Here is a 56,291-nt window from a genome sequence, read left to right as displayed (position 1 = left end):
GCCCGGCACGTTGTGCGAACGGCTGTTACCGTGCGACGCGCGCTGCGAGCTGAAGTTGTGACGCTTGATGGTGCCGGCGTAGCCCTTACCGATGGACGTGCCTTGCACATCGACCAGCTGGCCCGTGGCGAACAGCGTCACGGGAACCGTTGCGCCAGCCTTGTACTGGGCTGCAACGTCGGCGTCGACGCGGAATTCCTTGAGGATTTCACCGGCTTCGACACCTGCCTTGACAAGGTGGCCGGCTTCAGGCTTGGTGACGCGCGAAGCTTTGCGCGTACCGAACGCCACTTGAATGGCGCTGTAGCCGTCGGTCTCTTGGGTCTTGACCTGGGTCACGCGGTTGTTGGACACATCCAGCACCGTCACAGGGATGGCATCGCCATCGTCCGTGAAGATGCGCATCATGCCCACCTTGCGGCCCAGCAAACCGAGACGGTTGCTCAGACTCATGTTTTTCTCCAGCCCCGACCACTGATGCGATCGAAGCCATTACGAACACCCGACATCGATTGGCCGGGCTGACCTTGCGACGCCACCAAAGTAGCGCCGCGCGAACCCCGAGCAGGCGTGAGCCAACCCGGAAAAGCTGGCGAGTATAGCTTGAGGGATTGCCCGGATGCAACCCCAGGCCGAACAGTGCCCAAAAAGAAACCCCGCTCAGGGTCATGAGCGGGGTTTGGGATCAAGGGGCCTCACGGCCCAAAGATCACTGCAGCTTGATTTCGACGTCGACGCCAGCGGGCAGGTCGAGCTTCATCAGCGCGTCAACCGTCTTGTCGGTCGGGTCGACGATGTCCATCAGGCGCTGGTGGGTGCGGATTTCGAACTGGTCACGGCTCGTCTTGTTGACGTGCGGCGAACGCAGGATGTCGAAACGCTCCATGCGCGTCGGCAGGGGCACCGGGCCCTTGACGATGGCGCCCGTGCGCTTGGCCGTTTCCACGATTTCGAGGGCCGACTGGTCGATCAGCTTGTAATCAAACGCCTTCAGGCGGATGCGGATCTTTTGCTTTTGCATGACGATTCCTTAAAGAGCGAGTGGAGCGCCGAACGGAAGCCGCCCGGCGCACGTCACGCAGTGATTACTCGAGGATCGTGGCAACGACGCCCGAACCGACGGTGCGGCCACCTTCACGGATGGCGAAGCGCAGACCGGTTTCCATGGCGATCGGGGCGATCAGCTTCACGGTGATGCCGACGTTGTCGCCAGGCATGACCATTTCCTTGTCCTTCGGCAGCTCCACGGCACCGGTCACGTCCGTCGTGCGGAAGTAGAACTGGGGACGGTAGTTGTTGAAGAACGGGGTGTGACGGCCGCCCTCTTCCTTCGACAGCACGTAGATTTCGGCCGTGAAGTGGGTGTGCGGCTTGATCGTGCCCGGCTTGGCCAGCACTTGGCCGCGCTCGACGTCTTCGCGCTTGGTGCCGCGCAGCAGGATGCCGACGTTGTCGCCCGCTTGACCTTGGTCCAGCAGCTTGCGGAACATTTCGACGCCCGTGACCGTGGTCTTCTGGACTTCGCGGATACCGACGATTTCGATTTCTTCGCCGACCTTGATGATGCCGCGCTCGACGCGACCGGTCACCACGGTGCCACGGCCCGAGATCGAGAACACGTCTTCCACCGGCAGCAGGAAGGCGCCGTCAACGGCACGGTCCGGCTGGGGGATGTAGGTGTCCAGCGCATCGGCCAGGCGCATGATGGCTTGTTCGCCCAGGTCGCCCTTGTCGCCTTCCAGCGCCAGCTTGGCCGAACCCTTGATGATGGGGGTGTCGTCGCCCGGGAAGTCGTACTTGCTCAGCAGCTCACGCACTTCCATTTCGACGAGCTCCAGCAGCTCGGCGTCGTCGACCATGTCGCACTTGTTCAGGAAGACGATGATGTACTTCACGCCGACCTGACGGGCCAGCAGGATGTGCTCACGGGTCTGGGGCATCGGGCCGTCAGCGGCCGAGCACACCAGGATCGCGCCGTCCATCTGGGCGGCGCCGGTGATCATGTTCTTGACGTAGTCGGCGTGGCCGGGGCAGTCAACGTGCGCGTAGTGGCGGTTGGCCGTCTCGTACTCGACGTGCGCGGTGTTGATCGTGATGCCGCGGGCCTTCTCTTCCGGAGCCGCGTCAATTTCGTCGTACTTCTTCGCTTCGCCGCCGAACTTGGCCGACAGAACGGTCGCGATTGCAGCCGTCAGCGTGGTCTTGCCGTGGTCGACGTGACCGATCGTGCCCACGTTCACGTGCGGCTTGGTCCGTTCAAACTTGCCTTTTGCCATTTCAATTCTCCGAAAAGAGCAGTTCGCCAGTCTGTTGGTTTAGCGTTTCCACAGCGCCCAGAGTTCCCGCCGACTGGCGAAGCGGGTGGGCCGCTGTGAAGACGATTCTCAAAAGAGGATCAGGTCGACGACTTGCCGCGCGCCAGGATGATGGCGTCAGCCACGTTCTTGGGCGCTTCAGAGTAGTGCTTGAACTCCATCGTGTACGTGGCGCGACCTTGCGTGGCCGAGCGCAGCGACGTGGAGTAGCCGAACATTTCGCTCAGCGGCACTTCGGCCTTGATGACCTTGCCACCGCCGACCATGTCGTCCATGCCCTGCACCATGCCACGACGGCTGGACAGGTCACCCATGACGGTACCGGCGTAGTCTTCCGGCGTCTCGACCTCCACGGCCATCATCGGCTCGAGGATGACGGGGCTGGCGCGACGCATGGCTTCCTTGAAGCCCATGGAGGCGGCCATCTTGAACGCGTTTTCGTTCGAGTCCACGTCGTGGTACGAACCGAAGGTCAGCGTGGCCTTGACGTCCACCACCGGGAAGCCGGCCAACACGCCGTTCGGCAGCGTGTCGATGATGCCCTTTTCCACGGCCGGGATGTATTCGCGAGGAACCACACCGCCCTTGATGGCGTCGACGAACTCGAAGCCCTTGCCCGGCTCTTGCGGCTCGAGCGTCAGCACGACGTGACCGTACTGGCCCTTACCACCGGACTGGCGAACGAACTTGCCTTCGACGTCGGTTGCGGTCTTGCGGATGGTTTCGCGGTAGGCCACTTGCGGCTTGCCGACGTTGGCTTCCACGCCGAACTCGCGCTTCATGCGGTCGACGATGATTTCCAGGTGCAGCTCGCCCATGCCCGAGATGATGGTCTGGCCGGACTCTTCGTCGGTGCGCAGACGGAAGGACGGGTCTTCGGCAGCCAGACGGCCCAGCGCGATGCCCATCTTTTCCTGGTCGGCCTTGGTCTTCGGCTCGACAGCCTGCGAGATCACCGGCTCCGGGAAGATCATCTTTTCCAGGGTGATGACGCTTTCCGGGTCGCACAGCGTTTCGCCGGTCGTGACGTCCTTCAGACCCACGCAAGCCGCGATGTCGCCGGCCAGAATTTCCTTGATTTCTTCACGCTGGTTGGCGTGCATCTGCAGGATCCGGCCGATGCGCTCCTTCTTGCCGCGGATCGGGTTGTAGACGGTTGCGCCGGATTGCAGCACGCCCGAATACACACGCACGAACGTCAGCTGACCGACGTAGGGGTCGGTCATCAGCTTGAAGGCCAGCGCCGAGAACTTCTCTTCGTCGGTGCGCTCGCGGGTGATCGGCTGGTCGTCTTCGTCCGTGCCCGACACCGGAGGGATGTCCAGCGGCGACGGCAGGAAGTCGATGACGGCGTCCAGCATGCGCTGCACACCCTTGTTCTTGAAGGCGGTGCCGCACAGCATCGGCTGGATCTCGGTCGCGATGGTGCGCTGACGGATCGCGAGCTTGATCTCTTCCTCGGACAGGTCACCCGTCTCGAGGTACTTGTTCATCAGCTCTTCGGTCGCTTCGGCAGCCGACTCGACCAGCTTTTCGCGCCATTCCTGAGCGACTTCCACCAGGTCGGCCGGGATGTCTTCGAAGGTGAACTTCATACCCTGGGACGCTTCGTCCCAGATGATGGCTTTCATCTTGAAGAGGTCCACCACGCCCTTGAAGTTTTCTTCAGCGCCGATGGGAATCACCACGGGCACCGGGTTGGCCTTCAGGCGGGTCTTCATCTGGTCCACGACCTTGAAGAAGTTCGCGCCGGTGCGGTCCATCTTGTTGACGAACGCGAGGCGGGGCACCTTGTACTTGTTGGCCTGGCGCCAGACGGTTTCCGACTGGGGCTGCACGCCACCCACGGCGCAGTACACCATGCAAGCACCGTCCAGGACGCGCATCGAGCGCTCGACTTCAATGGTGAAGTCCACGTGTCCGGGGGTGTCGATGATGTTGAAGCGGTGCTCGGGGTAGGACATGTCCATGCCCTTCCAGAAGCAGGTCGTCGCGGCCGACGTGATCGTGATGCCGCGCTCTTGCTCCTGCTCCATCCAGTCCATCGTGGCGGCGCCATCGTGCACTTCACCAATCTTGTGGTTCACACCGGTGTAGTAAAGGATGCGTTCGGTCGTGGTGGTCTTGCCAGCATCGATGTGCGCAGAGATACCGATGTTGCGGTAGCGCTCGATGGGGGTTTTGCGGGCCATGGTTTGCTCCAGAAGACAGGAGCCGCCAGCGGGTTAGGGCAAACCCGAGGCGGCCGAAAGACGTTGAGTTTAGAAGCGGAAGTGCGAGAACGCCTTGTTGGCTTCTGCCATGCGGTGAACTTCGTCGCGCTTCTTCATCGCGCCACCGCGGCCTTCAGCGGCCTCCAGCAGTTCATTGGCCAGGCGTTGGGCCATCGACTTCTCACCGCGCTTGCGAGCGGATTCCTTGAGCCAGCGCATGGCGAGGGCCATCCGGCGGACGGGACGAACTTCCACGGGAACTTGGTAGTTCGCACCGCCGACACGGCGGGACTTCACTTCAACCATGGGCTTCACGTTGTTCAGGGCGACCATGAACACTTCCAGGGGGTCCTTGCCGACCTTCTTCTCGACTTGGTCGAGAGCGCCGTAAATGATGCGCTCGGCAACAGCCTTCTTGCCCGATTCCATGATGACGTTCATGAACTTGGACAGGTCGACGGAACCGAACTTGGGATCCGGCAGGATTTCGCGCTTGGGTACTTCGCGACGACGTGGCATGGGAATCTTCCTTCTGCTTCAGTTGGAGGGGCTTGTCGCCTCGCTCCGCTGGACAACCACCGACATCTGGGGCCATCCACTTACTCGGCTGACTGAGACATTCAGCAACCGCAACAACGTTGGGTCAGCTGTAGCGCTGAACCCGAACAACCGATTTACTTCTTGGGACGCTTGGCACCGTACTTGGAACGGGCCTGCTTGCGATCCTTGACGCCTTGCAGGTCCAGCGAACCGCGGACGATGTGATAACGCACACCAGGCAAGTCCTTCACACGACCGCCGCGCACGAGCACGACGCTGTGTTCTTGCAGGTTGTGGCCTTCACCGCCGATGTACGAGATGACCTCGAAACCGTTGGTCAGGCGCACCTTGGCGACCTTACGCAGAGCCGAGTTCGGCTTCTTGGGCGTGGTGGTGTAGACGCGGGTGCAGACACCGCGGCGCTGCGGGCAGTTTTGCATCGCAGGCGACTTGGACTTGGTGACCTCAGCCTCACGGCCGTGGCGCACCAGTTGATTGATGGTTGGCATAAAACGACTTGTTCCCGTTTGAAGTCAGTGAACCTCACCGATGGTTTCGGCGCGCGCAAGCGCGCACCGCCCAAAAGGCGAAGAGCCGGCGATTGTAGACCGGGGGCGTTCCACACACAAGGCCCTGCGCGCAGACCCGCTAAGCTCCCGCCATGGATCCCACCGCGCCCGCTGTTGCCCCCTCTTTGCCCGTGCCCGCCGACGAGCGGCCGCAGTTGGTGATCGACACCCAGGTCGTGATGGACTGGCTGGTGTTTCGCGATCCGCGTGTGGAGCGGCTGACCCACGCGCTCACGGCCGGCAGCCTGCGCTGGCTGGTGGCGCCCGCCATGCTGGACGAACTGTGGCATGTCCTTGGTCGCGGGGTGGCGGCGGCCTATGGGCCGGATCGGGCCCACATCGAGTCGCAGTTCGCCGCCCACGCACTCTGGGTGGACAACCCACCGCCGCAGGCGCTGGCCGGGCGCTTGGTCTGCCGCGATCCGGATGACCAAAAGTTCATCGACCTTGCAGTGGCGCACCGGGTGCGGTGGCTGATCTCGCGCGATAAGGCTGTGCTCGCCTTGGCCAAACGCGCGCGCGCGATTGGCATCCAGATCGTGACGCCGGACCGCTGGGCGGCCGAGTAGGCAAGAAAAAAGCCGCCGCGGCAGCACCGGGCGGCTTTCGACAGGGCGAGGCCCTGGGGGATTACTCGGCCGAGTCGTCCCCAGCGTCCACACCCGCCATCTGCGCAGCGGCCAGCTCTTCGGCCTCCTGCAGGGCGATGGCGCGACGCTCGGCGTCGTCCATGGCTTCCTTGGCACGGCGTGCCTCGTGGAAGGCCATGCCGGTACCCGCCGGGATGAGGCGGCCGACGATGACGTTTTCCTTGAGGCCACGCAGCTCGTCGCGCTTGCCCATGATGGCAGCCTCGGTGAGCACGCGGGTCGTTTCCTGGAAGGACGCGGCGGAGATGAAGGAGTCCGTCGACAGCGAGGCCTTGGTGATGCCCAGCAGCACGTCGGCGTGCGTGGCGATCAGCTTGCCTTCCTTGCGGAGCTTGTCGTTGGTGTCCAGCAGTTCCGAACGCTCGACCTGCTCGTTCAGGATGTAGTGCGAGTCACCCGGGTTGGTGATGGTCACGCGGCGCAGCATCTGGCGAACGATCACCTCGATGTGCTTGTCGTTGATCTTCACGCCCTGGAGTCGGTACACGTCCTGCACTTCGTCGACGATGTAGCGCGCCAGTTCCTCGATGCCCAGCAGACGCAGGATGTCCTGCGGGTCGGCCGCGCCGTCGACGATCAGTTCGCCGCGGTTCACCACTTGGCCTTCGTGCACCAGGATGTTCTTTTCCTTGGGCACCAATTCCTCGTGGGCCTTGCCGTCCGGATCGGTGATCTGCAGGCGAATCTTGCCCTTGGTCTCCTTGCCGAACGACACCGTGCCGGTCTGCTCGGCCAGCACGCCGACGTCCTTGGGCGAACGGGCTTCGAAGAGCTCGGCCACACGCGGCAGACCGCCGGTAATGTCTCGCGTCTTCTGGCCTTCGACCGGGATACGGGCGAGCACTTCACCAGGCAGCAGCTCTTGGCCGTCGCGGATCTGGATCAGCGCGCCGACCTGGAAGCCAATGGCCACCGAGTGGTCGGTGCCGGGGATCTTGACCTCGTGGCCTTGGGCGTCCAGCAGCTTGACCTGCGGGCGAACGACCTTGGCAGCGCCGCGGCGCTTCGGGTCGATCACGACCAGGGTCGACAGACCGGTCACTTCGTCCACCTGCTTGGCGACGGTCACGCCTTCCTCGACGTTCTCGAACTTCGCCTGACCGGCGAATTCCGTGATGATCGGGCGGGTCAGCGGGTCCCAGTTCGCCAGCACCAAACCGGCCTTGATGACCTGGCTGGGCTTGATGTTCAGGATCGCACCGTAGGGCACCTTGTGACGCTCGCGCTCACGGCCGTGCGGGTCGCTGATGATGATTTCGCCGGAACGCGAAATCACGACCAACTCGCCCTTGCCGTTCGTCACGTAACGCATCGTGGCGTTGAAGCCGATGATGCCGTCCGACTTGGCTTCCACGCTGGAGGCCACAGCGGCGCGCGAAGCGGCACCACCGATGTGGAACGTCCGCATCGTCAGCTGCGTGCCCGGCTCACCGATCGACTGCGCAGCGATCACACCCACGGCCTCGCCCACGTTCACCAGACCACCGCGGCCGAGGTCACGGCCGTAGCACTTGGCGCACAGACCGAAGCGCGTGCCGCAGGTCAGCGGCGTGCGCACCTTGATCTCGTCCACACCGGCCTGCTCCAGCACGTCGAGGGTGTCCTCGTCGAGCATGTTGCCGGCGGTGAGCAGCGTGGCTTGCGTTTCGGGGTGGATGACGTCGATGGCCGCCACACGACCCAGCACGCGGTCGCGCAGGGATTCGATGACTTCACCGCCTTCCACCAACGCGCGCATGTTCATGCCGTTGTCGGTGCCGCAATCGTCTTCCGTGACCACCAGATCCTGCGTCACGTCGACCAGACGACGCGTCAGGTAGCCGGAGTTCGCAGTCTTCAGCGCCGTGTCCGCCAGGCCCTTACGAGCACCGTGGGTCGAGATGAAGTACTGCAACACGTTCAGGCCTTCACGGAAGTTCGCCGTGATGGGCGTCTCGATGATGGAGCCGTCCGGCTTGGCCATCAGGCCGCGCATACCGGCCAGCTGACGGATCTGGGCCGCGCTACCGCGAGCGCCCGAGTCGGCCATCATGTAGATCGAGTTGAACGACTCTTGATCGACGGTCTTGCCGTGGCGATCGGTCGTCTTCTCGACCTTCAGGTGGTCCATCATCTTCTTGCCGATTTCGTCACCGGCCTTGCCCCAGATGTCCACGACCTTGTTGTAGCGCTCGCCGGCGGTCACGAGACCGGAGACGTACTGCTGCTCGATCTCCTTGACTTCCTTCTCGGCGCGCTCGATCAGCGTGTGCTTCTGAGCGGGCACGAGCATGTCGTCGATGGCGATCGAGATGCCGGCGCGGGTTGCCAGGCGGAAGCCGCTTTGCAGCAGCTTGTCAGCCAGCACCACGGTTTCCTTCAGGCCGCACTTGCGGAAGGAGGTGTTGATCAGACGGCTGATCTCCTTCTTCTTCAGGGCCTTGTTGATGTTGGCGAAGGGCAGGCCCTTGGGCAGGATTTCCGACAGCAGGGCGCGGCCGACGGTGGTGTCCACGAGCTTGGTCTCGGGCACGAACTCGCCCGTTTCCTTGTTCTTGGTCCACTCGGTCAGGCGCACGCTGATCTTGGCGGTGATTTCCACAACGCCGTTTTCCAGCGCGCGGATCACTTCCGGGATGTCAGCGAACACCAGGCCTTCGCCCTTGCCGTTCGTGCGCTCACGGGTGGCGTAGTAAAGGCCCAGCACCACGTCTTGCGACGGAACGATGGACGGCTCGCCGGAGGCCGGGAACAGCACGTTGTTGGAGGCCAGCATCAGCGTGCGGGCTTCCATCTGCGCTTCGATCGACAGCGGCACGTGGACGGCCATCTGGTCACCGTCGAAGTCGGCGTTGAAGGCCGAGCAGACGAGCGGGTGCAGTTGGATGGCCTTGCCTTCGATCAGCACGGGCTCGAAAGCCTGGATGCCGAGGCGGTGCAGCGTCGGGGCGCGGTTCAGCAGAACCGGGTGTTCCTTGATGACTTCTTCAAGGATGTCCCAGACCACCGGCGTGCCGGATTCGACTTCCTTCTTGGCAGCCTTGATCGTCGTCGCGATGCCCATGGCTTCGAGACGGCTGAAGATGAAGGGCTTGAACAGCTCCAGCGCCATCAGCTTGGGCAGACCGCACTGGTGCAGCTTGAGGTACGGACCCACGGTAATGACCGAACGACCCGAGTAGTCGACGCGCTTGCCCAGCAGGTTCTGACGGAAGCGACCGCTCTTGCCCTTGATCATGTCGGCCAGCGACTTGAGGGCACGCTTGTTCGCACCGGTCATCGCCTTGCCGCGGCGGCCGTTGTCCAGCAGCGAGTCGACGGCTTCCTGCAGCATGCGCTTTTCGTTGCGCACGATGATCTCAGGGGCCTTCAGCTCGAGCAGGCGGGCCAGGCGGTTGTTGCGGTTGATGACGCGACGGTAGAGGTCGTTCAGGTCGGAGGTCGCGAAGCGGCCGCCGTCCAGCGGCACCAGCGGACGCAGGTCCGGCGGCAGCACGGGCAGCACGTCCAGCACCATCCAGTTCGGCTTGATGCCGGACTTCTTGAAGGCTTCCATGACCTTCAGGCGCTTGGAGTTCTTCTTGACCTTGAGTTCCGAGCCGGTCATGTCGTTGCGCAGGCGATCGATCTCGATGTCGAGATCCATCTCCTCCAGCAGCTTCTTGATGCCCTCGGCGCCCATCAGTGCGATGAACTCGTCGCCGTACTCGACACGCTTGGCGTCGTAGTCGTCCTCGCTCATGATCGAGAACTTCTTCAGCGGCGTCATGCCCGGGTCGACGACGACATAGGCTTCAAAGTACAGCACGCGCTCGATGTCGCGCAGCGTCATGTCGAGCACCAGGCCCAAACGCGACGGCAGCGACTTCAGGAACCAGATGTGCGCGCAGGGCGCCGCCAGGTCGATGTGACCCATGCGGTCACGGCGAACCTTGGTCTGGGTGACTTCAACGCCGCACTTCTCGCAGATGACGCCGCGGTGCTTCAAGCGCTTGTACTTGCCGCACAGGCACTCGTAGTCCTTGATCGGGCCGAAGATCTTGGCGCAGAACAGGCCATCACGCTCGGGCTTGAACGTCCGGTAGTTGATGGTCTCGGGCTTCTTCACTTCACCGAACGACCAGCTGCGGATCTTCTCCGGCGATGCCAGGCCGATCTTGATGGCATCGAAATGCTCATCCGGCGTGAACTGCTTGAACAGGTCCAGCAAACCTTTCATGTGTTCTCTCCTGTACCTGATTAGTTGCGCTCGAGCTCGATGTCGATACCGAGCGAACGAATTTCCTTGACCAACACGTTGAACGATTCCGGCATGCCGGCTTCGATCGCGTGCTCACCCTTGACGATGGATTCGTACACCTTGGTGCGGCCGTTCACGTCGTCGGACTTGACCGTCAGCATTTCCTGCAGGATGTACGAGGCACCGTAGGCTTCCAGCGCCCAGACTTCCATTTCACCGAAGCGCTGACCACCGAACTGCGCCTTACCACCCAGCGGCTGCTGCGTGACGAGCGAGTACGGGCCGGTCGAACGGGCGTGCATCTTGTCGTCCACCAAGTGGTGCAGCTTCAGCACGTGCATGTAGCCGACGGTGACCGGGCGCTCGAATTGCTCGCCGGTGCGGCCGTCGCACAGCCAAGCTTGGGTGCGCGTCTCGGTCAGGCCCTTCTTGGCGGCGATGTCGTCCGGGTAGGCCAGCTTCAGCATGCCGCGGATTTCCTCTTCCTTGGCGCCGTCGAAGACCGGCGTCGCGAAAGGCACACCCTTGGACAGGTTGGCCGCCATCTCCAGCACTTCCGCATCGGAAAGCTCGTCGATGTTTTCGGTCTTGCCGCCGCTCTGGTTGTAGAGCTCGTCGAAGAACTTGCGCAGCTCAGCCACCTTGGAGTGCTGCTGCAGCATGTCGCCGATGCGCTGGCCAATGCCCTTGCCGGCCCAGCCCAAGTGCACTTCCAGCACCTGACCCACGTTCATCCGCGACGGAACGCCCAGCGGGTTCAGCACGATGTCGGCAGGCGTGCCGTCAGCCATGTAAGGCATGTCTTCGATCGGGGTGACCTTGGACACCACACCCTTGTTGCCGTGACGGCCGGCCATCTTGTCGCCAGGCTGCAGGCGGCGCTTGACGGCCAGGTAGACCTTGACCATCTTGAGCACACCGGCGGGCAGCTCGTCGCCCTGCGTCAGCTTCTTGCGCTTTTCTTCGAAGGCCAGGTCGAAGCTGTGGCGGGTTTGGTCCAGCGCGTTCTTGATCGACTCGAGCTGGTTGGCCACATCTTCTTCCGCCGGGCGCACGTCGAACCAGTGGAACTTCTCGACGGAGGCGAGGTAGTCCTTGCTGATGACCGTGCCCTTGGCGATCTTCTGCGGGCCGCCGTTGGCCACACGGCCCACCAGCAGCTTCTCGATACGGTCGAAGGCGTCGGCCTCGACGATGCGCAGCTGGTCGTTCAGGTCCAGGCGGAAGCGCTTCAGTTCATCGTCAATGATCTGCTGAGCGCGCTTGTCACGCTGGATGCCTTCGCGGGTGAAGACCTGCACGTCGATGACGGTGCCACTGGTGCCTTGGTCGACGCGCAGCGACGTGTCCTTCACGTCCGAAGCCTTCTCGCCGAAGATGGCGCGCAGCAGCTTCTCTTCCGGCGTCAGCGTGGTTTCGCCCTTCGGCGTGACCTTGCCCACCAGCACGTCGCCGGGGTTCACTTCGGCACCGATGTAGACGATGCCCGACTCGTCCAGGCGGCCCAGTTGCTGCTCGGACAGGTTGGGGATGTCGCGGGTGATTTCTTCCGAACCCAGCTTGGTGTCACGCGCGTTGACCACCAGTTCCTCGATGTGGATCGAGGTGTAGCGGTCTTCGGCAATGACGCGTTCCGAGATCAGGATCGAGTCTTCGAAGTTGTAGCCGTTCCACGGCATGAACGCGACCAGCATGTTCTGGCCCAGAGCCAGTTCACCGATGTCGGTGGAGGCGCCGTCGGCAATGATGTCCTCGGCCGCCACCTTGTCGCCACGGCGCACGATCGGGCGCTGGTGGATGTTGGTGTTCTGGTTGGAACGCTGGTACTTGATCAGGTTGTAGATGTCAACACCGACTTCGCCAGCCACGGTCTCGTCATCGTTCACACGAATCACGATGCGGTTCGTGTCGACGTAGTCCACCACGCCGCCGCGGCGAGCCGCGACCACCGTGCCCGAGTCCTTGGCAGCCACGCGCTCGACGCCCGTGCCCACGAAGGCCTTTTCAGGACGCAGCACCGGCACCGCCTGACGCTGCATATTGGCGCCCATCAACGCGCGGTTCGCGTCGTCGTGCTCCAGGAACGGCACCAACGAGGCCGCGACCGACACGATCTGCGTCGGCGCCACGTCCATGTACTGGATGCGCTCCGGCGAGGTCAGCACCGATTCGCCGTTTTCACGGGCAGAGACCAGTTCGTCGCTCAGTTCGCCGGACGCGTTCAGCGTGGCGTTCGCCTGGGCGATGACGTACTTGCCTTCTTCGATGGCCGACAGGTAATCGATCTGGTCGGTGACCTTGCCATCCACCACGCGACGGTACGGCGTCTCCAGGAAGCCGTATTCGTTCAGCTGGGCGTACAGAGCCAGAGAGTTGATCAGGCCGATGTTCGGGCCTTCCGGCGTTTCGATCGGGCAGACGCGGCCGTAGTGGGTCGGGTGCACGTCACGGACTTCGAAGCCGGCGCGCTCGCGGGTCAGACCGCCCGGACCCAGGGCGGAAACACGACGCTTGTGCGTGATTTCCGACAGCGGGTTGGTCTGGTCCATGAACTGCGACAGCTGCGACGCACCGAAGAACTCCTTCAGCGCCGCGGAGATCGGCTTGGAGTTGATCAGGTCGTGCGGCATCAGGGCTTCGGTCTCGGCCTGGCCCAGACGCTCCTTGACGGCCTTCTCGATACGGGCCAGACCCGAGCGGTACTGGTTCTCGGCCAGTTCGCCCACGCAGCGCACACGACGGTTGCCCAGGTGGTCGATGTCGTCCACTTCGCCGCGGCCATTGCGCAGCTCGACGAGGATCTTGACGACGTCAAGGATGTCCTCGTTGGACAGGTTCATGTTGCCTTCCGGCGTGTCACGGCCGACACGCGCGTTGAACTTCATGCGGCCGACACGGCTCAGGTCGTAGGTGTCGGTGCTGTAGAACAGGCGGTTGAACAGGGCCTCGACGGCGTCTTCCGTCGGCGGCTCGCCGGGGCGCATCATGCGGTAGATGGCGACGCGGGCAGCCAGCTGGGTTTCCGTTTCATCGGAAGCCAGGGTCTGGCTGATGTAGGCGCCTTCGTCCAGTTCGTTCGTGAACAGGCACTGAATTTCCTTGACGCCGGCGGCGCGCAGCTTCTTCAGCAGCGCGTCGGTCAGTTCGTCGTTGGCCTTGGCAATGATTTCGCCGGTGTCGGCGTCGATCATGTTCTTGGCCAGCACGCGGCCGACCAGGAAGTCTTCCGGCACCGAGATGTGCTGCGTGCCGGACTGCTCCAGCTGGCGCACGTGACGGGCGGTGATGCGCTTGTCCTTCTCAACGATGACGGCACCCGACTTGTCGACGATGTCGAAACGGGCGACTTCACCCTTCAGGCGGTCGGCCACGAATTCGAGCTGCGCGCCAACGTCCATCAGGCGGAAGTTGTCGAACACGAAGAAGTGGGCCAGGATCTGCTCGGGATTCAGGCCGATGGCCTTCAGCAGGATCGTGACCGGCATCTTGCGGCGGCGGTCGACGCGGAAGTACAGGATGTCCTTCGGGTCGAACTCGAAGTCCAGCCACGAGCCGCGGTAAGGAATGATGCGGGCGCTGAACAACAGCTTGCCCGACGAGTGCGTCTTGCCCTTGTCGTGCTCGAAGAACACGCCCGGCGAACGGTGCAGCTGCGACACGATGACGCGCTCGGTGCCGTTCACGATGAAGGAGCCGTAGTCGGTCATCAGGGGCACTTCGCCCATGTAGACCTCTTGTTCCTTGATCTCCTTGACCGTCTTCGCCTGGGGCGACTCACGGTCATAGATGATCATCTGCAGGCGCGCGCGCACGGCGGCTGCATAGGTCAACCCACGCTGTTGGCACTCACGGGTGTCGAACGGCGGCTTGGCGATGTTGAACTCGAGGAACTTCATCTCGACGAAACCGTTGTGCGAAACAATCGGGAACGCCGACAGGAAGGCCGCCTGCAGCCCTTCGGGCTTGCGTTTGGCGGGAGCCACGTCCTTCTGCAGGAAGGCCACGTAGCTGTCCTTCTGCATGGTGAGCAGGTAAGGAACGTTGAGAACGCTCTCGCGCTTGCCGAAGCTCTTGCGGATCCGCTTGCGCTCGGTATAGCTGTAGGGGGTTGCTTGCGCCATAAACACTCCGTGTCGAGTGCGCCCCCGGCCGTGGGACGCACCGTGTGCGGCGACTGGCTGGCTCACGCACCCAGGACGGGTGGCTGCCTAGCTTGGTGGTTGGCCACTACCAACCGCTGGCGGACAACTCGAGCATTGCACCCAAGTCCGACCAAACTGGTTCTCTGCAGTCGGATCAGAGAACACGTGAAAGAACCTCGCATCATACCGCGCACGGTTCTTTCACCTGCTCTCCACGGGACAAACCCGTAAAGACGAAAAAGGGGAAGCCCGAAGGCCACCCCTTTTTTTGAATCCGGCGAACCGGATTCGGTCGGCAGGACGCGCCCGCCGAACCGATTTACTTCATCTCGGCCTTGGCGCCAGCTTCGACCAGCTTCTTCACAGCGGCTTCGGCGTCGGCCTTGGAGATGCCTTCCTTGACGTTCTTCGGAGCGCCGTCGACCAGGTCCTTGGCTTCCTTCAGACCCAGGCCGGTGATTTCGCGAACGGCCTTGATGACGCCAACCTTCTGGGCGCCAGCGTCGGTCAGCACGACGTTGAATTCGGTCTTCTCTTCAGCAGCAGCAGCAGCGCCGCCAGCAGCGCCACCGGCGGCCGGAGCAGCCATCGAAGCGGCGGACACGCCGAACTTCTCTTCAATTGCCTTGACCAGGTCGTTCAGTTCCAGAACGGTCATGCTGTCCAGGGCGGTCAGGAAAGCGTCTTTATCGAATGCCATGATGTGTTCCTAAATATCAGATGGGTTGCGTAGGTACGCGGTGTTCGTCGATCAGGCCGCGGGCGCTTCGGCAGCGGCTTCGGCGCCACCACCACGCTGTTGGGCCAGGGCAGCCAGCACGGCCGCGGTGCGCTGCACCGGCGACTTGAGCAGGCCGGCGATCTGCGACAGCAGGACTTCCTTGGACGGGACGGAGGCCAAAGCCTTCACGCCATTGACGTCCAGAGCCTTGCCACCGTAGGCACCACCCTTGATGACGAGCTTGTCGTTCGTCTTGGCAAAGTCAGCGATGACTTTGGCAGCGGCGACAGCGTCTTCGGAAAAGCCGTAGATCAGCGGACCGACCATGCTCTCCGCAGCAGCTTCGAACGGGGTGCCGGCGACAGCGCGACGGGCCAGGGTGTTCTTCAGCACGTGAAGATAGACACCCTTGGCACGCGCGTCGACGCGCAGCTTGTTCAAGGCTTCCACGGTGAGGCCACGGTACTCGGCCAGCGCCAGGGTCTGCGACTTCGCTGCTTGCGCTGCGACGTCGGAGACAACGGCTGCCTTCTCGTTGCGATTGAGACTCAAGGTCTACTCCTCACATTTGCTCCTTCAGGCCTTGCGGCCATCCAGAGCGCCAGGGATTCAGCGACCATCTGATGGGAAACACGTGCAACACGAATTTCTCTCAGCGGGACCGCCATCTGCGCTGGTTCTCGACCTCCGACGGATCGGAAGCTTCGATTTAAGGGGTCTCCACCAGCGGTCTTGGATGACGCACCGGCCAATTGCTCAGCCGATGCCCCACCAATCTGTTCGCCTGCAGCCAGACTCGCTACAAGCAGATTCTTGAGCCGGGCACGAGGCCCGGCGCGTCATCAGGCTGCGGAAGCCTGGGCGTTGATCGACGCGATTTCGACGCGAGCACCCACGCCCATGGTCGACGACACGGCGACCTTGCGCAGGTAGACGCCCTTGCTCGAAGCCGGCTTGGCCTTGTTCAGGGCCTCGACCAGCGCACGCAGGTTACCTTCCAGCTTGTCGGTGTCGAACGAGCGACGGCCGATGGTGCCGTGGATGATGCCGGCCTTGTCCACGCGGAACTGGACCTGACCCGCCTTGGCGTTCTTGACGGCAGTGGCAACGTCCGGAGTCACGGTGCCGACCTTGGGGTTCGGCATCAGGCCACGGGGGCCCAGGATTTGACCCAGGGTACCGACGATGCGCATCGTGTCGGGCGAAGCGATCACGACGTCGAAAGGCATGTCACCCGCCTTGACGCGCTCAGCCAGGTCTTCCATGCCAACAACGTCAGCGCCGGCAGCCTTGGCTTCTTCAGCCTTGGCGCCTTGGGCGAACACGGCCACGCGCTTGGTCTTGCCGGTGCCGTTGGGCATCACGACCGCGCCACGCACCACTTGGTCCGACTTCTTGGCATCGATGCCGAGTTGCACAGCAACGTCGATCGACTCATCAAACTTGGCCGTGGCCAGGCTCTTCACCAGGTCCAGGGCTTCGGTCAGGGCGTACAGCTTGGTCGTTTCGACCTTGCCAGCCAGCGCCTTTTGCTTCTTGGTCAGCTTCGCCATGTTCAGACCCCTTCAACGATGATGCCCATCGAACGGGCGGAGCCGGCGATGGTCTTGACAGCAGCGTCAATGTTGGCAGCCGTCAGGTCCTTGGCCTTGATCTTGGCGATCTCTTCCAGCTGGGCACGGGTCAGCTTGCCGACCTTGTCCAGGTGCGGACGCTGCGAACCCTTTTCGATCTTGGCAGCCTTCTTCAGCAGCACGGTCGCCGGGGGCGACTTGATGACGAAGGTGAAGCTCTTGTCGGCGAAGGCGGTGATGACCACCGGCAGCTTCATGCCGGGCTCGAAGCCAGCACCGGAAGTCTGGGCGTTGAACGCCTTGCAGAATTCCATGATGTTCAGGCCACGCTGACCCAGCGCGGGACCCACCGGCGGCGAAGGATTTGCCTTGCCGGCCGGAATTTGCAGCTTGATGAAGCCGACAATTTTCTTGGCCATGTTTTCTCCAATCCAGCGACATCGCGGCCTGCGAACGTCGCCTGAGTGCTAGCGCATCGGAATCGACCCCAAACGGGCCCTACCTTTGCTCCTCTTGTCTGCCTGACGTTGCAGACTGATCACGGGCCGACGTTCAGGGGACGCCGGCCGAACCCGCGATTCTAGCGCGCGAAGCCGTTTTGGCCTAGCGCCTTTCGGAATGACCGAGGGTCAGACCTTTTCGACCTGGGCGAAATCCAGCTCCACCGGCGTTGCGCGGCCGAAGATGGTGACCGAAACGCGCACCTTGGACTTGTCGTAGTTGACCTCTTCGACCGAGCCATTGAAGTCCGTGAAAGGGCCTTCCTTGACCCGGACGATTTCGCCCACCGTCCACTCGACCTTCGGCCGCGGCTTCTCGATGCCTTCCTGCATCTGGTTGACGATCTTGTCAACTTCAGCCTGGGAGATCGGTGCCGGACGATTCCGCGCGCCGCCGATGAAGCCCGTCACCTTGGAGGTGTGCTTGACCAAGTGCCAGGACTCGTCGTCCATCACCATCTCAACCAAAACATAGCCCGGGTAGATGCGACGCTCCGTCACGGTCTTCTTGCCGTTCTTCAGCTCGACCACTTCTTCGGTCGGCACCAAGATGCGGCCAAACTTGTCTTGCATGCCCGCGCGATCGATGCGCTCGCGCAGATTGCGCTCGACCGCCTTCTCCATGCCGGAGTAGGCGTGAACGATGTACCAGCGCTTGGGCAGACCCGCGGGAGCTTCGGTCGCGACGACTTGTTCTTCAGACATTCGGATTCCTTGCGATCAGCGCTTCCAGCCCAGGATCAGGTCGTACAGCACCCACTCCAGCGTCTTGTCGGTCAGCCACAGGAACAGCGCCATGATGACGACGAAGGCAAACACGTAGCCGGTCATCTGCGTCGCTTCCTTGCGGGTGGGCCACACCACCTTCTTGACTTCGCGGACAGAGTCGCGGCCATAGGCGATCAGGGACTTCCCGGGCTCGGACACGAAGAATGCACCCGCACCCGCTGCCAGCAACAGGATCAGCGCAATCCATTGCACCAACGCACCCTGCTTGGACAGGCCGTAGAACGCTGCCAGCGCACCGATCAGCAGCAGCACCGCTGCCGCCAGCTTGGCCTTGTCGGCGCCGCTGGTCACGGTCTCGACTTGGGGAGGATTCGCCATCTCTTCACTTTCACGCGCCCACTGCAGGCGACTGTTTCGATGCTGTGATGGCACGTAGCCATCAGCAGCAAGGCCCGCCGAGATCACTCTCGCGGGCCGATGCTGGTTTTTGCCAGGAACCAACCGCCGTGATCAGCGGCGGGTGGCAGGGGCAGAGGGTCTCGAACCCCCAACCTTCGGTTTTGGAGACCGACGCTCTGCCAATTGAGCTATGCCCCTGCGGCGAAAAACTTACTCGAGGATCGTGGCAACGACGCCCGAACCGACGGTGCGGCCACCTTCACGGATGGCGAAGCGCAGACCGGTTTCCATGGCGATCGGGGCGATCAGCTTCACGGTGATGCCGACGTTGTCGCCAGGCATGACCATTTCCTTGTCCTTCGGCAGCTCCACGGCACCGGTCACGTCCGTCGTGCGGAAGTAGAACTGGGGACGGTAGTTGTTGAAGAACGGGGTGTGACGACCGCCCTCTTCCTTCGACAGCACGTAGATTTCGGCCGTGAAGTGGGTGTGCGGCTTGATCGTGCCCGGCTTGGCCAGCACTTGGCCGCGCTCGACGTCTTCGCGCTTGGTGCCGCGCAGCAGGATGCCGACGTTGTCGCCCGCTTGACCTTGGTCCAGCAGCTTGCGGAACATTTCGACGCCCGTGACCGTGGTCTTCTGGACTTCGCGGATACCGACGATTTCGATTTCTTCGCCGACCTTGATGATGCCGCGCTCGACTCGACCGGTCACCACGGTGCCACGACCCGAGATCGAGAACACGTCTTCCACCGGCAGCAGGAAGGCGCCGTCAACGGCACGGTCCGGCTGGGGGATGTAGGTATCCAGCGCATCGGCCAGGCGCATGATGGCTTGCTCGCCCAGGTCGCCCTTGTCGCCTTCCAGCGCCAGCTTGGCCGAACCCTTGATGATGGGGGTGTCGTCGCCCGGGAAGTCGTACTTGCTCAGCAGCTCACGCACTTCCATTTCGACGAGCTCCAGCAGCTCGGCGTCGTCGACCATGTCGCACTTGTTCAGGAAGACGATGATGTACTTCACGCCGACCTGACGGGCCAGCAGGATGTGCTCACGGGTCTGGGGCATCGGGCCGTCAGCGGCCGAGCACACCAGGATCGCGCCGTCCATCTGGGCGGCACCGGTAATCATGTTCTTGACGTAGTCGGCGTGGCCGGGGCAGTCAACGTGCGCGTAGTGGCGGTTTGCCGTCTCGTACTCGACGTGCGCGGTGTTGATCGTGATGCCGCGGGCCTTTTCTTCCGGAGCCGCGTCAATTTCGTCGTACTTCTTCGCTTCGCCGCCGAACTTGGCCGACAGAACGGTCGCGATTGCAGCCGTCAGCGTGGTCTTGCCGTGGTCGACGTGACCGATCGTGCCCACGTTCACGTGCGGCTTGGTCCGTTCAAACTTGCCTTTTGCCATCTTGCGCTCCTGAGGAGAACTCGTTGCGACGAGTAGAAGAAAAAAGAGGGGTGGTGCCCATGACGCGGATCGAACGCGTGACCTCTCCCTTACCAAGGGAGTGCTCTACCACTGAGCCACATGGGCATCGGCACGGGTTTGACGGCACCCTCGCGGGCAACCACCGACAAACCGGTGTCGACTCTTGCTTCAAAAACCGCCGCGCCGAACTGGAGCGGGAAACGGGAATCGAACCCGTGTCATTAGCTTGGAAGGCTAAGGTTCTACCATTGAACTACTCCCGCTCTGGGAGCTAGCGCTCTGGTGGAGGAGGCTGGATTCGAACCAGCGTACGCAATGCGGGCAGATTTACAGTCTGCTGCCTTTAACCACTCGGCCACCCCTCCTGAGGCAAGCCCGCTACTGTAGCACAGGTTTTTGGGCTCGCAATAGAACTCTCGAAAGTTCTGCGCAAATTCAGAAGACGGCCCTGGCGAATGAGAAGCCGAGGAGCACGCGATGCGCGCGCAACTGCCGCCAGACCGCGAGTCAGCGGAACGCGCACGCCGCACTGCACCACCCCAACCCGAGACGGGCTCGCGCTCGCGCGGCACGCCCACCCGGCACGACTTGGCCACGGGCACGATATGGCCGCCACCCCGCGCGCAGAACGCCCACTCAATCGGTTAGCTGCACATCGCCCACCGACTCGACCCGCATCAAGCCAAGAGCAACCCAACCATCCCGCATCTCCCCACGCCCACACTCATCCCATGCGCCACGGCAACCCGGCGTCACAAAGAGGCCACAACCAGACCACCTGACGTCGCCCGCCCGCAACAGTGATCCGTCACAACCATGCCACTCGGATACCAATAAAACGCCTTTCCCAGGCCGCCCTCCCAGAGGAAATGCCGCTCCAGCACTGGGTCGGCACCTCATCCTCCGGGAAACCACCCATGAGAAATTGGTAGCAAAGTGGCTTTATCAATCGTTACAGTGGCATGGCACTGGTTGCTGAAGGTGTCTCCGTCGGGATGCCGCCAGCAACCGGATCCAAGGTGGTATGCAAGGCCCCGTGCAGTCACCGCCGCCCCGATTCCATGGCCACAACGAGGAACAGTTCATGAAGGTCAAGCAGACCCCCATCTCGCAGGCGGTGTTCATCGCTCTGCTCGGCGCCGCCGGCGCTGCCCTGGCGCAACAGGCGCCCGCCAACCAGCTCGAGACGGTGACCGTCACCGGCATCCGCGCCTCGCAAGAGAAGTCGCTGTCGGTGAAGCGCAATGCGGACACGCACATCGACGTGATCTCGGCCGAAGACATCGGCAAGATGCCCGACAAGAACGTCGCCGACTCCCTGGCCCGCATCCCGGGCGTGACCATCCTGAACAGCCCGTCGGGCGGCTCGGGCGGCTTTGACGAGCGCGACCGCGTGGGTCTGCGTGGCACCAACCCCAGCCTGACGCAAACCCTGCTGGACGGCCACTCGGTGGCCAACGGTGACTGGTTCGTGCTGGACCAGACCGGTGCCGGCGTGGGCCGCTCGGTCAGCTTCTCGCTGCTGCCGTCGGAACTGGTGAGCCGCGTGGAAGTGCACAAGAACGCATCCGCTTCGGACATCGAGGGCGGCACGGCCGGCGCGGTGAACATCATCACCCGCAAGCCGCTGGACTTTGCGAAGTTCCTGACGTTTGAAGCCAGCCTGGGCACCGTCTACGCCGACTTGCCCAAGAAGTCGGACCCGCAGGTGAGCGCGCTGTTCGCCTGGAAGAACGACGCCAAGACCTTCGGCGTGCTCGTGCAGGCGTTCAACGAAAAGCGTCACCTGCGTCGCGATGGCGTGGAGACCTTCGCCCACGACGGCGCCATGTCGCTGACCCCGATCACGGCCGCCTCGCACCCGACCGCAGTGGCCGCCGGCATTCCCGCCGGCACGCTGTTCCCCAACCTGATGGGCTCGGCTTTGTTCACGCAAGAGCGTGAGCGCAAGGGTGGCCTGATCAGCGCGCAAATCAAGCCGACGAACGACGTCGACCTGACCGTGACGGGCTTCTCGTCCAAGATGAACGCGGACAACTACAACCGCAACTACATGTTGTCCAACATGTGGGCGCTGAGCCGCAACCCGACGGTCACGAACGTCACGATCGACCCGTCGACCCACATCCTGACGTCGGCCAACTACACGTACGCCACGCCCACCATCATCGGCGTGTACGACCTGATCTCGCGCAAGGCCTCGGCCGAGACCAACTTCCTGAACCTGGAAGGCTCGTTCCGCGTCAGCGACAAGCTGAAGCTGTCGGGCCAAGCCGGCACCTCCAAGGGCAAGGGCAAGACGATCAGCCAAGACGTCTATGAAGGTGACATCACCGCCTCCAGCGGCGGCTTCCAGCTCAAGGGCAGCGGCGAAGCCCCGGCCTTCAACATCGGCAACGCCAACGGCGCGGCCCTGAAGCCGTCGGGCACCGACTGGATCTTCGGTGACCAGAACGTGGTCGTGCAGGACAAGGACACCTGGGCGCAAGTGGACGGCGAGTACACGCTGGACATGGGCATGCTGCGCAGCCTGAAGTTCGGTGCACGCACGTCCAAGCACGACCGCTACACCGACGGCCCCATCGTCAACCAGGGCCCGAACTGGGGCACCGACCCGTTCGCCAACCCCCTGCCCGCCTCGGCCTACACCGAGCAGTACCCGAGCAACTTCGGCAGCGGTCTGGGCGCTGGCTTCCCCACGGGCATCAGCTACCCGACGGCGGACGCTCTGGCGGCCTACAACGCCAAGTACTCCAACCGTGACATCTCGCGCCGCATGGTGACGCACGAGTACTCGGTGGCGGAAAAGACCACCGCCGGCTACGTGCAGGGCAACCTGGAAGGCGAAGGCTGGAGCGGCAACGTCGGCATGCGCCTGGTGCGCACCAAGTCCAGCACGCTGGTGTGGGTGCCGACCAGCAACAAGACGCTGCCGGGCTACGTGCCGTCCGCGTTCGCGGCGGTCGGCCCGAACTGGACCGACCCGTCCGGCTACTACCAGACCTACCACGACCGTTCCTACACCGACGCCCTGCCGAGCGCCAGCGTGCGCATCGACGTGACGCCGAAGGTTGTGGCTCGCCTGTCGCTGTCGCGCACCCTGACCCGCCCGGACTACACCGCGCTGTCGGCCGCCCAGCTGCTGGGCGGTTACTCCGACCCGACCGGCAAGTCGGTCGGCAGCGGCACCAGCGGCAACCCGGACCTGGACCCGATCCGCTCGACCAACTTCGACGCCAACATCGAGTGGTACTTCGCGCCGCGTGCGTTCGTGTCCATGGGCGCGTTCCACATGAACATCGGCAGCTACATCACCGACGGCGTGCAGCGCGTGATGGCCTCCACCGACGTCACGCCGGCCGGCGGCCAGCAAGGTTCGCCGACCAACCAGCGTGTCACGGCTCCGTTCGATCTGACCACCCAGATCAACAAGAAGGCCAGCGTCACGGGTCTGGAGTTCGCGTTCGAAACGCCGGTGTTCAGCAACTTCGGCATCGGTGCCAACTACACCTATGCCGACGCCCACGACGCCAGCGGCCATGCCCTGCGCGGCGCGGTCAAGCACTCGGCCAACCTGAACGGCTTCTTCGAGAACGACCAGTTCTCGGCGCGCCTGAACTACGGCTACAACTCGGACAACTTCCTGGGTCGTGACCGTGGCTCCGACTACTACCAGCGCGGTGCTGGCGTGCTGTCGGCGTCGGTGGGCTACAAGCTGAACGACCACTTCGCCTTCAGCCTGGACGCTCAGAACCTGAACGACCCGACGCTGAAGTACTACGGCGACTTCAAGTCGCAGCCGCGCGCCATCTACAAGAACGGCCGCCAGTTCTACTTGACCGCTCGTATTAAGTATTGACGTGCCCCTCGCCCGGTCGCGCCTCGCTGAACGCGGGGCGTGCCCGGTCGATCCCCCTGGGGGATGGCGATGCTCGTGGCGTTGAGCCCCGAGCACATCGCCGGGCGGGCCGGCTTGGGAGCGGCCCGGCGCTCGGCCCGACAACGCAATGACCACCGAAGGGGAACGTGCACCACACGTTCCCCTTTTCTGTTTTGATCACGCCATGAGCGACACCGCCACCGTTTTCAACCAACACACCGCCGCGCGGCCGGCCGCCGGGTCCACCGACCGGCCGCCGCCGGTGCAGCACATCTGCGTGGTGGGCGGCGGCACGGCGGGCTGGATGACGGCCCTGATGCTGGCCACCTCGGCCTACGGCCCCCGCCTGAAGGTGACGGTGCTGGAGTCGCCCCAGGTCGGCATCATCGGCGTGGGTGAAGGCTCCACGCCGTGGCTGCGCGGCTTCTTCGACGGCCTGGGCATCGAGGAGGCGGAATGGATGCCCGCCTGCAACGCCACCTACAAGGCCGGCATCACGTTCGAGGGTTGGTCCACCAAGCCCGGCTTCGAGCGCTACTTCCACCCCTTCGCGTCGATGCTGGACAACATGACCATGCATCAGTTCGTGGACAACGTGCACGCACGGCTGGAAGGCGCCGACGTGCACGCCCACCCGGACCGCTTCTTCATCGCCGCCGCACTGGCCCGGCAAGGACGCGGCCCGCGGGCGCAGGCCAACTTCCCGTTCGACGTCTGGTACGGGTATCACTTCGACTCGACGCTGCTCGGCCAGTTCCTGGCCCGCAAGGCGGTGGAGCGCGGCGTCACGCACACCGCGCGGCATGTCACGCAGACCCTGCTGAACGAGCGCGGCGACATCGGCCACCTGCAGCTCGACGACGGCAGCCGCCTGGCGGCCGACTTCTTCATCGACTGCACCGGCTTCGCCTCCCTGTTGATCGGCCAGGCGCTGCAGACGCCCTTCGTCTCGTACGCCGAGAACCTGTTCAACGACGCGGCCATCGCCCTGCCCACGCCGCTCACCGGCGCCATCGAATCCCAAACCACGGCCACCGCCCTGCGCCACGGCTGGGCGTGGAAGATCCCGCTGACGAACCGCCACGGCAACGGCTACGTGTACAGCCGCGCCCACTGCTCGCCCGACCAGGCCGAGACCGAGCTGCGCGCCCACCTCGGCCTGCTGGACGCCGACGTGCCGGCCCGCCACCTGCAGATGCGCGTGGGCCGCATGAGCCAGATCTGGAACCGCAACTGCGTGTCCGTGGGCCTGTCGCAAGGCTTCATCGAGCCGCTGGAGGCCACGGCCCTGCTCTTCGTGCAGCGCACGGCCGGCGCGTTCGTGGAGGCGCTGGAAGCCGGCGACCTGGGCACCGCGGCCCAGGCGCGCTTCAACGAAGACATGCGCACCCGCTTCGAGAACACGCGCGACTACATCGTGGCGCACTACAAAACCAACTCGCGCACCGACACCGAGTACTGGCGCGCCAACGCCGACAACCTGCACCTGTCGGACTCGCTGCAGGGCGTGCTGATGACGTGGCTGTCGCGCAAGCCGCTGGCGGCCGGCTTGAAGCAAGGCCGCTTCGGCCAGGGCTACCCCATCGTGTCCTGGTACGCACTGCTGGCCGGCATGGGCATCTTTCCGGAAGGCGACGACCTGCAGCCGCCCACGCCCCACCAGGCCCGCCACCGGCTGGACACGGTGGACGACTTCATCCGCCGCAGCGCGATGAACTTCCCCGACCACCGGGCGCTGCTCGCCGACATCCCGCCCCGCGTGGGCGACAAGACGCTGCAGCTCTACCTGTGGTGATGGGGCCGCCCGGGCGGTGGCGTCTGGATCAGGCCTTCAGCCGGGCCGCGAGGTCCTGACGCAGCGCGGCGTCCTGCGCCGCATCCAGCGGGCCGAACAGGTGGCGCTGGCCGTCCGGGATGTGGGCCAGGCCCGCGCCCTGGGCGCCGAACACGTAGTGCCCGAACAGCGCCCGCCAGCCCTCGCGCTCGGCCTCGGGCAGGTGGCGCAGGGCCAGCATGGCCAGGCGCATCGCCGCCATGTGCAGGTCGTCGGGCCGGCCGGGGGCAGCGTCGGGGCGCCACCAGTAGTTCATCAACACGTTCAGGTGCGGCGCCAGCGCCTCCACCTGGTGGAACCACAGCGGCGGGATGTAGATCGCGTCGCCCGGCTCCAGCTCGGCCACCACGGCCTGCGCCAGCGCCTGGGTCAGCAGCGGGTACTGCGCCGGGTCGGCCCGGTGCAGGTCGGGCACAACGGACATCGGCGCCGGCGTGGGTGCGTGGTCCGGCGGGCCCAGGTAGAGCAGCGGCGCGCAGGCCGGCGGCAGCAGCGTGAAGCGGCGCCGCCCGGCCGCCACGCAGGCGATGTTGTGCGAGTCGTCGAAATGCGCCGGCACCGTGGCGCGGTTGCCCATCCACAGGCGCGGCGCCACGTCCGCGTCCAGCAGCGGCAGCGCGTTCGCCTGCTCCAGGCCCGGCAGCGCCTCCGCCACCAAGGCGCTCTGCGCCGCCAGCGCGGGCGGGTCGGGGAAATGGCTGTAGCGCCACAGCTGCTCGAACAGCGCCGCGTAGGGCCGCTTGTCGCGCGCGAAGTTGAAGCCCTCCAGGCCCGGCTTGTAACTGAAGGCCCGCGTCGCATCGGGCTTGGCCAGCAGCGCGTCCACCGGCAGGCCAGCGTCAAACCCCGCCACGTACCGCAGCCCGGCCTCCAGCCCCTCGCCGCACGCGCGCACCAGCGGCCAGTCGGCCACCAGCCCGCGCATCACCACGGGCTGGTAGGCCGGCACCACCTCGCGCTCGAAGCGCTCGCGGGTCAGGCCGGAGATTTCAGTCATCGCCTGCATCGTTGCGTTCTCCCTCGTGTTCGGCGCGCTCACGCGTCATTTTGAGCGGGGCCATTGGCTCTCCGCCGCCACCCGCAAAGTTACCAGTGAGATACCAATTTGTAACGCTTTCTGCTGATTGGTATTTTATGGGTATGCCACCTGCTAACGTCGCGCTCGCTCGGGGCAAGGCGCTTTTGTGAGCTGGAGGGTGCGGATGCCGTCGGGTGACAAGCGATCGTTCAACTCATATGGAACTGAACCCATGAAAGCATGCATCCCCTCCCTGGCCGCACTGACGCTGGCCTGCTTCGCCACCCTGGCCGGCGCCACCACCGTGTACGTGGAAGGCTTCGGCGCCACCCAATCGCTGGCGGCCACGGCAGCGTCCAACAACTGGCGCTCCAGCTACCCCAATGGCACCTACCAGGGCATCTACCGCTGCAGCCCCGTGGGTGGCGCCACCGCTCCCAACGGCACCTGGGACTGCGTGGCTTACGGTGACGTGCCCTCCACGCCGCCCAAGACCATCGTCACGGCCAGCGCCCACGGCGACCCGGCGTCCCTGGCCTGCCAGCGCGCCATGACCAGCTGGAACAGCCAGTACGGCGCCACCTCCACCTTCACCGGCACGAGCGTGGTGGAGGTCTACGGCAACGGCGGCAATGCCCGCCCGACCGATTTCATCTGCACAGCCACGGGCTACAAGAACTGAGCCCGATTGCGGCGGCATACCCAGGGCGCCACACGGCGCCCTTTTTCCATGCCCCCTCCCCCGCTGCAAGAGCCATGGCGGCGCCCGGCCTGAGCGGTGGTCTGGCCGGGCACGCGCCTCAGCCGCGCCGCGCCAGGGCGCCTTGCCACGCCTCGGGAATGTGGGCGCCGGGGTCCTGCTCGCGTTGCACCAGATAGTGCCCGAACATCGCCGCCCAGGCGTCGCGCTGCGCGGGCGGCAGGGCGTTGAGCACCTGCAGGGCCTGCATCAGCGCCGCGGCCGGCACGGGCAGGTCGGCGCGGCCGGTCACCGGCCACCAGTAGTTCACCAACAGGTTCACCGTCTCCAGCGCCTCCACCTGGTGGTACCAGAGGGGCGGGATGTAGAGCACGTCACCCGGCTCCATCTCCACCACGCGGGCGGCGGCCAGCGCGTCGCGGTAGCGCGGGTAGCGGGTGAAGTCCGGCGCCTTGGGGTGCACCACGGAAATGGGCGCGCCCGAGGGCGTGTGCTCCAGCGGGCCGATGTAGAGATTGCCCACCTGATCGGGCGCGAACAGCGTGAAGCGCCGGCGCCCGGCCACCACGCAGGCCAGGTTGTAGGGGTGGTCGTGGTGCACCGGCACGGTCAGCGCGTTGCCCAGCCAGAAGTTGGGCACCACGCCGGGCAAGGCCCGCAGCGGGTTCTCCACCTCGAAACCCGGAATGGCCTCACTGACCTTGGCGCACTGCGCCGCAATCGCCGGCGCACCGGGCAACGGCGCGTAGGCCTGCAGGTGGGCCATGAACTCGGCCAGCGGCATACGCGCCTTCACGAACGCGAAGTCAGTCAGCGTCTCGTTGTAGCCCATCACGCCCTGGGCGGCGGCGCGGGTTTTGGTGGCCATGACCTCGGTGCCGCGGTCAAAGCGCTGCAGGTAGCGGCAGATGGCCAGCGGCGCCTCCAGGCCCGCCTGCACCGCGGGCCAATGGCGCACCAGGCCGGGCAGCAGCACCGGCTCGGCGCAGGCCTGCAGGCGCTCGCGCAGCCCAGGCTCGTCAGCGTCCGGCCAGCGGGCGATGGTGTTCACGGCCGCATCGTGTTCATCGCGTCCAGGATCTCGCCGTTGTCCTGGCTCAACTCCCACGCGAACACGCCCGCCAAACCCGCCTTCTTGGCGAAGGCCACCTTGGCGCGCACGGTGCGCGGGTCGTCGTAGCCCACGAACTTGCCGTCGCCCACCAGCGCCCAGCTCTGCGTGCCGGCGTCGAACACCGGCTTCAGGCCGCGGGCCTGCAGTGCGGCGATGTCCTTGTAGGGCACGGAGCCATCGTCATTCGGCCAGGGCTTGGCGTAGCTGCGGTCCGCCTTCACGCCGTCAAAGGCGCGGGCGTACATGGCCACGCCGGCCACCATCTTGGCCGCCGGCACGCCCTGCGCGCGCAGGTTGCGGGCCTGGGCTTCCAGGCTGGTGTCGTCGCCCGGGCGGACGCTGCGCAGGCCGGCGTGGTTGCCGATCTGGCGCGTCCAGGGGCCGAAGAAGTCGTAGGTCATCATGAACACCAGGTCCAGCGACTTCGCTGCGCGGCCCATGGGCATGCGCTGCAGTTGCTCGCGGCTGCTGTTGATGGCGGTGGTCAGCGCATAGCGGCGGCCGGTGTCGCGGCCCAGCGCGTCCAGGCCCGCACGCAGGTCTTGCAGCAGGGCCACGTAGTGCTCGCCGTCGGCCTTGCTGCCCAGCTGCACGCCGTTGGAGGCGCCGTTGTTGCCGGGGTGCTCCCAGTCGATGTCCAGCCCGTCAAAGCCGGGGTGGGCACGCAGCCAGGCGGTGGCGTGCTTCACGAACGCCGCGCGGCCCTCACGCGTGGCGGCGAGGTGAAAGAACGGGTCGGACCCGCCCCAGCCGCCCACCGAGGCCAGCACCTGCACCTTGGGGTCCCGGGCCTTCAACCGCTCGGAGGCGGCAGAGAAGGTGGCCTGGTCGGCATGCGGCGCGATGCTGAAGTTGGGTTGGCCCTTGCAGGCCTCGGCCTCCTGCTTGCGCTCGCCTTCGCCGCAGATCAGCAAGAAGGCATACAGCAGGTGGGTGACGCGGCCGGGCTGCAGCTGCTCCACGCCCTGCACGCCGCGCTCGGCCAGGATGTAGGCACCCACGACCGGGGCCGTCTGCGCCGGGGTCACGGCAGCAGCCAGGGCCAGCGCGGCGGCCATCAGGGTTCGCTTCATAGGTTGCACTCGCTGGTCAGGCCCCGGTCGGGCACGGTGTCTCGTTGCGCCACGCCCTGGCGCTGCAACTGCGCGGCGCGGGCTTGCATGGCGTGGGGGCTCACGGTCTTGCCGGCGGCGTGCAGCACCCAGTCCACCTCGAAGGCGTAGTCGCGCGGCGCGCCTTCCACGGCACCGGCCGAAATCCAGTGGTTGAAGCTGATCGCCATGGGTTGGCTGGGCACGTTGCGGCCGGTGTGCTCGCCGATCAGCCGGCCGTTCACGTAGTGCCGCGTGCGGGTGGGCTCCACCTGCACGGTCAACAGCTGCCAGCCGTCAAAGCTGCCTGGCAGGATGGACGCCTGGTTGAACGACTCCCACGGGTCGATGCGCACGGTGTGCCAGCTCACGCCGTACAGGCGCGTCTCCGGTTCGCCCCAGCCGCCGTGCGGCAGGTACTCGAAGTCGACCTCGCTGAAGTTGGGGTCGTAGTCGTGCTTGAGCGGGCCGGCCAGGAAGAAGCTCTGGATGATGGGGTCGCGCGAGCCCGGTGTGTCGCGGAAGCGCACGCGCGCGGTCGTCGTGCCCACCAGGAACTTGCGCGGCCCGCACAGCTGGGCCAGCGTGGTGTGGGCGGGCGTGCCGTCGGTGCGCATCGTGAGCTTGAGCAGGCCGCCACTCAGCGACAGCTGGCTGGCCTTGAAGCTGGCCCCCGGCAGGCCCGGGTGGCCCGTGCCCTCACGCAGCACCCAGCCGTGGGCGCGCAGGGCGTCGAGGCTGGGCTGGGAGAAGTCGTCGAAGAACTCGCCGCCGGCTGCAAAGGCGGGCAGCGCCATCAACGCGGCAATCAGGCCGACGAACTTCATGCGGCCACCGCCGCCGGTGCGGGTTTGCGCCACAGCGGCAGCACGAACAGCAGCAGCAAGGCGGGCAGGCCGCAGACCAGGGTCCAGAGGAAGAAGTCCTGGTAGCCCAGAGCTCTCTGAATGTCACCACTGAATGAAGTGGGCACGCTCAGGCCAATCGCCATCACACCCGACCCGATGGCGTAGTGCGCCGTCTGGAACTTGCCCGGCGCAATGACCTGCATGATGAACAGGATGACGCCGACGAAGCCAAAGCCCCAGGTGAAGTTTTCGATGGCCACCGCGATGCCAATGCGGATCAGATCGTCAGGCAGGGCCACGCTGAGGTAATAGAACACGGCGCTGGGCACGGCCATCGCGACGATCAGCCCGGGCAGTGCACGACGCAGGCCGAGCCAGGCGGTGAAGTAGCCGCCCAGGATGCTGCCGACGAGGAACGCCAGCGTGCCGGCCGTGCCGTAAACGCCACCAATCTGCTCGGTCGTCAGGCCCAGCCCGCCCTTGGCGCGCGGCTCGATCAGGAAGAGCGGCCCCACGGTCTGCGTCTGCGCCTCGCCGAGCCGGAACAGCAGGATGAACAGCAGGGCCATCCAGATGCCGGGCTTGCGCAGCAGGTCGACGACAACATCCAGCAGCAGGCGCCAGGTCCCGGCCAGGGTCAGTTGGCCGAGCTGTGCATTCGGCGCGGCCGGCAAGGCGTAGGCGTTGTAGCTGGCCAGGCCCACGAGCAGCACGGCCAGCAGGCCGAAGATGGTCGTCCAGGCGTTGGCAACGCCCATGCCGGTTTCCAGCTTGCCGGCCAGCACCAGCAGCCCGCCGAGGATCAGGAACTTCGACGCATTGAAGAAGGCGCCCTGCCAGCCGGCAAAGGTCGCCTGCTGCTTGCTGTCCAGCGCGCCCATGTAGAGGCCGTCGCAGGCGATGTCGTGGGTGGCGGACGCATAGGCCAGCAGGAAGAGCAAGCCAATGGCGGCGGCAAACCAAACCGGCAACTGCAAGGCCAGCGCCATCGCGCCCAGACCGGCGGCGCTGAGGTATTGCATGGCCACGACGATGCGCTTCTTGCTGCGCACCATCTCCAGGAAGGGGCTCCACAACCACTTCACGCCCCAGGCCATGCCGATAACGCCGAGCCATCGCGTGATGACCTCGTTGTCCATGCCCATGTTCTTGAGCATGAAGGCGGCGATGCGGTTCACGACGAAGAACTGCAGCCCCTGCACGAAGTAGAGGCTGGGGATCCAACGCAAAGGGCTCTTGGCGGCGACGCTCATCACTGCAGTCCTTGCGGCGCACGGCCGGTGGCTTGGGTCTTGCCTTCCAGCCAGGCTTTCAGCCCGGCCAGCGCGCCGGGCGCGAAGCCCCAGCTCAGCACCGTGGGGCCGGCCACGTCCAGCGCCTGGTAGGGGTTCCAGAGCGACAGGTGCAGGTCCGGCCGCCACTCGCTTGCGGCCAGGCCGTAGCGGGCGCGGCGGGTGGAGACGAGCACGTTCACGCGGCCGTCTTGGGGCACGGTGGTCCAGTCGAGCTGGACGATGTCGTCCACCATCTGCACCTGGGCGTCGGTGAAGGCACTGAACAGCGCCACAGCCTGCGCGCCGGTGGGGCCGGCTTCGGACACCATGTCGGTGGGCACGTCGCCCTGCACGATGACGCGAATCGGCGCGTTCAGCGCGGGCGGCTTGGCGCCGCGCAGGGCGGTCAGGCCGGCGGCCCAGGCCTCGGCCATCAGCGCGTGGTCGGCCGCGCGGGCGGCGCTGTCGTCCACGGCGCGGGCCGGGTAGGTGGTGGCAAAGCGGTCCAGTCGGCGGTTGGCGGTGGCACCTTGCTCGGCCGTCAGGCGGCCGTCGGCAAAGGCCTCGCGCAGCGCGTTGATGGCCACCAGTTGCTCGTCCAGCGAGCCCTGGGCCAGCACCATGTCGGCGCCGGCGTCGATGGCCATCACGGCGCTCTTGGCATAGCCGAAGCGCTCGGCCACGGCCTTCATCATCAGCGCGTCGGTGATGACCACGCCGTCATAGCCCCAGTCGCGGCGCAGGATGCCGCCCAGCAACTCGGGCGACAGCGTGGCCGGGCGCTCGGGATCGATCTGCGGGTAGACGATGTGGGCCGTCATCATGGCCGGCGCGTCGGCCGCCAGGGCCTTGAAGGGCACCAGCTCCAGCGCGTCCAGCTCGGCGCGGCTCTTGTCCACCGTGGGCAGCGCGTGGTGCGAATCCACATGCGTGTCGCCGTGGCCGGGGAAGTGCTTCACGCAGCAGGCCACGCCTTCGCGCAGCGAGCCGCGCATCCAGGCCGCGGCCAGGCGGCTGACTTCGGCCGGGTCGTTGGAGAAGCTGCGCTCACCAATCACCGGGTTGGCCGGGTTGTTGTTCACGTCCAGCACGGGCGCGAAGTTCCAGTTGATGCCCAGCGACTTCAAGCCCCGCGCCACCGCGGCGCCCACGGCTTCGGCCCGGGTGGTATCACCGCTCGCGCCCAGGGCCATGGCCGAGGGCGGCTGCGGCAGGAAGGTCACGCGCACCACGGCGCCGCCTTCCTGGTCGATGCCGATCAGCGCCTCGGGGCCCAGCACCTCGATGAGGTCGGCCATCAGCGCCTTCACCTCGGCCTCGGTGCCGATGTTCTTGCGGAACAGGCACACCGCGCGGATGTGTTGCGCGCGCAGGAAGGCCGCGGTCTCGGCCTCCAGCGTTTTGCCCGGAATGTCGACCATCACGAGACGGCCAGGGTCGAAGGTGCTCATGCGGGTCGTCTCAGTGCGTTTTGGTGACCTTGGCGAGGTTGGGCGGCACGTCCGGGTTGAACCCGCGCGCCCGCGCCAGCGCTTCCACCATGGGGTAGAAGCTCTGCACCAGGGCGATGGGGTCCAGGTCTTCGTTGCCGGTGGTCACCAGCGGCAGCAGTTGCACGCCGGCCGGGCACGGCGTGCCGATGGGCGCCGCCAGCAGCACGCGGCCGCCGCGGGTGCTCATCTCTTCGGCAATCGCCAGCAGGCCGGCCTGCGCCGGGCCGCGCGGGGCAAACACCAGCAGCGGGTAGCCGTCGCGCACCAGGGCCATGGGGCCGTGCTTCACTTCCGCCCCCGAGAAGGCCTCGGCCTGGATGCCGCAGGTTTCCTTGAGCTTGAGCGCCGCTTCCATCGCCACGGCCAGGCCCGTGCCGCGACCCAGCACGAACAGGCGCTCGGCGTTCTGCAGCACCGGCAGCGCGGCGGTCCAGTCCAGCTTGGCGGCCTGCTCCAGCGCAATGGGCAGCACGTTGAGTGCGGCGCGCAGCGTGTCGTCCTGCTGCCAGGCGGCCACCACGCGGGCGCCCGCCACCAGCTGGGCGATGTAGCTCTTGGTGGCGGCCACGCTCTTCTCGGGGCCGGCGTGCAGCTCGAAGACGTGCTCCGCCGCCGCCGCGAGCGGCGAGCCGCTGGCGTTGACGAAAGCCACCGTGCGGGCGCCGCCTTCGCGGAAGAACTTCGTCGGCGCGATCAGGTCCGGGCTTTGGCCCGACTGCGAGAACGCCAGCGACAGCAGGCCCTGGCAGTGGATGCGGCTCTGGTACAGCGTGATCAGCGACATGGGCAGCGAGGTCACCAGCCGGCCCAGGCGCGCCATCACGAGGTACGCGAGGTAGTGGGCGGCGTGGTCGCTGCTGCCGCGCGCAATCGTCAGCACGCTGGTGGGCGGCACCTCCTGCAGGGCCTGGCCCAGGCGGGCGTAACTGAGCGGGTCGGCCGCCAGCTGGCGGGCCACCACGTCCGGCGCGCTCAGCGCCTCTTCAAGCATCAACGACGACATCGATCTCTTCACCTTCCACAAACACGCGCTGCACCTGCAACCCGCCATCCATCACCACCACATCGGCCCAGGCGCCGGCGGCCAGGCAGCCCCGGTCGTGCAGGCCCAGGTACTCGGCCGCCGCGGTCGACGTGCGCCGCGAGGCCTCCACCAGGTCCAGGCCCAGGGTGTGCACGAGGTTGCGCAGCGCCTGGTCCATGGTGAGTGCGCTGCCGGCCAGCGTGCCGTCGGGCAGGCGCACGCCGCCCAGGCACTTCTGCACCGTGTATTCGCCCAGGCGGTAGTCGCCATCGGGCATGCCGGCCGCTGCGGTGGAGTCGGTCACGCAGAACAGGCCGGGAATGCAGCGCAGCGCAGCGCGGATGGCCCCGGGGTGCACGTGCAGCAGGTCGGGAATCAGCTCGGCGTGCTGGCCATGCGCCAGCGCCGCGCCCACCATGCCGGGCTGGCGGTGGTGCAGCCCCGGCATGGCGTTGAAGAGATGGGTGAAGCCCGCCGCGCCGGCGTTCAGCGCGGCCACGCCGTCGTCATAGCTGCCGGCGCTGTGGCCGATCTGCACGCGGATGCCCGCGTCACGCAGCGGGCCGATCAGCGCGAGGTGGCCGGGCATTTCCGGCGCAATCGTCAACACCTTGATGGGCGCGAAGGCGTTCAGCCGCAGCACCTCGGCCAGCGTGGCCGGAATGGCGTGCGCGGGCTGGGCGCCGAGCCGGTCGGGGTTGATGTAGGGCCCCTCCAGGTGCACGCCCAGCACGCGGGCCTGGCCTGGGCCGCGGGTGCGGCACACCGGGCCCAGGGCCTGCAGCGCGGCCTCGATCTCGCCGACCGGCGCGGTCATGGTGGTGGCCAGAAAGGCCGTGGTGCCGTGGCGCGCGTGGCGCTTGGCGATGGTGGCGATGGCGTCGCCGGCTTCCATGGTGTCGCGCCCACCGCCGCCGTGGACGTGGGTGTCGATGAAGCCCGGCAGCAGCACCGGCCGGCCGCCCTCACCGGCCCGCGCCGACTCGATCGGCGTGCCGCTGACCGACGCAATGCGGCCGTGCTCGACCGTCAGGTGGCCGGAGATCACGCCCTGCGGCGTGACGATGTCGCCCTCCAACCGCATCAGTCGCGCCTCATTTCCGCGACGAAGTCGTAGTAATCGCTGCGGCAGTACGAATGCGTCAACTCCACCGCCTGGCCCGTGGCCAGGTACCCCACGCGGGTGATGAACAGCACGGCGGCGCCGAGCGGCACTTCCAGCAGGCCGGCCAGCTTGGCGTCGGCGTTCAGCGCGCGGATGTGCTGCAACGCGCGCACCGGGGCGCGGTCGCCGAGGTGGGTGTACAGCGAGGCTTCCACCTTCTGCGGGTCGGGCAGCACGCTTTGCGGCAGCACCGACACCTCGTAGGCCATGACGACCGAGTCCGCCAGGCGCTGGCGCTCCAGGCGCGCCACGCGCTCGCCGCTCTTGAGTTCCAGCGACAGCTGCTCGTCCGGCGCAGCGGGCGTGAAGCCGCGCAGCAGCCAGCGCGAGCTGGGCACAAAACCGCGCTGGTGCAGCTCTTCCGAGAAGCTGGTCAGGCGCGTCAGCGGCTGCTCCAGCTTCGGCGCGATGTAGTTGCCCGAGCCGCGCTTGCGGATGATCAGGCCCTGCTCCACCAGCCGGTCGATGGCCTTGCGGGCGGTCACGCGCGAGAGCTCCAGTTGCTCGGCCAGCACGCGCTCGGACGGCAGCGCCTCGTCGGCGTGGAAGATGCCTTCGCGGATGGCCTGCGCCAGGCTCTGCGCCAGCTGCATGTACAGCGGCGAGGCGGCGTTGGGGTCCGGCTTGAAATCGAAAGCTGCGCTCATGAGCGGGCCTCTGGTTGCTGTTTTTGGGGTTGTTCTTGCTGTTGGATCAGCCACAGCGCGCCGGCCACCGGCTCGCCGCGCGGGGCGACGCAGCGGGCCTGCACCGCCGGGCTGAGGCGGGCATTCAGGCGCTGGGCAATGCTGCCGGCCAGCGCCAGCGGCAGCGTGGGATGCACGGCCGTGGCCAGCGCGTCGAGGGCGAAGGCGGCTTGGTCCAGCAGCGCGGCGGCGGCGGGGTCGTCCACCGCGTGCTCGAACACCAGCGGCGCGAGGCTGGCGTAACCACCCTGCCCGGCTGCGGCGCAAAAGCTCAGCAGGTCTTCACGCGAAGCGCCGGCCCGCTGCCACACGGCGTGGGCCAGGCTGCCAGCGGGGGCGCGGCCGTCGAACGCGGCTTGCGCCAGCTTCATGGCCTGCTGGCCCAGCCAGGCGCCGCTGCCTTCGTCGCCGATTTGCCAGCCCCAGCCGCCCACCATGCGGCGGCTGCCATCGGGCAGCAAAGCCTCGGCCACCGAGCCGGTGCCTGAGATCAGCAGCGCGCCGGGCTCGCCGCCATGGGCGCCCAGCAGGGCCACGAGGCCGTCGGTCACCAGGGTGAAGGCCGCCACGCCGGGGTCGGCCGCCACGAACGCGTCCAGCTGCGCCGGCACGCCGGTGCCTGACAAGCCCAGGCCCAGCGCGCACTGCGCCAGCTCCAGGCCCGGCACGTTCGCCGCCGCAATGGCTTGGGCGATGTGCCGCCAGGCTTGCTCGGCGCCCTGGCCCAGGGCGGACGCGCCGGCTTCGCCGCGGCCCAGCACGCGGCCGGTGGCATCGGCCACCAGGGCGCGGGTGCTGGTGCCGCCCCCGTCAATGCCCACCCAGTGGCGCACCGGGCGGCCCGCGGTGCGGGAGGTCATCAGGGAGGGGTCAAGCGTGAGCGGCATGGTCGACGGGAATCAGTCGATACCACTCTAATACCAACGCAAGGGGGCGTCAATTGGTTTTAAACTGGTCTACGACCGTGCCGACCGGGCTGCGCGACGCTCTGCAAACGATGGAGGCAGGGCGGCCCGGGCGCCCGAAAGCGCGCCAGGATGGTCAAGAATACCAGTCAGAAACCGCCCGCTCCCCCCGCCCTGCCCGGAATCCTGCCCGTGTTCACCCTCCACCCCGCCGCCAGCGACGCCCTGGCCGAGCTGCTCAGCCGCATCGCCCGCGTGGCCCACCGCCACCCCGCGGCGGCCGACCGCCTGCTCGACCACCTCAGCAGCCAGGCCCTGGCCGCGGGCGACATCGCTGTCGGCGTGGATGCGCTCTACGCCCGCTTCAGCCTGCTGGAGCCGCGCGGCCAGGCGCTGGAACTGCTGCCCGCGCTGGAGCAAGCTGGCGCGCAGGCGGCGGCCGGGCACGTGCCCATCCAGGCCGCGCGCGTGTGCGAGGCGCTGGGCCGCGTGGCTTACCAACAGGGCGAGTACCAGCTGGCCAGCGAGCAGTGGAGCCGCGCGCTGGACCTGGCCGAGGTCAGCGGCCACCTGCAAACCGGCGTGGCGGCGCGCATTGGCCTCGGGCAGATCCATTACGCGCAGTCCGACTGGGCCCGCGGCCTGCGCCAGATGCGCGACGCCGCCGAGCAACTGGCCCAGGCCAGCAAAGACGGCGACGACGACTCCTACCTCGCGGCCAAGCTGGCGCTGAACATCGGCGTGGGCAGCATCGAAACCGGCGACCTGCCCGCCGCCGAGCGGCATTTCAGCCACGGCCTGGCCGCCGCCCGGCGCGGCGGGCACCGCGTGTTCGAGGCCGAGGCGCACTGGCACCTGGCCCGCGCCGCCCTGGCCCGCCAGCGCATGGACTGGGCCGTGGCCGACTGCCGGCTGGCGCTGGACATTGCCGTGCGCCACGGCTACCCCTGGCTGGAAGCCGCCGCCAGCCGCACCTGGACGGAGATTGCGCTGGCCCGGGGTGACAACGCCGCCGCCGTGCGCTCCACCCGCCACGGCCTGGCACTGGCCCAGCGCATCCAGGCCCGCGCGCAAGCCCGGCAAGCCCACCTGCAACTGGCGCAGCTGCTGCAAGCCGAGGGCGACGCCGCCGGCGCGCTGGAGCACCTGTGGCAGCACCTCGCGCTGCAGTCTGAAATCGAGCGCCTGTCGCTGCCCGCACGCACCACGCTGGCGGCCCCACCGGCCGAAGACGGCAGCGTGCCCGTCACGCCGGAAGAGCTGCTGCTGCACCTGTGCGGCCAACGCCAGCGCCTGGCGAGCCTGCCGGCGGCTGACGCGGTGGCCGAGTTGCGCGCGGCGAGCCTGCGCATCCTGGGGCTGGACCACGTGCAACGCTGGCCCCTGAGCGACGCCGGCTTGCACGCCGCCGAGCACCCGCGCTACCTGGACCTGCTGCGCCGCCACGGCGCGCCGCTGGCCCTGCCCGACGCGGCTCTGCACCCCTGCCATGCTGAGCTGGCGCCGCTCGCCGGCGCCGCCCAAGCGCGCATCGAAGTGCCGCTGTACCGGGGCACCGAACTCACCGGCGCGCTGTGGCTGGTGGACGCCAACCCCACCCGCGCCTGGACGCGGCAAGAACTGCTGATTGCCAGCGAACTGGCGCTGCTGTTCGAGCGGATTTGAAGCCCCCGCCTGGGCTTGCCACGCTGAACGCGGGCAGGCACACCGCCCTGAGCGCCCTGAGGGCCCTGACAGCCCTGTGGGCCGGCTTGGGGCGGCCCGGCGCTCGGCCCAACACTCCCTGCTGGACCGGCGCGATCACACGCCGCGCATCTGCCCCTCGCGCCGGGGCGCGTCGCGCAGCAGGCCGTCAATCAGCTGGGCCTCGGGCAACTGGGCCCAGTAGCGCACTGGCATTTCCTTTTTCATGGCCGCCACCTTCACGCGCGCCGGGTTGAAGATGCTGCGGTAGTAGGTCAGCCACAGCGCCTCGCCGGCATCTTCGGCGGGGGCTTGGTCGCGCTGGGCGGGGCCGGCGCCGGTCAGGCGCGTGCCGTCCCAGTGCAGGCAGCCGCGCGGCGTGAGGATGGCCCAAGGGTGCTGCGCGAACCGCCGCACAAAAAACGGCGCCACCGCGCGCAGCACATGGTGCGCCGGCTCGAACCACGCCACGTGCCGCCGGCCGCCCGCGGCCGTGGGGTCGGCCACCTCGCGAAAGCGCACGAAGGCGTGCATCTTGTGGATCTCGCGCCCCACCTGGCGCGCCATGGCCTTCAGGTGGCGGCGGTCGGCGTCCAGCACGTCGCCCCACAGGCCCGGCGCCTGCTGCAGCCGGCGGGCGTAGGCCAGCAGCCGGGCGTAGCGGCTGTCATCGTCGTGCATGGCCACGCTGCGGCCCAGGGCGTCCCAGCCGGGCGGCGGGGTCCAGGGGCCGGCGTGCGGTGCGGCGGCGGGCTCGGGCTCGGCCTCGAACAGCGCGGCCTGGGCGCCGAGGTCGTGCGTCCATCCCGCGCCGGCGCCGGCCAGCAGCGCGGGCAGCTGGGCCGAGAAGCCGTCCCAGTCCGACGGGTGGCGCAGGGGCAGTTCCATCACCACGCTTCCGTTCAGAACAGGCTGGCCTGCTGCGGCGCCGCGGCGGGCTGGGCCAGCGCCTGCACATCGGCCGGGCGGGGCCGGTGGTCCACCGCCACCACAAAGGGCAGTGCCTTGCGCGCGGTGGGGCCCAGGGCCAGCAGGTCGGCACGGCGCAGGCGGCGGTGTTGACGCGCGGCCAGCAGTTTGTCCACCGAGCCCACACCCAGCCCCGGCACGCGCAGCAACTGCTCGCGCGGCGCGCGGTCCACATCCAGCGGGAACTGCGCCGGGTGGGCCAGCGCCCAGGCCAGCTTGGGGTCGTGCTGCAGCGAGAGCAGCCCGCCCGCGTCGGTCACGATCTCGTCGGCCTCGAAGCCGTAAAAGCGCATCAGCCAGTCGGCCTGGTACAGCCGGTGCTCGCGCATCAGCGGTGCCGCCTGCGGGGGCAGCTGCCGGCTGGCGTGCGGGATGGGGCTGTACGCCGAGTAGTACACCCGCCGCAGCCCCTGGCCGCGGTACAGCCGGTGCGACAACTGCAGCACGGCCCGGTCGTCTGACGCATCGGCGCCCACGATGAGCTGCGTGCTTTGCCCCGCCGGCGCAAAGCTGGGCGGCTTGGCCGTGCGCGCCGCCGCGCCGGGCAGGGCCCGCACCGTATCGGCCTCCTTGCGGGCCTCGCGCGCGGCCTGCAGGCGCAGGTGAATGCGCGACATGGTGCGCTGGATGCCATCGGCGTCTTTCTCGGGCGCCAGCGCCTTGAGGCTGGTGGCGCTGGGCAGCTCCACGTTGATGGACAGCCGGTCGGCATACCGGCCGGCACGCTCCACCAGCTCGGGCGAGGCGTCGGGAATCGTCTTGAGGTGGATGTAGCCCTTGAAGTGCTCCTGCTCGCGCAGCCGGCGCGCCACCTCGATGACCTGCTCCATCGTGTAGTCGGGCGTGCGGATGATGCCGCTGGACAGGAACAGCCCCTCGATCACGTTGCGGCGGTAGAACGACAGCGTCAGCTGCACCACCTCGTCCACCGTGAAGCGGGCGCGCCGCACGTCGCTGCTTTTGCGGTTGATGCAGTACAGGCAGTCGTACACGCACCAGTTAGTGAGCAGCACCTTGAGCAGCGACACGCAGCGGCCGTCGGGCGTGTACGAGTGGCAAATGCCGCTGCCGGTGGTGGAGCCGATGCCTTTGCCGTCGCGCGAGTCCCGCTTGGCGCCGCCGCTGCTGGCGCAGGAGGCGTCGTACTTGGCGGCGTCGGCCAGGATGGCGAGCTTGTCCTGAACTTCCATCGCGGAAACTGTACAAAACAACAGCCTTTGATTTGAGCGACACCCCGGTTCAAGCCCTGCTCATCTGGCCCACCTCCACCACTGCGCGCAAGGCGTGGCGCGCTTTCACGGCGAATTCACGTCGGGGCGCCACAGTGCGGCGCTCGTGCCTGCCCCCGCCCATCCGCCCCACGCCGCTTGCGGCATTGCCGCCCCCTGCCCCTCGGCCGCGCCGCCGCTGCCGCCGGGCTTTCGGCGCCTGATGGCCGCGCAGTTCACCTCCGCCCTGGCGGACAACGCCTTGCTCATCGTGGCGCTGGCCGCACTGGTGCAACAGGGCTACGCCGCCTGGTGGGCGCCGCTGCTGAAGGTCGGGCTGATGGCCGCCTACGTGCTGCTGGCGCCCTGGGTGGGCCCGCTGGCCGATGCCTTCGCCAAAGGCCGCGTGATGGCCGCCATGAACGTGGTAAAGATGCTCGGCCTGGCCCTGCTGGCGGTGGGCCTGCACCCGGTGGCCGCACTGGCCGTGGTGGGCCTGGGCGCGGCGGCCTACGCGCCGGCCAAGTACGGGCTGGTCACCGAACTGGCCACGCCGGCCGCGCTGGTGCGGGCCAATGGCTGGATCGAGATCAGCGTGGTGTCGGCCGCGCTGCTGGGCGCGGGCCTGGGCGGCGCGCTGGTCAGCCCGTGGTGGCTGGGCTCGGCCTGGGCCACCGCCTGCGCGGCGCTGGGCCTGCCGGTGAACACGCTGACCGCGTCGCTGGCGGCGCTGCTGCTCATCTACGGCACCAGCAGCGTGCTGAACGCCGGCATTCCTGACAGCGGCCAGCGCCAGCCCAGCGCCGCCCTGCACCCGGCGGCGCTGCTGCGCGAATTTCGGGCGGCCAACCTGCGGCTGTGGCGCGACGCCGAAGGCAGCCTGTCGCTCGCCGCCACCACGCTGTTCTGGGGCGTGGGCGCCACGCTGCAATTTGCCGTGCTGCGCTGGGCCGGCGAGGTGCTGCACCTGCCACTGAGCCAGGCCGCCTACCTGCAAGCCACCGTGGCCGTGGGCGTGATTGCCGGCGCCGCCGCCGCCGGCCGCTGGCTGGCGCTGCACCAGGCCCGCCACGGCCTGTGGGCCGGCGTGGCCCTGGGCCTGCTGATGCCCGTGGTGGCACAGATCGACCAACTCACCACCGCCGCCCTGACGCTGGCCCTGGTGGGCGCCGTGGGCGGCGCCATGGTGGTGCCGCTGAACGCCCTGCTGCAACACCGTGGCGCCGTGCTGCTGAGCGCCGGCCGCTCGATCGCCGTGCAAGGCTTCAACGAGAACCTGAGCGTGCTGGCGATGCTGGCCGCCTACGCCGTGTGCGAGGCGGCCGGCGTGCCGATTGGGGTGACGCTCAGCGGGCTGGGGGTGTTGGTGGCGGGGGCGATTGCGGGGTTGATGGGGGTGGAGGCGAGGCGGCGGAAATACTCACCCCGCGACCTTTGAGACAGACCGCGCTGCGCAGCCAGAGGTTGGGCATAGTCCGCGGGCGCTCAACCCACGGCCCTGTACGGGCCGCAACTCGCCGCCTCATGCACATCTGCCGCTCACGCACCACCCTCTTGCTTGCTGGCATGACCGCGCTGGTCTGGTTCATCGCGCCAGCCCAAGCCAGCACCCGAAACGAAAAACTGCTTCAACTGGTGGAGGTGACGCAAGTAACCGCCGCGGCGCAGTTGTCCATCGACCGACAGGTGGCCAGTGACAAAGCCCAGGTTCAGCAAGCCCTGCAACAGCTGATTGATCGCGCACGCCCCGCACCGCTCTACGTGGCCCAACTGCAGGAGGCAGCCGACGTGTTTGCCGCCGACCTGAAGGCCCCCATCGAAGCCCGCGAAATCGCCGACGTCTGGGCTCAGAGCTTCGCCAAGGACTTCAGCGACGAAGAGCTGGACCAATTGCTGGCGTTTTACGGGTCGCCGCTCGGCCAGCGCGCCATCCGGGCGGGCCAGGCGGCAAGCGGCGCCATGGCCGAATTCGTGCAAGCCTCGCAACTGGTGCGCGCCGGCAAGGCCAATGAAAAGCTGCAACGCCGCCTGGCCGAGATCGCCCGGGACTGCAATTGCGCGCCGCGCTGACCAACCCCGCCCGCAGCCTGAGCTACGACCCCGACGGCAGCACGCTCAGCGATGCGCAGGCGGGCTCCAGCACCGGCTACACCGCCACCTATGGCGTGCAGGGTCATCTGGCCACGCTCACCCAGGGCAGCAGCGCGGGCGTGGAGTACACCTACGACACGATGGCCCACCGCATCAAGCGCGCGCAATGGACGGGCTCCAGCACCAGCGCACGCACCATCACCGTGTACGCCTACGACCAGAGCCACCACCTGCTGGGCGAGTACGCGGCCGATGGCACGGCGCTGACGGAATACGTGTGGCTGGGCGACACGCCGGTGGCGGTCATCAAAACAGCCGGGGCCGGCATGCAGCTGTACGCCGTGCACACCGACCACCTCGACACGCCCCGCATGCTGCTGGACGCCGCCGGCAACCTGCGCTGGCGCTGGATGGGCGAACCCTTTGGCGCCATGCCCGCCGAAGAACAACCCACCGCCGGCCAACCCGCCGTGCAGCACAACCTGCGCTTTCCGGGCCAGGAGTACGAAGCACTGGGCGGCAAGCATTACAACTACTTCCGGGTGTATGACCCGGGGTTGGGGAGGTATGTTCAATCTGACCCCATCGGGCTCGCGGGTGGCATCAACACGTATGCCTATGTCAACGGAAACCCGTTGATGTACATGGACCCCTATGGCCTCTGGGCGTGGGGTGACCCGCTGCCTGACTGGCTGGTTGATGGGGCTGCTGGGTTCGGTGACACGCTGTCGTTCGGTGGCACGCGAGTGGTCCGACGTTGGATGGGAACAGACGGTGCGGTGAACCGCTGCTCCATTGCTTACAGCAACGGAGAGTGGGGAGCAATCGGCTTGAGCTTGGCGTTTGGAGGTGCCCACCTTGGCCGCAATGCCTTGAACCAGATGGGACGAGCAGGAGACCTCGGGACACGTGTTGCAAGAGGCGTTGGCCGAGTGTTCTCCGATGGCCGGAGTTGGGGCGCAGTGCGCGACACATGGAGCGTCGCTGCGGGTAACGGTGAACGGTGGTTGGCGGCCAACGGTCAAAGCCTGCATCACTGGCTCATCCCACAGCGCTTCGCAGAGGTCAATGCCGGCTTCAACTACATGGCCATCTCAGCCGGCTTCAATAGCTGGATGAATGGTTCGACCGCCTTCCGGACGGCTGTTGAGTGGGGCTTCCGGGGCAGCGTAGCGGGCATCTATGGCGCGCCACTGACTGCCGCAGTGAGTCGCGACGATTGCACCTGCCAGAAATGAACACCATGGACATCAACGAACGCATCGAGCAGTCGAAAGTGCGAGTAAAGAGTGGGCTGCGGCTCATCGGCTTCCTGCTGCTGGTGGCCGTGGGTTCTCTCTTCTTCGGTGTCGTGTGGCTTGCGAAGTTGGGTGGCCTTGCTGCTGGCTTCTTCACGCTCGTAACGCTGTTGGAGTACTGGAATGTGCGGCGGCTGAAAGGCCGCAATGAGCCTCCAGCGACGTAGCTCAATCGGCATGTCACCGTGTCCGGGCTGGCCGCCAGGCCACCCGGAGGACTCGGCCTTGACGCGGTGGCGCAACGCCTGACGCTTGCCGTTCGGCGGGGAATGCAGACGAAGTGGCAGGCCCCGGTGACGGCAGAGGGCGACTCGCTCCCTTCCCGTGGAAGGGCGGGGGGATGGGTTGGAGCCGCTGCCGCAGGACAGCGGGCAGCTCGTAGGTTGGGGTGAACGCAGAGCACCCCAACGGTGCAGCCGCATGCGACGCTGGGGTTCGCCAAACTCACCCCAGCCTACTGGCTGTCGATTCAGGCCCTGCTGAATCGTCGTGGAGTTGGCGCAGCGCCGCGCCACCCTCGCCAGCCAGGAGCACGCCATGAAGCCCACCCTCGTGACGCACACGCCGCGCGTCGTTGTCGGCTTGCCGATCGTCACCCAACCCATGTCACCGGAGATTCCCGCGCTCTGGTCGCGCTTTTTGCAGCGCGCGCAGGACATCAGCCCCGTGCTGGAACCCGGCGTGGCCTACGGCGTCATTCAGATGAATGTGGGCGCCGGTGGTGAGCTGAACTACCTGGCCGGCTTGCCTGTCGCAGGCCCGGCGGAGCCGGCCCCAGCGGGCATGGCCGCCGTCACCCTTGCGGCGGGCCTGTACGCGGTTTTTGAGTTCGCGGTGTCAGAGACGGGCGCCGCCTTCGACTTCATTCTGAACACGTGGCTGCCTTCGTCGGGCTACGCGCAAGCCGCATCGCCCTTGTTCGAGCGCTATGGGGAGGACTTCGACCCGAATCAGCCCTCGTCGCGCATGGAGGTGCATGTTCCGCTGATGGCCCGCAGCAGCGACAGTCGCTCCGCGCCGCGCTGACATCGCCACCCCACCCGACTGGAACCCGCCATGACGCACTACCTCATCTCCTTCCCAGCCGCCGCCATGCAGGTGCCCCCGCACGAGTTGCCCGCCGTGGGAGACGCTGCCCGCGCCGTGGTGCGCGAAGCCAAGGCCGCCGGTGTGTACGTGTTTGCCGGCGGCATTCACTCCGGCGTGGCGCCTCTGCGGGTGCAGGGCGATGGCCACGCCGGGCCCAACACCGACCCCGCCGCCCAGAACCTCGACGGCGGCTTCTGTGTGCTGAAGCTGCCCACCCGCGACGCCGCCGTGCAATGGGCCGCCAAAATCGCCGCCGCGTGCCGCTGCGCGCAGGAACTGCGCGAGTTCGCGCATGACCCCGAAAGCTGAGCGCCCACACGTTCGCAGGCTGGGGTGCACGCAGAGAACCCCAACGGTGCAGCAGCGCACGACGCCGGGGTTCGCCAAGCTCACCCCAGCATCCGGGCTGCAAGACCTGAGACCCGCACGGCTTGCCGGGCCTGCTCCGGCGCGCCAAACTGCCCCACCCCGCCGGACCGACACCGCACCGCCATGGCCGCTGCCAACAAAACTCAACCCACGCCCGCCAGCGTGCATGCCCACCTGGCCGCCCTGGACGACCCCGCGCGGCGGCAGGACTGTGAGGCCCTGGCCCAGCTGATGGCCCGCGCCACGGGCGAGCCGGCGCAGATGTGGGGCAGCAGCATCGTCGGGTTTGGCCGGCTGCATTACCGCTACGACAGCGGGCGCGAGGGCGAAACCTGCCGCGTGGGCTTTGCCTCGCGCAAGGGCGACATCAGCCTGTACGGCCTGCACGCCGCGCCCGACCATGCCGAACTGCTGGCCCGGCTGGGCCGGCACAAAACCGGCAAGGGCTGCCTGTACCTGCGGCGGCTGAGCGATGTGGACCTGGCCGTGCTGGAGGCTTTGGTGGCCTCGGCGGCGCGCGCGGCGGCCTGAGCCCGCCCTGACCGCTCAAGCCGCCGGCTGCAAGCCCTGCATGGCAAACACGGGTTCGGCGCGGGCGATGGCGCTTTCCAGCACACCTTCGAAGCGGGCGGTGATGTCGCCCCAGTCCAGCCGGCGGGCGGTGGCGCGGGCGGCTTCGGCCACGGCAAGGCGCGCGGCGCGGTGGCTGGCGGCCACGCGGGTGGTGGCCACAAAGTCTTCCTCGCGGCCGGCGCCGGCCAGCCAGCCGTTCACGCCGCTGTGGATGAGTTCGCCCGCGGCGGCGCTGTCAAAGGCCACCACGGCGCAGCCGCTGGCCATGGCTTCGGTGGTGACGTTGCCGAAGGTTTCGGTGAGGCTGGCGAAGAGGAAGAGGTCCAGCCCCGCGTAGTGGGCGGCGAGGTCGTCGCCGCTGCGGGAGCCGGCGAAATGGGCCTGCGGGGCGCGCGCGGCAAGCTCGGCGCGCATGGGGCCGTCGCCCACGAACACGAGCTTCACGCCGGGTTGCTGGGCTTTCACGGCTTCATAGGCGGCCAGCACCACGCCGAGGTTTTTCTCGGGCGCCAGGCGCCCCACGTAGCCCAGCACGAGGTCGTCGGGCCCGGCGCCCCAGCTGGCGCGCAGCTCGGCGCTGCGGCGAGCGGGGTCAAAGCGCTGGGCGTCCACGCCGCGGCCGACCACGCTCAGGCGCTCGAAGCCGCGCTCGGCCAGCAGCTGGCGCAGGGCTTCGGTGGGCACCATGGTGGCGTCGCACCGGTTATGGAACTTGCGCAGGTAGCCCATAATGGGTTTGCTGAGCAGGCCCAGGCGGTAGTGCTTGCCGTAGGCGTGGAAGTTGGTGCGGTAGTCGGACGTGACGGGCAGCGCCAGGTGTTGCGCGGCCTGCAGGGCCGACCAACCGAGCGGCCCTTCGGTGGCGATGTGCACCACGTCGGGCCGCTTGAGCGACCACAGCTTCACCAGCGCGCGCTTGCTGGGCACGCCCATGCGCAGGTTGGGGTACAGAGGCACGGGCAGGCCCTTGGTGAGCACTTCGTCGACCACGGGGTGGCCGCTGGGCGGCGTGGCGCGGGCGGGCTGGCGGGGGCGGATCAGCTGCACGTCGTGGTTGCGGCGGTTCAGGCCGTCCACCACGCGGGCCATGGACATGGCCACGCCGTTGACTTCCGGGGGGTAGGTCTCGGTCACCACGGCGAGCCGGCGCGAATGGCGCGGCGCGGGGAGGTCGTCCACGAGAAGGGCGTCGGCGTCGTGTGCGGTGTTCATGCGTGCATGGTCACGGCGGCCTGCAACAGAACGATGACAGGGGCGCTGCCATCGCACCGTCACGGCGTTTTCACGCACGGCCACCACCATGCGGCCCGACCTCCAACCTCACCTCAAGGACGGGACGTGAACGAGTTCTTTCAAACCCTGAAGACGCAGCGCTGGGATGACCACCGCTACTACCACCACAGCCGCATCAACCAGAGCCTGCACTTCATCAGCGCGATCAGCTTTCTGGTGTCGTACGCGCTGGTGTTCGTGAACCCGGCGTGGGCGGCGCTGCTCGCGTGGTGCGTGTCGATGACGACGCGCCAGGCCGGCCACTTCTTCTTCGAGCCGCGCGGCTACGACGAGGTGAACCAGGCCACCGACGAGCACAAGGAAGCGATCAAGGTGGGCTACAACATCCGCCGCAAGATCGTGCTGCTGGCGGTGTGGGTGGCGCTGCCGGCGGTGCTGTGGGTGGCGCCGTCGCTGGGCGGTTGGATCGAGCCGGCCGTGGGCCTGAAGGGCTACCTGGAAGACGTGGGCATGGCCTGGTTCTGCCTGGGCGTGGCGGGCCTGCTGTTCCGCGTGGGCCAGCTGTGGGTGACGCAAGGCGCGGTGCAGGCCCTGGCCTGGATGACCAAGATCCTGACCGACCCGGTGCACGACATTTACCTGTACCACAAGGCCCCGCTGCACCTGCTGCGCGGCGAGCTGATCGACCCGATGGAGCACGTGGGCGGCTCGGCGCACTGAGCATCCGCACACTCCAAAGGACAAGGCCCGCGATGCGGGCCTTTTTCATGGGCTCAGCGCAGGGGCTGCGCGAGGCGGGAGCGCCGCTCGATCAAGAAGTCCATCAACGCGCGGGTTTTGGCGGGCAGTTGTGCCCGCGACGGCACGTACAGATAAAACCCCGGGAAGGGCCGGCACCAGGGCACCAGCACGCGCACGAGACGCCCCTCGGCGAGGTGCTGGCGCACGCCGAGGTCCAGGTACTTGATCAGGCCCACGCCTTGCAGGGCGGCGTTCAGCAGGTTCTCGTCGTCGTTGAAGACGGCGCTGCCCTTGGGCTCGAACACCACGGTGGCGCCGTCGGCCTCGGGCGCGGTGAACGACCACCGGTCCAGCGTGCCGCTGGAGGTGAAGCGGTAGGCCAGGCAGTTGTGCTGCATGAGGTCGGCCGGCGTTTGCGGCACCCCGTGGCGCTTTAAATACGCGGGCGCCCCCACCACCGCCATCTCGATGGGCGGCGACACGGGCACGGCCACCATGTGCTCGTCCAGACTCTCGCCCAGGCGCAGGCCGGCATCCACGCCGTCCGCCACGATGTTGGACAAGCCGTCGTGCACCACCAGCTCCAGGCGCAGCTTGGGGTGCCGCGCCAGGAACTCGCCCAGGTGCGGCTCGATGAGCAGGCGCGCCGCGATGCGCGAAGAGTTCAATCGGATCAGGCCGGACGGCGCCTCGTGCGCCTCACCCAGTTCGGCCACGGCGCGCTCGATGCCGGTCAGCGCGGGCTGCAACACGTCCAGCAGCCGCTGGCCTTCGTCGGTCAGCGACATGTCGCGCGTGGTGCGGTTCAGCAGGCGCACGCCCAGCCGCTCTTCCAGCCCCTTCAGGTGCTGCGACAGCGCGGCGCGGGTCACCTCCATCTCGGTGGCCGCCTTGGTGAAGCTGCGGTGGCGGGCGATGTGGGCAAACCAGGTCAGCGAGGCGACCAGTGAGGGCTCGATGGGCATATTGTTTAGTCTAGCTATGCAGTCATGTTCGCGATCGGTGGTTTATCAAAGTCAATCCAATTCCTAGGATTCATCCATGTCGCCGCCCACCGGCAGCGAACCCACCCGAAACGGAGCGAATCCATGTCCACCAACGTCACGTTCAAGAACCTCAACGGCCTGGGCATCACCATGGCCGCCACCCTGTACTTCCCGGCCGGCTTTGACGCGGCCAAGACCTACGCCGCCGTCGTCGTCTCCCACCCGGGCGGCGGAGTGAAGGAGCAGACCGCCGGCCTGTACGCCAGCAAGCTGGCCGAGCACGGGCTGATCGCCATCGCGTTTGACCGCTCGTACCAGGGCGCCAGCTCCGGCGAGCCGCGCCAGTTGGAGAACCCGTACGTCAGCACCGAAGACATCAGCGCCGTCATCGACTACTTGACCACGCTGCCCTACGTGGACGCCGCCAGGATCGGCGCCATGGGCATCTGCGCCGGTGCGGGCTACAGCGCCAACGCGGCCATCAACGACCGCCGCATCAAGGCCCTGGGCCTGGTGAGCGCGGTGAACATCGGCCAGATGTTCCGCAATGGCTGGGAGAACAACGTCAAGGACGCCGACGCCGTGGGTTACCTGGACTTCGGCGCCAGCGCCCGCACGGCCGATGCCGGCAAGCCCGAGCTTGTCACCATCCCGCTGGCCCCGCTGAAGAAGGAAGACGCGCCCAACGCCGAGCTGGCCGAGGCCTGGGAGTACTACCACACGCCCCGCGCCGAGCACCCCCGCGCCCCGGGCTATGCGCTGGCCCGCAACCTGACCCAGCTCATCACCTACGACGCCTACCACCTGGCCGAGGCCTACCTGACCCAGCCCATCCTGGCCGTGGCCGGCAGCGCGGCGGGCAGCAAGTGGATGAGCGAGGACCTGCTGGCACGCGCCGCCAGCACCGACAAGACGCTGCACGTGGTGCAAGGCGCCAACCACATGTCGCTGTACGACGTGCCTGCGTACGTGGACGAAGCAGTGTCGGTGCTGGCCCCGTTCTTCCGCACCAAGCTGGCGGGCTGAGCCCCGTCAGAACTTCTGCGCCAGCATCTCGCGGAACACGCCGCGGCGGATGGTGCGGGCGGTGAGCTCGGGCGCTGTCCACCACCAGCCGTCGGCTCGCATCTCGTCGCACGCGGCGATGAAGCGGTCCATCACGCGCTGGAAGTCGGCGTCGGTGTAGTTGAGGCTGAAGATGAGCCGCCCGGTGCCCACCCAGCTGAGCGCCAGGCCGTGCTTGCGCAGGTAGAACTGCAGCATCCAGTGGTAGCGGCCGGGCTGGGTGTACAGCACCGTCCAGATGGTGGAGAGGTTGGCCAGCCGCACCGGAGCACCGGCCGCTTCCAGGCGCGCGTTGAACTGCGCGCAGCGGGCGTTCCAGCGCGCGTCCAGCCCGTCGTACAGCGCCTGCACATCGGCGCGCTCCAGCCGCTTCAGGAAGGCGGCCATGGCGGCCACCACGTAGGGGTGGGCGTTGAAGGTGCCACGGGCAAAGCAGATGTCGGCCGGGCGGTCGTCGCGGTAGCGGGTCATGAGGGCGCGGCTGCCGCACACCACGCCCACGGGCAGGCCACCGCCCAGCGTCTTGCCGTAGGTGACGAGGTCGGCCTTGACGCCGAAGTACTGCTGCGCGCCGCCCGGGGCGAGGCGAAAGCCCACGAACACTTCGTCAAAGATGAGCACGATGCCGCGCGCGGTGCACACCTCGCGCAAGCGGCGCAGCCAGGCGGTGTAGGCCTCGCGGTCGTACGCGGCGCGGCGGCTGCCGTCGATGAGGCCGGAGTCACCCGGCGCGTTGGCGTTGGGGTGCAGGGCCTGCAGCGGGTTGACCAGCACGCAGGCGATGTCGCGCCGCGTGGCCAGCACTTTCAGCGAACGCTCGGCCATGTCTTGCAGGGTGAAGGTCTCGCGCGGGGGCAGCGGGTTGCCGGGGCCGGGCTGCACGTCTTCCCACCAGCCGTGGTACGCGCCGGCAAAGCGCACGAGGCGCTTTTTCTTGGTGTGATAACGCGCCAGCCGCACGGCCTGCATCACGGCCTCGGTGCCGCTCATGTGGAAGCTCACCTCCTCCTGGCCGGAGATGGCCTTGAGGCGGCCGAGTACGTCAAGCACGCAGGGGTGGTAGGCGCCCAGCACGGGGCCCAGCGCGTGGGCGGTGGCGACGGCTTCGTCGATGCAGTCTTTGTAGGCGTCGTAGCCCAGCAGGTTCACGCCGTATGAACCCGTGAGGTCGTCCAGCCGGTTGCCATCCAGGTCTTGCACCTGCACGCCTTGGCTGGACTGCAGGAAGGCGCCCACGCGCAGGTGCTGGCGCAGCACCGGGCTGAACTGGAAGGGCACGCGGTAGCGGCCGGTGAACTTGAGGTCGGAAATGGTGTCGCGGGCGATCTCGGTGGCGGCGAGCGTCTGCGCGTAGCGCCGGTCGAACTCGGCGCCCAGGCGCTGCAGCGCGGCGCGGCGCTGGGCGGCCACCTCGGGGGGCGCGCCGTCGGCCGCGAAGAACTGCGTCTCGTCGTACGCGTAGCCGGGCACCCAGCGCGCCAGGCGCTTGGCCATGCGGGAGTGGCCCGCCAGCGAACGGTGCTTGGCGCGCGAGAGTTCCAGCCGGCGCTTGGCCGCCGGCAGCAGCGCCAGCACGCCCAGCGCCAGGGCCGACAGGGTCAGGGTTTCGTCCATCTCGGGTTCCGCATATTCACGAAGGTTTCAGATGTACCTGCCACGCTTGACAGCGCCATGAATGACAAAGCCATGACCACCCCTTCCACCCGCGGCTGGTTCCAGCGCCTGGTGGCCCAGGAGGACCTGAACTTCCTGCTCACCAACCGCGTGCCGCGCATCGCGCTGACCCGGGCCATGGGCTGGTTCTCGCGCATCGAGAGCCCGCTGCTGACGCGGGTGTCGATGGCGGTGTGGCGCTGCTTCACGCCGCTGGACTTGAGCGAGGCCAAGCACACCGAGTTCCGTTCGCTGAAGGACTGCTTCACCCGCGAGCTGAAGCCGGGCTCGCGCGTGTTCGACGCCCGGGCCGACGTGCTGTGCAGCCCGAGCGACGGCATCGTGGGCGCATGCGGTGAGGTGCGGCAGGGCCAGGTCTACCAGGCCAAGGGCTTTCCGTACGCCACGGCCGAGCTGTTCGGCCCGACGCAGGACGCCCGCGTGTTCGAGGGCGGCAGCTACGTGACGCTGCGGCTGACGTCAGCGATGTACCACCGCTTCCACGCCCCGGCCGACGGCACGGTGGAGCACGTGACCTACCTGAGCGGCGACACCTGGAACGTGAACCCGATCGCGCTGCAACGCGTGGAGCGGCTGTTTTGCCGCAACGAGCGCGCCGTGGTGCGCCTGCGGCTGCGCACGGGCGAGCCCATCGCCCTGGTGCCGGTGGCGGCCATTCTGGTGGCGAGCATTCGCCTGCACTTTCTGAACGTGCTGCTGCACCTGGGCCGGCGCGGCGCGAACGAGATGCCGTGCCAGGCGCCGCATACCAAGGGGCAGGAAATGGGTTGGTTCGAGCACGGCTCCACCATCCTCGTGTTCGTGCCCCCAGGCTTCGAGCTGGCCGAGGGCGTGGCCACGGGCGCGCAGCTGCGGGCGGGTCAAGCGCTGCTGAAGCGGGTGGGCTGAGTCGGCCCGGCGGGCGCTGCCGCTGGCTGCCGCGCCCCGCGCGGTGGGCCAGTCGCGGGGCCGCTCAGCCGCGCCCTTTGACGAGCGTGGCGGGGTCAGCCGAGGGTTTCGGCTTCCGCCGCCACCCGCACCGGCACGGGCACTTGAACCGGCGCCACGGCAGGGCTGGGAGTTGGCGCCACCGGCGCACCGGCCAGCGCGGGCTTGGCGGCGGGTGCCATGCCGGGCAGCGCGGCTTGCTCGCCCCGGTCGATGATTTCCAGGCGGCCGTCGTGGTGTTCCACCAGCGCGGTCAGGCTCTCCACCCAGTCGCCGTCGTTGCAGTACAGGATGCCGTCGATTTCGCGGATCTCGGCATGGTGGATGTGGCCGCACACCACGCCATGCGCGCCGCGCTTGCGCGCCTCGCGAGCCACCGCGTTTTCAAACTCGTTGATGTAGCTGACCGCGCGCTTGACCTTGTGCTTCAGGTAGCGCGACAGGCTCCAGTACGGCAGGCCGAATTTGGCGCGGATGTGGTTGAACCAGCGGTTCACCTTGAGCGTGAACTCGTAGGCCAGGTCGCCTGCAATGGCCAGCCAACGTGCGCATTGGACGACGCCGTCGTACAGGTCACCGTGGGTGATCCACAGCCGCTTGCCGTCGGCGGTGATGTGCAGGGCTTCCTCCACCACATCCACGCCGCCGAAGTTGTGCGTGAGGTACTTGCGCGCGAACTCGTCGTGGTTGCCCGGAATGAACACCACGCGCGTGCCCTTGCGCGCCTTGCGCAGCAGCTTCTGCACCACGTCGTTGTGGGCCTGCGGCCAGTACCACGAACGCTTGAGCTGCCAGCCGTCGATGATGTCGCCCACGAGGTAGAGCGTTTCGCACTCCACGTCGCGCAGGAAGTCCAGCAGCGCCTGCGCCTGGCAGCCGGGCGTGCCCAGGTGCAGGTCCGAGATCCAGACCGTGCGCACCTTCAGGGTGGCGCGATCCGGCTCTGGATCGGGACCCGGCTCCATGCGGGTGGCAACGGCGGCGGGGGGAAAGGGCGTCGTCGACATGGCGGCCATGCTGCACGGCCGCCATGACGCACGCGTGACCGTGGCGCCGCGCCGTCAGCCCCGTTGCGCGGGCGACGCGACGCGGGGCGTCACCCTCGGGCGTTACGGGCGCAGCCGCGCGGCCAGCTTGGGCGTGGCCGCCTCCAGCGGTGCCAGCAGGCGCGGCCAGAGCTGCGCGCCCAGGTCGCGCCGGAACGGCCCGAAGTGCTCGATCTTCTTCACCCCCAAATCCGCCGGCGCCACCGTGTGGCGCGCCACGCGGGCGCCGCTGAATTCGCGGGCCAGCGCGTCCACCGCCGCCGCGGGGCCGAAGAGGTGGTCGTCGGTGATGCTCCACAGGTGCACCGCGCCCGAGAAACGGTGGTACGCACGCTCGCTCGCCAGCGTCGGGTCGCCGAACAGGAAGCCGGGCGTGCGGCCCCAGGCCGCCCATTCACGCGCCGCACCGGCTGGCAGGTCTTGCGCACGCGGGCCGAGCACGCGCCCGGGCGCGCGGCCCAACAAGCGCACGAGCAGCGGCAGCACCACGTGAAAGAACGTCCACGCCTGCACCCGCGCCCAGCCCGACCAGTGGCCCACATAGGCCACCTGCGCCGCCACGCCGAGTACGGCATCCACCTGGGTCTCAAAACCGGGCACCAGCCCCACCGCATTGCCCCCCAGCGAATGACCCACCCACAGCAGGCCCAGGTCGTGTCCCTGCGCGGCGCTTTCCGCGCGGCGCCGCTCGTGCGCCGCGTGCAGCGCCGCGGCCATGTCCACCCGCGCCCAATCGCGCAAGCGCACGTCTTCGCCCGGTTGAAGCGCCGCTTTGGAAGTCGCGATGCCGCGGTAGTCGAAGCTCAACACCGCATAGCCGCGGCGGGCCATCCACTCCGCGAAGTGGCGGTAATAGCTGGCGGGCACCGCCGTGGCGCAACCAATCACGGCGACTGCGCGCACCGGCATGCCGGAGGGCGGCTGGAACCAGGTGGCGGCGAGCTGGCGGCCGTCGCTGCACGGCAGGGAGATGGGCGTGGTGGCCACCTGGGCGCTGGCGTCAAGCTCAGGCGACACGGCGAACGGGGTCGTGCCGCGGGCGTGGAAGGCGGGGGGTTGGGGCTGGGACATGAACACCTCTGGGACTGCGATGCCGCGCTTGTGCTGCCGGCTGCGGCAGTCTAGATTGGCGATCTTTGAAGCAGAAGTTGCGCTAAGGGCGCTTCATCGTCAATCAAATGTCAACAAAGAATGGGCCGAATGCGCTGGTGACGCGTCGCCGGCAGACCGCCGCAGAGCACGCGTTGGACGCCAACGCCTTGGAGCTGTTCGCCCGCATCGCACAAGCCGGCAGCTTCGCTCAAGCCGCCCGCGACCTCGGGCTGACCCGCGCGGCCATCAGCCGGCGCATCGCCGCCATCGAAACCGCCGTGGGCTTGACGCTGTTCGCCCGCAGCACGCGCAGCCTGGGCCTGACTGAAGCCGGGCGGCGCCTGCACGCCCGGGCGCGCGCCGTGCGTGACGCGGCCGAAGGCGCCCGGCTTGCGCTGCGCCACACGCGTGATCAGTTGGATGGCACGCTGCGCATCAGTGCCACGGCGGGCTTTGGCCGGCATGTGCTCACCCCCTTGCTCGCCCGATTTCAGCAGCAGCATCCCGCCGTGCGCTTCGAGCTGTTCTTCACCGACCGACGCGTGGACCTGCTGCGCGAGGGCTTGGACATCGCCTTCCGCGTCACGAGCGCCCCGCCCGAAGCATGGGTCGCACAGCCCGTACTGCACTTCCAGGTGCGGGCGTATGGGCCCAGAAACCTGCCCCTGCTCAACAGCCCAAGAGAACTGGTGTCTGAAGCTGTGTTGCTGCTCGGGCAAGGAGAAGAGCCCTTTGTGAGCCAATGGCAGCATGAAGACGGACGAACCGAACAAGTCACGCTGCAGGCGTCCACCTGGGGCAGCGACCTGGACGGGCTGATCGCACTGTCGCTTCACGGCGCCGGCACTGTGATGGCGCCTGATTTTTGTGTCGAGCCTGCGGTGGCGCCCGCCGATTTACACAGAGGCTCTGCCGCGACTTTGCCCAGTACGAGCTCGATGCAGAACCGCCTCCCGGGATGGCGCATGATGCTCGGCCTGGAAACCGTCCAAGCCCTGACGTTGCCATTGCCCGCCGGGTCCGAAACCGCACGCGCCTTGGTGCGCTTCATCAGAGAAGCGCTGGGAGGCAGTTCGACAGGGCGGCACAGCGGCACGCGTTCAGTCGGTTGAGCGGGGGCGGCCCGGGCGGGCCAATGACCTGATGCGAGGCCGGAGTTGCGGGGGCGCAGCGCTCGGCCTCACGAGCGCTGGCGTTGGAACGCCCGGCTCCCACCCGTCCG

Annotated in this window: 48 protein-coding genes and 4 tRNA genes (1 of these 52 running past the window's edge); 16 read left to right on the top strand and 36 right to left on the bottom strand. The window is 67.3% G+C overall.

Going from position 1 to position 56,291, the window contains the following annotated elements; translation table 11 throughout:
- The 6 genes from rplC to rpsL all read right to left on the bottom strand — a co-directional run.
- Nucleotides 1–453: the 5' portion of a 50S ribosomal protein L3 gene (rplC, locus tag ACG01O_RS17060; RefSeq protein ID WP_394386446.1), read on the bottom strand. The gene continues 219 nt to the left of window position 1, outside the view; only the first 453 of its 672 coding nucleotides appear in the window; it begins with the start codon at nucleotides 451–453; its stop codon lies off the left edge, out of view.
- Nucleotides 454–709: 256 nt separating this feature from the next.
- Nucleotides 710–1,021, bottom strand: coding sequence for a 30S ribosomal protein S10 (rpsJ, locus tag ACG01O_RS17055; RefSeq protein ID WP_056194266.1), 312 nt, complete (start codon nucleotides 1,019–1,021; stop codon nucleotides 710–712).
- 64 nt (nucleotides 1,022–1,085) lie between these two features.
- A complete protein-coding gene (gene tuf, locus ACG01O_RS17050) occupies nucleotides 1,086–2,276 on the bottom strand; it encodes an elongation factor Tu (RefSeq protein WP_394386422.1) in 1,191 nt (396 codons plus the stop codon).
- Between the two features lie 119 nt (nucleotides 2,277–2,395).
- Nucleotides 2,396–4,507, bottom strand: a complete 2,112-nt coding sequence (gene fusA, locus ACG01O_RS17045; RefSeq protein ID WP_394386444.1) for an elongation factor G — start codon at nucleotides 4,505–4,507, stop codon at nucleotides 2,396–2,398.
- A 69-nt stretch (nucleotides 4,508–4,576) separates the two neighbouring features.
- Nucleotides 4,577–5,047, bottom strand: a complete 471-nt coding sequence (gene rpsG, locus ACG01O_RS17040; protein WP_394386442.1) for a 30S ribosomal protein S7 — start codon at nucleotides 5,045–5,047, stop codon at nucleotides 4,577–4,579.
- 155 nt (nucleotides 5,048–5,202) lie between these two features.
- Nucleotides 5,203–5,577, bottom strand: a complete 375-nt coding sequence (gene rpsL / locus ACG01O_RS17035; protein ID WP_088486369.1) for a 30S ribosomal protein S12 — start codon at nucleotides 5,575–5,577, stop codon at nucleotides 5,203–5,205.
- A 152-nt stretch (nucleotides 5,578–5,729) separates the two neighbouring features.
- Between rpsL and ACG01O_RS17030 the strand changes: the two genes are divergently transcribed.
- Nucleotides 5,730–6,206 carry a PIN domain-containing protein gene (locus tag ACG01O_RS17030; RefSeq protein ID WP_394386439.1) on the top strand — a complete coding sequence of 159 codons (477 nt, stop codon included), beginning with the start codon at nucleotides 5,730–5,732 and terminating at the stop codon, nucleotides 6,204–6,206.
- Between the two features lie 61 nt (nucleotides 6,207–6,267).
- Here ACG01O_RS17030 and rpoC read toward each other — a convergent pair whose 3' ends face one another.
- The 13 genes from rpoC to ACG01O_RS16965 form a co-directional block, all read right to left on the bottom strand.
- Nucleotides 6,268–10,485, bottom strand: coding sequence for a DNA-directed RNA polymerase subunit beta' (gene rpoC, locus ACG01O_RS17025; protein WP_394386437.1), 4,218 nt, complete (start codon nucleotides 10,483–10,485; stop codon nucleotides 6,268–6,270).
- 20 nt (nucleotides 10,486–10,505) lie between these two features.
- Nucleotides 10,506–14,627: a DNA-directed RNA polymerase subunit beta gene (gene rpoB, locus ACG01O_RS17020; RefSeq protein ID WP_394386435.1), complete on the bottom strand. Its 4,122-nt coding sequence runs from the start codon at nucleotides 14,625–14,627 to the stop codon at nucleotides 10,506–10,508.
- Nucleotides 14,628–14,967: 340 nt separating this feature from the next.
- Entirely contained in the window at nucleotides 14,968–15,348 is a 381-nt protein-coding gene (gene rplL / locus ACG01O_RS17015) for a 50S ribosomal protein L7/L12 (RefSeq protein ID WP_025564475.1), read from the bottom strand.
- 51 nt (nucleotides 15,349–15,399) lie between these two features.
- On the bottom strand, nucleotides 15,400–15,921 hold the full coding sequence (gene rplJ / locus ACG01O_RS17010) for a 50S ribosomal protein L10 (RefSeq protein WP_394386433.1): 522 nt from the start codon (nucleotides 15,919–15,921) through the stop codon (nucleotides 15,400–15,402).
- Between the two features lie 290 nt (nucleotides 15,922–16,211).
- The gene (rplA, locus tag ACG01O_RS17005) at nucleotides 16,212–16,922 is read right to left on the bottom strand and encodes a 50S ribosomal protein L1 (RefSeq protein ID WP_394386431.1); all 711 of its coding nucleotides are present in this window, start codon (nucleotides 16,920–16,922) and stop codon (nucleotides 16,212–16,214) included.
- 2 nt (nucleotides 16,923–16,924) lie between these two features.
- A complete protein-coding gene (gene rplK, locus ACG01O_RS17000; protein ID WP_394386428.1) occupies nucleotides 16,925–17,362 on the bottom strand; it encodes a 50S ribosomal protein L11 in 438 nt (145 codons plus the stop codon).
- A 210-nt stretch (nucleotides 17,363–17,572) separates the two neighbouring features.
- Nucleotides 17,573–18,148: a transcription termination/antitermination protein NusG gene (nusG, locus tag ACG01O_RS16995; RefSeq protein ID WP_394386426.1), complete on the bottom strand. Its 576-nt coding sequence runs from the start codon at nucleotides 18,146–18,148 to the stop codon at nucleotides 17,573–17,575.
- Between the two features lie 15 nt (nucleotides 18,149–18,163).
- Complete coding sequence (gene secE, locus ACG01O_RS16990) at nucleotides 18,164–18,550, bottom strand: preprotein translocase subunit SecE (protein WP_394386424.1); 387 nt, start codon at nucleotides 18,548–18,550, stop codon at nucleotides 18,164–18,166.
- 143 nt (nucleotides 18,551–18,693) lie between these two features.
- Nucleotides 18,694–18,769 (bottom strand) — tRNA-Trp (locus ACG01O_RS16985).
- 12 nt (nucleotides 18,770–18,781) lie between these two features.
- Nucleotides 18,782–19,972: an elongation factor Tu gene (gene tuf / locus ACG01O_RS16980; RefSeq protein ID WP_394386422.1), complete on the bottom strand. Its 1,191-nt coding sequence runs from the start codon at nucleotides 19,970–19,972 to the stop codon at nucleotides 18,782–18,784.
- Between the two features lie 51 nt (nucleotides 19,973–20,023).
- Nucleotides 20,024–20,098, bottom strand: a tRNA-Thr gene (locus tag ACG01O_RS16975).
- Nucleotides 20,099–20,182: 84 nt separating this feature from the next.
- A tRNA-Gly gene (locus tag ACG01O_RS16970) sits at nucleotides 20,183–20,256 on the bottom strand.
- Between the two features lie 17 nt (nucleotides 20,257–20,273).
- Nucleotides 20,274–20,358: transfer RNA gene (locus ACG01O_RS16965), tRNA-Tyr, on the bottom strand.
- Nucleotides 20,359–21,077: 719 nt separating this feature from the next.
- Here ACG01O_RS16965 and ACG01O_RS16960 point away from each other — a divergent pair.
- Both ACG01O_RS16960 and ACG01O_RS16955 read left to right on the top strand, forming a co-directional pair.
- Nucleotides 21,078–23,852: a TonB-dependent receptor gene (locus ACG01O_RS16960; protein WP_394386420.1), complete on the top strand. Its 2,775-nt coding sequence runs from the start codon at nucleotides 21,078–21,080 to the stop codon at nucleotides 23,850–23,852.
- Nucleotides 23,853–24,057: 205 nt separating this feature from the next.
- Entirely contained in the window at nucleotides 24,058–25,668 is a 1,611-nt protein-coding gene (locus tag ACG01O_RS16955) for a tryptophan halogenase family protein (RefSeq protein WP_394386418.1), read from the top strand.
- Nucleotides 25,669–25,696: 28 nt separating this feature from the next.
- Here ACG01O_RS16955 and ACG01O_RS16950 read toward each other — a convergent pair whose 3' ends face one another.
- Nucleotides 25,697–26,704 (bottom strand): cupin-like domain-containing protein, encoded by a 1,008-nt coding sequence (locus tag ACG01O_RS16950; RefSeq protein WP_394386416.1) that lies wholly within the window; start codon nucleotides 26,702–26,704, stop codon nucleotides 25,697–25,699.
- 253 nt (nucleotides 26,705–26,957) lie between these two features.
- Between ACG01O_RS16950 and ACG01O_RS16945 the strand changes: the two genes are divergently transcribed.
- Nucleotides 26,958–27,407, top strand: coding sequence for a hypothetical protein (locus ACG01O_RS16945; RefSeq protein ID WP_394386414.1), 450 nt, complete (start codon nucleotides 26,958–26,960; stop codon nucleotides 27,405–27,407).
- A gap of 118 nt (nucleotides 27,408–27,525) precedes the next feature.
- Here ACG01O_RS16945 and ACG01O_RS16940 read toward each other — a convergent pair whose 3' ends face one another.
- The 9 genes from ACG01O_RS16940 to ACG01O_RS16900 are packed head-to-tail and all read right to left on the bottom strand — an operon-like array spanning nucleotide 27,526 to nucleotide 36,980.
- The gene (locus tag ACG01O_RS16940; RefSeq protein WP_394386412.1) at nucleotides 27,526–28,476 is read right to left on the bottom strand and encodes a cupin-like domain-containing protein; all 951 of its coding nucleotides are present in this window, start codon (nucleotides 28,474–28,476) and stop codon (nucleotides 27,526–27,528) included.
- A complete protein-coding gene (locus ACG01O_RS16935; RefSeq protein ID WP_394386410.1) occupies nucleotides 28,473–29,612 on the bottom strand; it encodes a glycoside hydrolase family 18 protein in 1,140 nt (379 codons plus the stop codon). The genes ACG01O_RS16940 and ACG01O_RS16935 overlap by 4 nt, the downstream gene beginning before the upstream one ends.
- Nucleotides 29,609–30,490 carry a glycoside hydrolase family 16 protein gene (locus tag ACG01O_RS16930; RefSeq protein ID WP_394386408.1) on the bottom strand — a complete coding sequence of 294 codons (882 nt, stop codon included), beginning with the start codon at nucleotides 30,488–30,490 and terminating at the stop codon, nucleotides 29,609–29,611. The genes ACG01O_RS16935 and ACG01O_RS16930 overlap by 4 nt, the downstream gene beginning before the upstream one ends.
- Complete coding sequence (locus ACG01O_RS16925; protein ID WP_394386406.1) at nucleotides 30,454–31,731, bottom strand: MFS transporter; 1,278 nt, start codon at nucleotides 31,729–31,731, stop codon at nucleotides 30,454–30,456. The genes ACG01O_RS16930 and ACG01O_RS16925 overlap by 37 nt, the downstream gene beginning before the upstream one ends.
- Nucleotides 31,731–33,203, bottom strand: a complete 1,473-nt coding sequence (gene nagZ, locus ACG01O_RS16920; protein ID WP_394386404.1) for a beta-N-acetylhexosaminidase — start codon at nucleotides 33,201–33,203, stop codon at nucleotides 31,731–31,733. The genes ACG01O_RS16925 and nagZ overlap by 1 nt, the downstream gene beginning before the upstream one ends.
- Before the next feature lie 10 nt (nucleotides 33,204–33,213).
- Nucleotides 33,214–34,248: an SIS domain-containing protein gene (locus ACG01O_RS16915; RefSeq protein ID WP_394386402.1), complete on the bottom strand. Its 1,035-nt coding sequence runs from the start codon at nucleotides 34,246–34,248 to the stop codon at nucleotides 33,214–33,216.
- On the bottom strand, nucleotides 34,229–35,353 hold the full coding sequence (gene nagA, locus ACG01O_RS16910; RefSeq protein ID WP_394386400.1) for an N-acetylglucosamine-6-phosphate deacetylase: 1,125 nt from the start codon (nucleotides 35,351–35,353) through the stop codon (nucleotides 34,229–34,231). The genes ACG01O_RS16915 and nagA overlap by 20 nt, the downstream gene beginning before the upstream one ends.
- Entirely contained in the window at nucleotides 35,353–36,081 is a 729-nt protein-coding gene (locus ACG01O_RS16905) for a GntR family transcriptional regulator (RefSeq protein WP_394386398.1), read from the bottom strand. The genes nagA and ACG01O_RS16905 overlap by 1 nt, the downstream gene beginning before the upstream one ends.
- Nucleotides 36,078–36,980, bottom strand: coding sequence for a glucosamine kinase nucleotide-binding domain-containing protein (locus ACG01O_RS16900; RefSeq protein ID WP_394386396.1), 903 nt, complete (start codon nucleotides 36,978–36,980; stop codon nucleotides 36,078–36,080). The genes ACG01O_RS16905 and ACG01O_RS16900 overlap by 4 nt, the downstream gene beginning before the upstream one ends.
- 237 nt (nucleotides 36,981–37,217) lie before the next feature.
- On the opposite strand from ACG01O_RS16900, the gene ACG01O_RS16895 reads away from it, so the two are divergent.
- Nucleotides 37,218–38,690, top strand: coding sequence for an ATP-binding protein (locus ACG01O_RS16895; protein WP_394386394.1), 1,473 nt, complete (start codon nucleotides 37,218–37,220; stop codon nucleotides 38,688–38,690).
- 135 nt (nucleotides 38,691–38,825) lie between these two features.
- Here ACG01O_RS16895 and ACG01O_RS16890 read toward each other — a convergent pair whose 3' ends face one another.
- On the bottom strand, nucleotides 38,826–39,596 hold the full coding sequence (locus ACG01O_RS16890) for a TIGR03915 family putative DNA repair protein (protein WP_394386392.1): 771 nt from the start codon (nucleotides 39,594–39,596) through the stop codon (nucleotides 38,826–38,828).
- Nucleotides 39,597–39,610: 14 nt separating this feature from the next.
- Complete coding sequence (locus tag ACG01O_RS16885) at nucleotides 39,611–40,867, bottom strand: putative DNA modification/repair radical SAM protein (protein ID WP_394386390.1); 1,257 nt, start codon at nucleotides 40,865–40,867, stop codon at nucleotides 39,611–39,613.
- Nucleotides 40,868–41,012: 145 nt separating this feature from the next.
- On the opposite strand from ACG01O_RS16885, the gene lplT reads away from it, so the two are divergent.
- The 7 genes from lplT (at nucleotide 41,013) to ACG01O_RS16850 (ending at nucleotide 46,263) form a co-directional block, all read left to right on the top strand.
- Nucleotides 41,013–42,323, top strand: a complete 1,311-nt coding sequence (gene lplT / locus ACG01O_RS16880) for a lysophospholipid transporter LplT (protein ID WP_394386388.1) — start codon at nucleotides 41,013–41,015, stop codon at nucleotides 42,321–42,323.
- 128 nt (nucleotides 42,324–42,451) lie between these two features.
- Nucleotides 42,452–42,955 (top strand): DUF2059 domain-containing protein, encoded by a 504-nt coding sequence (locus ACG01O_RS16875; RefSeq protein WP_394386386.1) that lies wholly within the window; start codon nucleotides 42,452–42,454, stop codon nucleotides 42,953–42,955.
- Nucleotides 42,940–44,214, top strand: coding sequence for an RHS repeat-associated core domain-containing protein (locus ACG01O_RS16870; RefSeq protein WP_394386384.1), 1,275 nt, complete (start codon nucleotides 42,940–42,942; stop codon nucleotides 44,212–44,214). The genes ACG01O_RS16875 and ACG01O_RS16870 overlap by 16 nt, the downstream gene beginning before the upstream one ends.
- 5 nt (nucleotides 44,215–44,219) lie before the next feature.
- Nucleotides 44,220–44,441 carry a hypothetical protein gene (locus ACG01O_RS16865; protein ID WP_394386382.1) on the top strand — a complete coding sequence of 74 codons (222 nt, stop codon included), beginning with the start codon at nucleotides 44,220–44,222 and terminating at the stop codon, nucleotides 44,439–44,441.
- Nucleotides 44,442–44,811: 370 nt separating this feature from the next.
- Nucleotides 44,812–45,300 carry a GyrI-like domain-containing protein gene (locus ACG01O_RS16860; RefSeq protein ID WP_394386380.1) on the top strand — a complete coding sequence of 163 codons (489 nt, stop codon included), beginning with the start codon at nucleotides 44,812–44,814 and terminating at the stop codon, nucleotides 45,298–45,300.
- A gap of 30 nt (nucleotides 45,301–45,330) precedes the next feature.
- On the top strand, nucleotides 45,331–45,672 hold the full coding sequence (locus ACG01O_RS16855; RefSeq protein ID WP_394386378.1) for a YciI family protein: 342 nt from the start codon (nucleotides 45,331–45,333) through the stop codon (nucleotides 45,670–45,672).
- Nucleotides 45,673–45,855: 183 nt separating this feature from the next.
- A complete protein-coding gene (locus tag ACG01O_RS16850) occupies nucleotides 45,856–46,263 on the top strand; it encodes a DUF1801 domain-containing protein (RefSeq protein ID WP_394386376.1) in 408 nt (135 codons plus the stop codon).
- Between the two features lie 15 nt (nucleotides 46,264–46,278).
- On the opposite strand, the gene ACG01O_RS16845 is transcribed toward ACG01O_RS16850, so the two are convergent.
- Nucleotides 46,279–47,517 carry a glycosyltransferase family 4 protein gene (locus ACG01O_RS16845; RefSeq protein WP_394386374.1) on the bottom strand — a complete coding sequence of 413 codons (1,239 nt, stop codon included), beginning with the start codon at nucleotides 47,515–47,517 and terminating at the stop codon, nucleotides 46,279–46,281.
- 126 nt (nucleotides 47,518–47,643) lie between these two features.
- On the opposite strand from ACG01O_RS16845, the gene ACG01O_RS16840 reads away from it, so the two are divergent.
- Entirely contained in the window at nucleotides 47,644–48,258 is a 615-nt protein-coding gene (locus ACG01O_RS16840) for an Mpo1-like protein (RefSeq protein WP_394386372.1), read from the top strand.
- A 53-nt stretch (nucleotides 48,259–48,311) separates the two neighbouring features.
- Here ACG01O_RS16840 and ACG01O_RS16835 read toward each other — a convergent pair whose 3' ends face one another.
- Nucleotides 48,312–49,244 carry a LysR family transcriptional regulator gene (locus ACG01O_RS16835; RefSeq protein ID WP_394386370.1) on the bottom strand — a complete coding sequence of 311 codons (933 nt, stop codon included), beginning with the start codon at nucleotides 49,242–49,244 and terminating at the stop codon, nucleotides 48,312–48,314.
- Between the two features lie 123 nt (nucleotides 49,245–49,367).
- Here ACG01O_RS16835 and ACG01O_RS16830 point away from each other — a divergent pair, with 123 nt between their 5' ends.
- Nucleotides 49,368–50,291 (top strand): alpha/beta hydrolase, encoded by a 924-nt coding sequence (locus tag ACG01O_RS16830; protein WP_394386368.1) that lies wholly within the window; start codon nucleotides 49,368–49,370, stop codon nucleotides 50,289–50,291.
- A gap of 6 nt (nucleotides 50,292–50,297) precedes the next feature.
- Here ACG01O_RS16830 and ACG01O_RS16825 read toward each other — a convergent pair whose 3' ends face one another.
- Complete coding sequence (locus tag ACG01O_RS16825; RefSeq protein ID WP_394386366.1) at nucleotides 50,298–51,944, bottom strand: aminotransferase class III-fold pyridoxal phosphate-dependent enzyme; 1,647 nt, start codon at nucleotides 51,942–51,944, stop codon at nucleotides 50,298–50,300.
- 72 nt (nucleotides 51,945–52,016) lie between these two features.
- On the opposite strand from ACG01O_RS16825, the gene asd reads away from it, so the two are divergent.
- Nucleotides 52,017–52,892 carry an archaetidylserine decarboxylase gene (asd, locus tag ACG01O_RS16820; protein WP_394386364.1) on the top strand — a complete coding sequence of 292 codons (876 nt, stop codon included), beginning with the start codon at nucleotides 52,017–52,019 and terminating at the stop codon, nucleotides 52,890–52,892.
- Nucleotides 52,893–52,987: 95 nt separating this feature from the next.
- Here the strand turns inward: asd and ACG01O_RS16815 are convergent, their stop codons facing one another.
- Complete coding sequence (locus ACG01O_RS16815; protein ID WP_394386362.1) at nucleotides 52,988–53,938, bottom strand: UDP-2,3-diacylglucosamine diphosphatase; 951 nt, start codon at nucleotides 53,936–53,938, stop codon at nucleotides 52,988–52,990.
- A gap of 102 nt (nucleotides 53,939–54,040) precedes the next feature.
- Nucleotides 54,041–55,048, bottom strand: a complete 1,008-nt coding sequence (locus ACG01O_RS16810) for an alpha/beta hydrolase family protein (protein WP_394386361.1) — start codon at nucleotides 55,046–55,048, stop codon at nucleotides 54,041–54,043.
- A gap of 107 nt (nucleotides 55,049–55,155) precedes the next feature.
- On the opposite strand from ACG01O_RS16810, the gene ACG01O_RS16805 reads away from it, so the two are divergent.
- Nucleotides 55,156–56,181: a LysR family transcriptional regulator gene (locus tag ACG01O_RS16805; RefSeq protein ID WP_394386360.1), complete on the top strand. Its 1,026-nt coding sequence runs from the start codon at nucleotides 55,156–55,158 to the stop codon at nucleotides 56,179–56,181.
- Nucleotides 56,182–56,291: the final 110 nt, after the last annotated feature.

Origin of the sequence: Pelomonas baiyunensis, assembly GCF_043555935.1 — a bacterium.
Classification (GTDB): domain Bacteria; phylum Pseudomonadota; class Gammaproteobacteria; order Burkholderiales; family Burkholderiaceae_C; genus Pelomonas; species Pelomonas baiyunensis.
The sequence above is the reverse complement of the archived record's forward strand: the minus strand, read 5'-3'. Positions and strand labels throughout refer to the sequence as shown.

Excerpts from the sequence above, each read along its gene's own strand:
- rpsJ (WP_056194266.1), bottom strand. The coding sequence starts at position 1,021 with ATGCAAAAGCAAAAGATCCGCATCCGCCTGAAGGCGTTTGATTACAAG.
- tuf (WP_394386422.1), bottom strand. The coding sequence starts at position 2,276 with ATGGCAAAAGGCAAGTTTGAACGGACCAAGCCGCACGTGAACGTGGGC.
- fusA (WP_394386444.1), bottom strand. The coding sequence starts at position 4,507 with ATGGCCCGCAAAACCCCCATCGAGCGCTACCGCAACATCGGTATCTCT.
- rpsG (WP_394386442.1), bottom strand. The coding sequence starts at position 5,047 with ATGCCACGTCGTCGCGAAGTACCCAAGCGCGAAATCCTGCCGGATCCC.
- rpsL (WP_088486369.1), bottom strand. The coding sequence starts at position 5,577 with ATGCCAACCATCAATCAACTGGTGCGCCACGGCCGTGAGGCTGAGGTC.
- ACG01O_RS17030 (WP_394386439.1), top strand. The coding sequence starts at position 5,730 with ATGGATCCCACCGCGCCCGCTGTTGCCCCCTCTTTGCCCGTGCCCGCC.
- rpoC (WP_394386437.1), bottom strand. The coding sequence starts at position 10,485 with ATGAAAGGTTTGCTGGACCTGTTCAAGCAGTTCACGCCGGATGAGCAT.
- rpoB (WP_394386435.1), bottom strand. The coding sequence starts at position 14,627 with ATGGCGCAAGCAACCCCCTACAGCTATACCGAGCGCAAGCGGATCCGC.
- rplL (WP_025564475.1), bottom strand. The coding sequence starts at position 15,348 with ATGGCATTCGATAAAGACGCTTTCCTGACCGCCCTGGACAGCATGACC.
- rplA (WP_394386431.1), bottom strand. The coding sequence starts at position 16,922 with ATGGCGAAGCTGACCAAGAAGCAAAAGGCGCTGGCTGGCAAGGTCGAA.
- rplK (WP_394386428.1), bottom strand. The coding sequence starts at position 17,362 with ATGGCCAAGAAAATTGTCGGCTTCATCAAGCTGCAAATTCCGGCCGGC.
- nusG (WP_394386426.1), bottom strand. The coding sequence starts at position 18,148 with ATGTCTGAAGAACAAGTCGTCGCGACCGAAGCTCCCGCGGGTCTGCCC.
- secE (WP_394386424.1), bottom strand. The coding sequence starts at position 18,550 with ATGGCGAATCCTCCCCAAGTCGAGACCGTGACCAGCGGCGCCGACAAG.
- tuf (WP_394386422.1), bottom strand. The coding sequence starts at position 19,972 with ATGGCAAAAGGCAAGTTTGAACGGACCAAGCCGCACGTGAACGTGGGC.
- ACG01O_RS16960 (WP_394386420.1), top strand. The coding sequence starts at position 21,078 with ATGAAGGTCAAGCAGACCCCCATCTCGCAGGCGGTGTTCATCGCTCTG.
- ACG01O_RS16955 (WP_394386418.1), top strand. The coding sequence starts at position 24,058 with ATGAGCGACACCGCCACCGTTTTCAACCAACACACCGCCGCGCGGCCG.
- ACG01O_RS16950 (WP_394386416.1), bottom strand. The coding sequence starts at position 26,704 with ATGACTGAAATCTCCGGCCTGACCCGCGAGCGCTTCGAGCGCGAGGTG.
- ACG01O_RS16945 (WP_394386414.1), top strand. The coding sequence starts at position 26,958 with ATGAAAGCATGCATCCCCTCCCTGGCCGCACTGACGCTGGCCTGCTTC.
- ACG01O_RS16935 (WP_394386410.1), bottom strand. The coding sequence starts at position 29,612 with ATGAAGCGAACCCTGATGGCCGCCGCGCTGGCCCTGGCTGCTGCCGTG.
- ACG01O_RS16925 (WP_394386406.1), bottom strand. The coding sequence starts at position 31,731 with ATGAGCGTCGCCGCCAAGAGCCCTTTGCGTTGGATCCCCAGCCTCTAC.
- nagZ (WP_394386404.1), bottom strand. The coding sequence starts at position 33,203 with ATGAGCACCTTCGACCCTGGCCGTCTCGTGATGGTCGACATTCCGGGC.
- ACG01O_RS16915 (WP_394386402.1), bottom strand. The coding sequence starts at position 34,248 with ATGTCGTCGTTGATGCTTGAAGAGGCGCTGAGCGCGCCGGACGTGGTG.
- nagA (WP_394386400.1), bottom strand. The coding sequence starts at position 35,353 with ATGCGGTTGGAGGGCGACATCGTCACGCCGCAGGGCGTGATCTCCGGC.
- ACG01O_RS16905 (WP_394386398.1), bottom strand. The coding sequence starts at position 36,081 with ATGAGCGCAGCTTTCGATTTCAAGCCGGACCCCAACGCCGCCTCGCCG.
- ACG01O_RS16900 (WP_394386396.1), bottom strand. The coding sequence starts at position 36,980 with ATGACCTCCCGCACCGCGGGCCGCCCGGTGCGCCACTGGGTGGGCATT.
- ACG01O_RS16890 (WP_394386392.1), bottom strand. The coding sequence starts at position 39,596 with ATGGAACTGCCCCTGCGCCACCCGTCGGACTGGGACGGCTTCTCGGCC.
- ACG01O_RS16885 (WP_394386390.1), bottom strand. The coding sequence starts at position 40,867 with ATGGAAGTTCAGGACAAGCTCGCCATCCTGGCCGACGCCGCCAAGTAC.
- ACG01O_RS16875 (WP_394386386.1), top strand. The coding sequence starts at position 42,452 with ATGACCGCGCTGGTCTGGTTCATCGCGCCAGCCCAAGCCAGCACCCGA.
- ACG01O_RS16865 (WP_394386382.1), top strand. The coding sequence starts at position 44,220 with ATGGACATCAACGAACGCATCGAGCAGTCGAAAGTGCGAGTAAAGAGT.
- ACG01O_RS16860 (WP_394386380.1), top strand. The coding sequence starts at position 44,812 with ATGAAGCCCACCCTCGTGACGCACACGCCGCGCGTCGTTGTCGGCTTG.
- ACG01O_RS16855 (WP_394386378.1), top strand. The coding sequence starts at position 45,331 with ATGACGCACTACCTCATCTCCTTCCCAGCCGCCGCCATGCAGGTGCCC.
- ACG01O_RS16850 (WP_394386376.1), top strand. The coding sequence starts at position 45,856 with ATGGCCGCTGCCAACAAAACTCAACCCACGCCCGCCAGCGTGCATGCC.
- ACG01O_RS16845 (WP_394386374.1), bottom strand. The coding sequence starts at position 47,517 with ATGAACACCGCACACGACGCCGACGCCCTTCTCGTGGACGACCTCCCC.
- ACG01O_RS16835 (WP_394386370.1), bottom strand. The coding sequence starts at position 49,244 with ATGCCCATCGAGCCCTCACTGGTCGCCTCGCTGACCTGGTTTGCCCAC.
- ACG01O_RS16830 (WP_394386368.1), top strand. The coding sequence starts at position 49,368 with ATGTCCACCAACGTCACGTTCAAGAACCTCAACGGCCTGGGCATCACC.
- ACG01O_RS16825 (WP_394386366.1), bottom strand. The coding sequence starts at position 51,944 with ATGGACGAAACCCTGACCCTGTCGGCCCTGGCGCTGGGCGTGCTGGCG.
- asd (WP_394386364.1), top strand. The coding sequence starts at position 52,017 with ATGACCACCCCTTCCACCCGCGGCTGGTTCCAGCGCCTGGTGGCCCAG.
- ACG01O_RS16815 (WP_394386362.1), bottom strand. The coding sequence starts at position 53,938 with ATGTCGACGACGCCCTTTCCCCCCGCCGCCGTTGCCACCCGCATGGAG.
- ACG01O_RS16810 (WP_394386361.1), bottom strand. The coding sequence starts at position 55,048 with ATGTCCCAGCCCCAACCCCCCGCCTTCCACGCCCGCGGCACGACCCCG.
- ACG01O_RS16805 (WP_394386360.1), top strand. The coding sequence starts at position 55,156 with ATGTCAACAAAGAATGGGCCGAATGCGCTGGTGACGCGTCGCCGGCAG.